This is a genomic window from Stieleria varia, assembly GCF_038443385.1.
Lineage (GTDB): Bacteria > Planctomycetota > Planctomycetia > Pirellulales > Pirellulaceae > Stieleria > Stieleria varia.
Window position 1 is genome coordinate 8,708,082 of sequence record NZ_CP151726.1, and the last position, 57,671, is coordinate 8,765,752.

A 57,671-nucleotide genomic window follows, 5' to 3' on the forward strand; every position below is an offset into this window, starting at 1 on the left:
ACGACTTGATGTACAACACGGGTGCTGCCGCGGAGATCATGCCGCTGCCGACCAAAGCGATTGAACGACGCATGGCAAGACGATAAGGCATGTCAAAAAAGACGAAGAAGAGTTCCAAGGGCAAGTCGGCCGCTGACTCGGCTGACAAGTTCGATTTGTATCAAAAGTCCGTCCAAACGCCGGACCACGAAGTCGGCTTTTTTGAACAAGCCTTTCGCGATGTCTATCGACGAAAACCCTACACGCTCCGCGAAGACTTTTGCGGAACGTTCGCGGTCTGCTGCGAATGGGTCAAGTCCAACGCGAAACGAACGGCGTTGGGAGTTGACCTCTGCGGCGAAACCCTGCAGTGGGGTCGCGATCACAACTTGTCCAAGTTGACCGACGCTCAACAGGCTCGTGTTCGATTGCTGGAGCAGGATGTCCGCAAACACAATCGGCCTCAGGTCGACGTGTTGGCGGCCCAAAACTTTTCGTTCTGGATCTTCAAAACGCGTGCCGAAGTCGTCGACTATTTCAAACATGCCCGGGCCAACTTGAATGCCGAGGGCATCATGGTCATGGACATGATGGGCGGCGGCGAATGCTACACCGAAGAACACGTGGACAAGCGGACGATCAAGAAAGGCAAGAAGGGTTTCAAGTATCACTGGACCCAAGAGTCGTTCAACCCGATCACCGCCGACGCGTGTTTTCATATCTCGTTCAAATTCCCCGACGGCAGCAAGCTCAAACGGGCGTTTGAGTACCACTGGCGATTCTGGACGATCCCAGAAGTCCGTGAGATGCTCGCCGAAGCCGGCTTTAGCGAGAGCAACGTCTACTGGGAGATCGAGGACGAAGACGATCCCGACATCGATGGAACCTGGGAACGCCGAGAAGTGGCCGGCAGTGACCCGAGTTGGATTTGCTACATCGTTGCCGCAAAGTGATCGAGGCCAAGAGTGAGCACGACTGAAACCGGCAAATCGTTTTCGCTCCCTCGCATGGCTCTCTCGGGCGTGACCACGGACTGGCGTACTTCGCTGGCGATCGCCCTGGGCGTCGCCATCGCAACCGCCGTCGTCGTCGGTGCCTTGCTCGTCGGCGATTCGATGCGAGGCAGCTTGCGCGGTCTGACCATCGAGCGTCTGGGACGCATCGAGTCGGTCATCGCACCCGGCGGGTTCTTTGAGGCAGCTCATTTCCAGCCACCCGGAGAAGACCTGACGGGCGAGCGATTACCGGATTCGAGAATCGACTCCGCCATCATCCTGTTCGATCGCGGTGTGCTGGAATCCAGTGGCGACGTGACGGTGCCCGGATCGGTTCGCCGAGCCGGTTCGGTCCAGATCGTCGGATGCGATCACTCGTTCTGGGATTTTGATGTCAGCGGCATCACACCCAAAAAGCTGCCCGCAGACGACGAAGTCATCCTGACGCAGAGAGCGGCAGCCGAGATCGGTGTGGGTGTCGGTGACTTGGTCACGATTCGCTTGCCCTCCGAGCAAGCCGTTCCAGCGGACAGCCCGCTGGGCCGCCGTGATTCCGAAACGGTCGGCCTGCCGCGGATGAAAGTGATTGAAATCCTGCCCGACGAAGGACTCGCGAGGTTTGCGTTATCGCCCAGCCAAGCCGCTCCGATGAACGTCTTTCTCGACCGAGAAATGATCGCGGATTCCTTGGATCGACAAGGCAAGGCCAACGTGTTGTTGAGCTCCGGTGAGCTGGATGCCGGCTCGCTGCCGATCGAATTGCCCGACTTAAGGCTGCAGTTGACTCGTGTGCAATCGAATTTTGCTGATTCAGAGCAATCGAGTCGATCGCCCGTCATCGACTACTATTCATTGACCAGTGACCGATTGCTTCTGCCCGAGGCTGCTGCGGACCAGATCATCGATGAATTGGACGCGACGGAAATCACTCCCGTGATGACCTACCTCGCCAACGCGATCGAACGCGTGGACGACTCGGGCAAGGTCATCGCCTCGGTACCCTACAGCATCATCACCGGGATCGACTCCAGCGAGTCGCTGCCGGTTTCGTACGTGCTGGGTAACGACGATGTGTCACCAGACAGCGCATCAACAGAACGTGCATCCATCATCAGCGACGCGGTTCCTCTGGTGATCAACGACTGGACGGCGCGGCGACTGGGCGCGGACGTCGAAACAATGTTGCGGATCGCGTACTACGAACCCGAAGTCGAGAACGGCAAAGAAATCGAACGATACTTTGACGCTGTTGTCACCGAGGTGGTCCCGATCACCGAGCCCAGCAAACCGTTTCGGCGAAGTCGTCCTGCTGAGTTCGACAAACCGCCGACGGTTTACAACGATTCTGCCCTGACCCCCAGTGTCCCCGGCGTGACCGATCAAGACTCCATCAGCGATTGGGACCTGCCCTTTCAACTCACCCGCGAAATCCCCAAGGAAGACGACGAGTATTGGCAGAACCATCGGCTGACGCCCAAAGCGTTTCTACCGTTGGCCGATGCACGACGAATTTTTGGCAGCCGCTTCGGCGAAACCACTGGCTTGCGAATTTCGACCGATGCGGCCGAGGACATCGAATCATTGGGCATCAAAATTCGCCAAGTCCTGCAACCGGCTCTGGCGGATTTGGGTTGGAGCGTGCGATCGATCCAGCAGCAACAGTTGGCGGCATCACGTGGCACCACGCCGTTTGACGGTTTGTTCCTGTCGCTCAGTTTCTTTGTCATCTTTTCGGCCATCATGCTGATCGCGATGCTGCTACGTCTGGGACTGATCGGCCGTTTGCGTCAGTTCGGCGCGTTGATGGCTGTGGGTTGGACACGCCAACAGGTTGCAAAGCTGGTGCTGACCGAAGGAGCTTGGATCGCAACGTTCGGCGTTCTACTGGGAGTCATCGGTGGAATCGGCTACGCACGCGGTGTGCTGTGGGCATTGCGACATTGGTGGGTCGGCGCGGTCACCGTTCCATTCTTGAATTTTCACTGGACAACGCTGAGTCTATTGATCGGCAGCGTTGCAGGCTGGCTCGTTGCGATGGCAACCATTTGGTTGACGATCCGAAACATCGTGACGGTTCCTGCGACGAAACTGTTGACGGGACGCGACGACTCCGATTCGATCGATCGAGCATACAAACCAGCACCTTGGCTACAGTGGTCGGTAATCATCATGCCGGTGATCGCGTTGGTTGCTGCCATTGGCGGTGCCATAGCTGGAGGGCAAGCAGCCGCGGGCGGGTTCGTCGGCGGCGGAATGCTGCTGTTGGTCACCACACTCATCGCCGTTTTCTTGCATTTGCGCAGCTTCACCGGCGCGGGAGAAACGGGTGAGCCTGCAAAGCCGACGACAAGCCTCACGATGATGGCCACACGCAGCGCATCTCGGTCGCCGCTCCGCAGCACGTTGACGATCGGCTTGATGGCGACCGCGTCATTCCTGATCATCGCCATCTCAGCGTTTCGATTGCAGCCGACCGACCGTGGCACCGGCGGATTTGAGTGGGTGGCCCAGTCGGCCCAGCCGATCTACCGCGATCTGGGTGACAAGAAATTCCAGGCGGAAACGTTTGGTCCTGACAAAGATGAACTCGATGGGACGACCGTGATCAGCATGCGAATGCGACTGGGCCAAGATGCGAGTTGCAATAACCTCTACCAAGCCGCACAGCCGACGGTCCTGGGTGTGCCACCATCAATGCAGCAACTGATCGACAACAACAGCGGGACACGATTCGATTGGGCGGGCGTGGGAGACACAGACAACCCCGACGAAGCGGCGCAAAACAACGCGTGGATGCTGCTGGAGAAACCTGCCGCCGGCACCCAAGCCGATCCGATTCCCGTGGTGATCGATCAGAACACCGCGATGTGGAGTTTTCAGATGTACGGTGGCGTGGGGCAAATCAAATCTTTTGAATACGAGACAGGAAAGCCAACTTTTTTCAAGGTCGTGGGTTTGTTGTCCAATTCGGTCCTGCAGGGCAAGTTGTTGATCGGTGAGTCGAACTTTCAAAAAGCGTTTCCTGACGTCAGCGGATACCAATACTTCTTGATCGATTCCGGTGGACGGACGGATGCCAAGGTGTCCGATGTGCTGGAACGACGACTGGGTGATGTCGGCATGGATGTTTCCAAAACCGCCGACGTCTTGAGTGGCATGCTGGCGGTACAGAACACGTACTTGAGAACCTTTCAAAGTCTCGGAGCTCTCGGGTTGTTGCTGGGCACGGTCGGCTTGGCCATTGCCCAACTGCGGGCCGTCTTGCAACGCCGCCAGGAACTCGCCGTGATGCGTGCGATCGGCTTCACTCGCGGACGATTGGCATCCTTGGTGATGGGCGAAACGGCTGCGCTACTGTTTGCGGGGATCGGATGCGGCATCCTCTGCGCGGTACTCGCCGTGCTGCCCTACGCTTGGTTGTCCGGCATGAACCCGCCGATCATCGAGCCGCTTGTGATCGTGGCGGCAATCATCGTGTTCGGTCTGATCGCCGGTTTGGTCGCGGTGATCAGAGTGGTGCGAATGCCGTTGCTGCAGTCGTTGCGGGCGGAATGAACTCGGACGACACTGCTGACAACACCGACATGCAACGCGTTGAGTTCCATAGCCACGACCCCCGCGATCAACTCGCGGTCGATGAAGCACTCTTGTTGGAGGCCGACGCGGGGGAGCGAGGAGAATCGTTCCGCACTTGGTCGTTTGACCAACCCGTTGTCGTACTCGGTCGCTCCTCTCGCATCGCTGATGAAGTCGACTTGCAATATTGCCAGTCGATGGAGATTCCTGTCCTGAGACGCTGCACCGGCGGAGCATCGGTCGTCGGCGGCCCGGGGTGCATGATGTACACGGTCGTGTTGAGCGTGGCCCGGCATCCGGAGTTGGCAAAGATCGATGCGGCACACCGATACGTGATGCAGCGCGTGCTCTCGGCCGTGCAGGCTCAGGTGCCCGCTGCCCGACAGCAAGGCATTTGCGATTTGACGATCAACGACCGCAAATGCTCGGGCAACAGCCTGCGGGTTTCGCGAACTCATGTCCTATATCACGGCACGATTTTGCACGATGCGGATCTGGAATTGTTGGCACGATGTCTTTGTCACGCACCGCGTCAACCGGAGTACCGACGCGAGCGAGACCACGGAGATTTTGTGACCAATGTGGCGCTCGATCCCGGTCGTTTGGCGGTGGATTTAGCAGTTCGATTCGGCGTCGATCATTCAATCGGGACCGTCCCGCTGGAAACAGCACTTCGCTTACGTGAAGATCGGTACAGTAACGAGAAGTGGCATCACCGCCATTAACAGGCTCACAAGGTCGCCTGACGCCCCAAATATGCCGTGGGCAAGAAATTCACACGGTTATTCGGATTTTGCCCATTGCACCCCCCCAGCTGAATAGTACTCTAGCCCTGCGGCAGTGGAGGCCTTGGCTGCCGGACTCTAATGCGATTCAGATGACCAGACCTACAACAACGAGAAGCAAGATGACGCGAGCGATACAACTGTCAGTGGCATGCGCGGCGGTGTTGATCGCTTCAACACTTTCCCAGTCTGCCTACGCTGCGATGATTGTCGACTACCACGACAGGAGCGTCTTCGATACGGCTGTTGGACCAACAACGCTAGAAGATTTTGGATCGATCTCTGTGCCGCTTGAATTCGGTTCCACGGCCGTCGACGTTGGCCCCTTTTCGATCTCGATGTCCGCCGTTCTTTCAGTAATGGACGAGAATGTTCTCACCTTACAAAAGCTTCAGAATGATATTTCTCCTGCTGCCAGTAATATCGCCAGAGTTTTAATTAACTCCAGTTCGTCGCTAATTCTAACCTTTGATACACCAATCTACGCCTTTGGGGCAGATTTTTCAGGACTTAGCGATGGCAATCAAACGACCCTCGATGCGAGTGGGATGAATGTTGATCTACCCGAAGGGCCCGAAGCTGCAATTCAGTTTTTCGGCTTCAACTCCGATACGCCATTCACAACCCTGACTTTTGCGACTAGCGGTTTCGCCAGTTCCGACGGTTTCCGATTCGACAATGTGTCATTTGCCACTTCTGCCAGTATTTCTTCGGTCCCCGAACCATCATCTCTCGCCGTTTTTGCTGTTGGTGGATTGATCGCCGGTGCTGGGGCGACTCGTCGACGTCGGCGTGAAGAACGCTAATCGAAGCGACACCGCTATTTGACTCAAACAAGTACGGGCGGCCAGAATGGTCGCCCGTCTTTCGTTGAGGCCCACTGCAATCTCACATCGGTGCAATGCGTCGCGACCCCATGTCGGTGGTCAGCACGACGTGGGCGTCAAAGGCTTCGCGGATCAGTTGGCTTTTGATCGACTGATGCTCGGCGCTGTCCCAGAGGTCGTCAAACTCCCACGGGTCGTGCTCCATGTCGTACAGCTCCCCGAGTTGCTTGTCGTGGTACATGCACAACTTGTAGCGATCCGTGCGATACATCGTGCCAAACGTTCCTGACCCACCGGTGAAATGCGGGTCGAGTGCATCAAAATACTCACTGCGGACGAACTGGCGGTGATCAGAGCCGTCGGAGTGGCCGGTCAAGATCGGCAGTAGGCTTTTGCCCTGCATGTACTCAGGGCAATCCAGTCCGCAAAGCTGCATCAATGTCGACGTCATGTCCAGCAACTCCACCAAAGCATCACACCGAAGCGATTTTTGGAATTGTCCCGGCCATGAGAAAATCAGCGGGATGCGAACCAGGCCTTCGTAGAATCGGCATCCCTTGTACATCAGTCCGTGGTCACCCAAAGATTCACCGTGATCGCTGGTGAATAGAATCACGGTATTGTCACGTTGCCCGGTCGCCTCCAACGTCTGCAAGATCCGAGCAAACTGATCATCAATCTGAGCGATCATCGCGTAATACCAAGCTTGAACTTGAAACGCGTTGTGCTCCTCCGGCGTTCGCAACTCGTCCTGAAAATCCAGCGACGCGAGTTTCCGCTGCTGAATCAGGTCGGAGTCGCGGAAGTGCGGTCCGGGCATCTGCGATGCATCAAAACGATCCGCGTAACTCTTGGGCGGAATGAAGGGCGGGTGTGGGTCGTAGATGTTCAAGTTCAACAACCACGGCTGTGATCGATCACGGTGTGACTCGATGAAATCGATCGCGCACTCGCTGGCCCAAGTCGTCTGATGATATTCCGTGGGCACACGCTCAGACGTCTCTCGCATCGCGTTGAGATCCGCACCCTGGGCTCGAACCCATTCCGCGTAGTCGTGCCCACTGGACCAGTCGTCTCGCGGCGCGTGGCTGAATTCCCAATAGGAAAAACCATCATCGATGCGTGGTTCGGTTCGATAGCCCGCGCTCTGCAAATGAAACTTGCCGACGAGTCCGCAATCGTAGCCTGAATCGGCAATCAGCTTGGTGATCACCGGCGGATAATCGGGAAAGGATTCGTTTCCGTTTCGTGTGTTGTGGACGCGCGAGGGATACATGCCCGTCATGAAACTCGATCGACTGGGCGTGCAAATCGGGCTTTGGCAGTACGCTCGCGTGAACGCGACGCCATCGGCGACCAACTGATCCAGCGTCGGCGTCACCACATGTGGGTTTCCAAGTGCGCCGATGGTGTCAAAGCGTTGCTGGTCGGTGCAGTACCAGAGAATGTTGGGGCGTTTGTCAGGCATCGGTTGAATCAGCAGGTGAATTGTCGGCCGAGAGTGATTGGGTTTTCTGAAATCGAGCACGCAATGTCCAGCCGAGCATGGCCGCGGCAACGACACATAGGATCAAGGAAATCGGGCGAGTGATCATCGGCATCAAACTGCCACCGCTCTGCATCAGTCCTTCGGACAAGTGTTCTTCTCCGATCGGCCCCAGCACGAAACCGATCACCAGGGGTGCGAGCGGTATCCGCCATCGCTCCATCGCGTAACCCAGGACGCCGAACGCCAGCATCACCCAAACATCAAACATGCGGTTGGCCAGAGCATACGATCCGATCACGCAGAACACCATCACGATGGGCATCAGAATGTGGTTCGGTACACTGGCTGCCTTGACCATCAGGCGAACACCGACCAACAAGAATCCGAGCGTCATCAGATTGGCAATCAACATCGTACCGACGATCGTTTGGACCGCCAGCGGATCACTTTGCAGCAACATCGGTCCGGGCTGCAGCCCATGAATCACGAGCGCGCCCAGCAAGATCGCGTCGATCACGCTGCCGGGAATCCCCATCGCCACCAGGGGAATCAGCGCACCTCCGATCGTCGCGTTGTTGGCTGTCTCCGAAGCCACGATGCCTTCTTCGCTGCCATGCCCAAAGGCTTCGGGCTCACTGGAGGCACGTTTGGCGGCGGAATACGCGATCACGCTGCCGACGTTGGCACCGATTCCCGGCAGGATCCCGATCCAAGTCCCAATGAGCGAAGAACGCAGTAGGTTCCAACCGTGACGAACGATGTCAGGAGAACGAAAATCCAAGCGATCAGAATCGATGACTTGTGAATCTCCCTCGTCATCGGTGACCAACTCGGCGATCCGTTCGGCGGGCGGGTCTGCTTGCCAGATCTGACGAATCACTTGATTGACCGCAAACAGCCCGATCAAGACAGGCAGCAGCTTGAATCCATCGTCCATCTCGGCAAAGCCGAACGTCAATCGTGGTGTCCCTGTGGCTGGCAACGCGCCGGGCATCGCCAACAGCACTCCGACGGCACCCGACAACAGCCCCAAGCTGATGGACTTACCCCCGACCGACGTGATCAACACCATCGCGACGACCACCAACGCAAAGAACTCGAACGGCCCGAACGACAGCGACCAAACCGCCATCGGCCCAGCCAAACACAACAGAAAGAACCACGAAACCATGCCGCCGACGAATGAACTACCGATCCCCAACGCAAGCGCGCGCCCCGATTGTCCTCGCCGAGCCATCGGATAACCATCCAGTGTCGTCATCATCGACGCGGGCGTACCAGGCATACGCAACAACGTCGCTGTCACCAGACCGCCGCTCACCGAGCCGACATACATGGCGATCAACAACACCAATGCATACTCGCTGCGAATCGAGTACGTCATCGGCAGCGCCAATGCGATCAGCATCGCGCCGGTCAGTCCTGGGATCGCACCAACCACAATGCCCAGCAGGCAACCCAGCGCAGCGAGCATCAATGCCGTCGGCGAAAGCAGCAAAGAGACGGCAATACCGAGATCAGTCAACAATGCAATGGTCCCCCTTCATGGCAAGTCCACCACCAGCACACGTGTGAATAAAAAATGCATTCCCACGCTCATCACGAAAGCGACCATGGCGATCGTCCAGACGGCGTTGACCAGAGAAAGCCTCTGTCTCGCAAACGACTCTCTCGCCAGCATGCCCGATACAACCGACGTGTAGGCAGCGGTCGCCAAAATGAAACCGCCCCATCCGAAATGCAACGCCAGCAGGTACATCAGCGTCGAGACAGCGATGGTTGCCACGACGATCGGTCGCCTGGTCGGCTCGAACTCTTCTCCCGAATCAACCGCAACCGTTTGGCCACTCGTTGCGTCCGATGATCGCTTTCGAACGTACGCACGAAAACCGGCCAACAGCGCCAGAGTGATGACAGCGACAATCATGATGCGGGGAAAGTCTGGCAGCGGAACTGGCTGGGAGGTGGCGACCTCTGCGATGCGACTCTCTCGTTGCTTGATTTCTGCCAGTAACGCATCCCCACGCAGGGTCACGTCAGAGAGTTTCATTTCGGCCAACCGTTGCCGTACCGCCGGTGTCTTCATCGCCGATTCAATCGCATCGGCCAGAAACGCGACGCGAGCCGGCGGGGTCCCCAGTGGCGCCCACCAGAATTGCATGTTTTGGCTGACCACATCGAATCCCTGCTCTGCGGCGGTGGGCAACTCGGGCAGGTCGGGATGACGAGACTCTCCCAACAGCGCCAGGGCTCGCAGGCCACTTTCCTGGAACTGAACGTACTCAGCGATCGAGAACGCGCTGACATCGACGTGGCCACCTTGCAATGCCGCAAACCGCTTCGCCCCGCCACCGCTTTGTGTGAAACGAAACTTTCCCCCTGGCGCCTCCGATTCCAACATCAAACCTGCGAAATGACTGGGTGCCCCCATGTTGGCCGCAAAGATCAATGAATCCGGAGTCTGCTTGGCCGCCTGCATCAATTCAGAAAGAGTCTGAAACGAGGAACCGCCCGCAACTGCGATCACCTGGGTCGCGTCGCCGGTTCCCGCGATGGGCGTGAATGCTTCGGGGCCGTACGTCGCGCCGCCGGAATGCTGCGCTGTCATCATCCCCTCGTGCAACAACAGCAGTGTGTAGCCATCGGGTAACGCGTTTTTGACTCGCCGGCTGCCGATCGTTCCCCCTGCTCCAGGAACGTTGACGATGACCAATGGTTGGTCGAGCAAGTTGTTCTCTTGGATCGCATTCTGAATGATGCGACCAAAAGTATCGCTTCCTCCGCCAGCGGCGAAGGGAACAATCAGCTTGATGGGGCGATTGGGAAACGCGTTGCTCGACTGATTCGTGGAATCGCATCCTGTCGGTGCGACGCTGACAAATAGAAACAGGATGCATAGCCACGATGAACACGTGATGACGCGGCGACCCATCTAGCGGACACCGAGCTTGCGAATCAGCAGCCAGTCGGTTGCTCGATCGGGCCACGTTCCGATGTCGGAACCTTGGACCGAGCGCATTCCGTACCCGTGTCCGCCGTTCTGATAGATGTGCAATTCTGCCGAGACGCCCGACTTCTTTAATCCGGCGTAAATCAAAACGCTGCCGATCGACGTCGAGCGATCGTCATGCGTGTGTACGATGAAAGCCGGCTTGCACTCGGACGTCAGCACGATCCCCGGCTTCAATTCGCCGCTGTCATCGGTGACTTGCCAAGGATAGACGAGTAAAGAGAAATCAGGCTTCCAAGACTTCTGATCCACCTCATCGATCGCGTCGTAAGCAGACTTAGTCGCCGTGTGCAGGTAAGCACCGACTTGTCCACCTGCGGAAAACGCGAGCACGCCGACCCTTGTCGGATCGATGTTCCACTGGTTGGCATTGGCTCGCACGAGACTGATCGCACGCTGGGCATCTTGCAACGGACGCAGATAGGCGGGTTCGCCAGCCGGAGTAGATTCGTTGGTTCGATAGTTGAGCACAAACGCTGCGATACCCAGTTGGTTCAACCAGATCGCCGCTTCGCTTCCCTCCTTGTCCGGCACGACTTTGCCGAATCCGCCGCCGGGCAAGATCACCACTGCGGTACCACACGGATTGTCCGGCAAAAAAACATCCATCGTGGGTCGGCGAATGTTGACCAAACGCGTGATCGGGGGATCTTCCTCGGGTCGCGGCGGCGATTTGACACCGGTTTCTCGCGAAGTTTCCATCGGTGCCAAATCAGGCCAAACGTCAATCGTTTTCGGCTCGACGGCATGGACGGTGGAAGTGAACACCAATGCTGCAAACAGTAGGCAAGTGTCACGCAAAGAAATCATTTCGGCACCGTGTCGATGGATGGGATATCAGAGTCAAGTCACTCAAAAGCGGGCAACTCAAGACCGGGCGACTAAAAACGATGGGGAGAGTTCTCTCAGGTCGCCAATCAACCATTCTAGTCGATAGGTTGTCAATGTTGAGCGTTGCTGGACAAGGCAGCGATCCTTGTCGGGCAAGAATTGCAGTATTTTGGCGATCAAGGCATTCTTGTCGCGATGCGCCCTTTACAATAGGCCGCTTCCGACTTGCAGCAAGTTCCAGCAAGCCGTCATCGATCCACATTTCACCATGGAGTCCTCCCACATGTCCGCCTCCCTTCTCCGACTGTTCACTGTCTCGTTCCTGCTCTTGGCTGGCTCTGTTGCCGGGGCTGCCGATGGCAAATGGGAATCACTTTTCGATGGCAAGACCCTCAAGGGATGGGATAAAGTTGGAAGTGAAGACAGTGAATGGAGCGTCAAGGAAGGGTTGCTGACTGGTTCAGGCCAAGCATCGATGCTGGTCTACTCAACTCGCCCCTACAAGAATTTTCGTTATCGCGCCGAAATCAAGATCAATGACGGCGGCAACTCAGGGATGTACTTTCGCACAACACCCAAACCAGGGTTCACGGACGGTTACGAAGCCCAAATCGATAGTACGCACAGCGACCCGATTCGAACCGGCTCCATCTACGGCATGTGTCACGTCTACCAGCAGCACGTCAAGCCCGACACGTGGTTCCATTACGAAATCGAAGTTCGTGATGACGTTTGGCGTGGACGTGAAATGACACGTATCAAAGTGACCATCGATGGCAACGAACTGTACGAATACCTGGACTTCGACAAGACCTTCAAAGAAGGTCACTTCGCATTTCAGCAACACGACCCAGGCAGCATCGTTCACATCCGCAAAGTCGAAGTGATGGAACTGCCATAAAGCCCACCCCTAATGGGATTCGCCAGGATTCCCACCCAACCGCTTGGCGACCACTCACCATCCCTTCACCGGCTCACGACGCTCCCCAACAAGAACGATGAAAACTCAACTCTTTGCCAATCCACTCGTCGCGTTCATTTGCGTGGCATGCGTATTCTGCAGCACCGCGTCCGCTCAATCCCTACCGCTGGTGCATCCGCTGTTCACCGACCACATGGTCTTACAACGCGACATTGAAACGCCAGTCTGGGGATGGACCACACCAGGCGAAAAGATCTCTGTGGAGTGCGCCGGCCATTCGGCGAACGCGACGGCCGATGCTGACGGTCGTTGGATGGCCAAGCTCGCCGCGTTGCCTGCGGGTGGGCCTCACGAATTGACCGTGACCGGACCGTCATCGATCACGATCAGCGACGTTCTTGTCGGCGACGTCTGGATCTGCTCGGGTCAGTCCAACATGGAGTGGTCGGTCCAGATTTCCAACAATGCCGCAGCAGAGATCGCGGCGGCCGACCATCCCAAGTTGCGGCTGTTCACCGTTCCCAAACGCGTTTCGACCGAGCCTCAGCAGACGGTCAACGCTCAATGGCAACTCTGCACGCCGCAAACCGTCCCCCAGTTCAGCGCCGTGGGCTACTACTTTGGTCGTGACCTGCAACGCGAATTGAACGTGCCGATCGGCTTGATCCATACGTCGTGGGGCGGAACGATCGCCGAAGCGTGGACGAGTGCGGAGTCCCTCAACACGATGGAAGACTTCCGCCCGGCTGTTTCCGCATTCCAGCAGATGGCCGAGGCACAGAAAAACGGCACCAATTCACTCGATGCGGCGATGGCCAAATGGTGGAACGACAACGATCCGGGTTCCAAACAGTCCTGGTCCCGGCCAGACGCCGCAACGGATGCCTGGAAAGAAATGACCGTGCCTGGTAACTGGGAAGACCGTGGCTTGGGGCAATTTGATGGCATCGTGTGGTTTCAAAAAGAGTTTGAGTTGTCAGAGGCGGCCGCTGCCAAGGATGCCGTATTACATCTCGGTCCCATCGACGACCGCGACACCACGTGGGTCAACGGAAAGCAAGTCGGCAGCATGAACGAATGGCTTCCGTCACGTGATTACAAACTTCCTGCCGGCACACTCAAGGCCGGACGAAACGTGATCGCGATCCGAGTGCTCGATACCGGGGGCGGCGGCGGTCTGCACGGTCAACCAGATCAATTGCGAGTGGAGATTCCCGGCGGCGAATCCGTCGCACTGGCCGGTCAATGGAAATACTCCGTCAGCACACCACTGGAAAAGACTTCGCCAGTGCCACAGCAACTCAACAGCAATCCCAACGTGGTCACCGTGCTGTACAACGGCATGCTCGCGCCGTTGGTTCCCTACGCCATCAAAGGTGCGATCTGGTACCAGGGCGAATCCAATGCCGGTCGCGCGAGGCAATACCGCACATTGTTGCCAACCATGATCCACGATTGGAGGCAACAATTCGGTGTCGGCGATTTTCCTTTTCTCGTCGTCCAGCTCGCCAACTTCATGAAGGTCCAAGAGCAGCCGGTCGAAGGCGGTTGGGCGGATTTGCGTGAAGCACAATCGCTGACCGCACGAAACGACGAGAACGTCGGACTGGCCTTGGCGATCGACATCGGCGAAGCCAACGACATTCACCCACGTAACAAGCAGGAGGTCGGTCGCCGGCTTGCCCTGTCCGCTCTCGGAATCGCCTACGACAAAGAAGTCGTCTACAGCGGACCCGAATACGCGTCGGCCGATTTCCGAGACGGAAAAGCCATTGTGAAGTTCAACCACGTCGGTGGCGGCCTGAAGGCCAAAGGCGACAAGCTGATCGGCTTTGCCATCGCCGGTGAGGACAAAAAGTTTGTCTGGGGCGATGCAGTTGTCCAGGGCGACACGGTCGTCGTATCATCACCAGCAGTCCCCCAACCCACGGCGGTTCGCTACGGTTGGGCCAACAATCCGACGTGCAACTTGTACAACGCCGCTGACTTGCCCGCGTCACCCTTCCGTACCGACGAAGACTGATCGATTGTGGTGACCTGCACGTGGGATAGGCTGGATGGCTTATCCCACTGCGAATCATCCCGTTGCGTTAGGGTTTGTCATTTCCGATTCGGAAAAGATCAGTCTCTCCGCGCAAGTAGATCTGGCCATTTGAGATCGCCGGTGATGCAAAGGCTCTCTGGCCGAGCGGGTTCTCGGAAACGACATCAAACGCGTCACCAGAACGCACGATCGTCATCACGCCTTCGTCACTGAGAAAATACACCAGTGATCCGGTGGTGACCAACGACGCGCTAAAGTGAGGGCTCATCCTTTCTCGCCAAACCTGCTCGCCGGTTTCCGTGTTGAAACAGTGAGCGATCCCACGATCGTCGGCGACATACAGATGATTGCCGGCCACGACCGGTGACGGGACATAGGACTTGGCCTCCGTGCTGTGCCATGCCACATGAGTATCGGTCACGTCGCCACTGCCGTCTTTGCGAATTCCCATCACGTGATGTGTGGGAAAGCCGGCCGACATGTAGTACTTGTCCGCATCATCGACCATCGAGGCCACAAACTGCTCCGTAGGCCCCTCGACGGTCCACCAAGTCGATCCGTCGCGTGGGTTCAAGCTGGTGATCTGCTTGCTGCCGGAAAAGACGATGTGTGGTTGCCCGTTCACTTCACGCAACAGTGGCGTGACATAGCTGCGAGTCTTGTGACGACGCGGCGTTTTCCAGACCGTCTGCCCGGTGTTCCGATCCAACGCGACCACGTAGGAGTCGCCGTCATGATCGCCGTTGACGATCACAAGCGATTCGAACAGCAGAGGACTGCTACAGTAGCCGTGAACGCTTGAAAACTGCCCCGGACGAACGAGCCATTCTTGATTTCCGTCAAAATCGTATGCCGCAACGACCATGTTGCCCGAAGCGGTTTCCGCGTCTGAGTCGGCGGCGTCTTGGTTCGTGTTTTCCAGAAAAGTCACATAGACCAGCGAACCATCGGTGGCCGGCGTCCCCGAGGCAAAACTGTTCAGCTTGTGTTTCTTTTCCAGGGGTGCGTCGATGACGGTCTTCTGCCAACGCAAATCTCCTGATTCGGTGTCAAAGCAGAGCAGTTCTCGTTTTTGATCGTCAAGCAAGCAGGTGGTGACGAAAACATTTTGACCGTGAACGATCGGCGAAGAATGGCCGACGCCAGGCACGGGAACTTTCCAAACAACACCTTCGCCCGTTTCCCCGTTCCATTTTGTCGCTGCGCTCGCTTCCATGCTGGTCCCATCGCCACGCGGTCCCCGCCAAGCCGGCCAATCCTCGCCCCAAGCCGGCGACAGGGTCAAACAAAGCACGGACAACAGCAATGCAGAGGGCAATCTCATGGCGGAACAGATACTGAGGGGAGTGGTGGGACTGTCAGCGCGAAGCACTACGTCGTCAGGGAATTGTTGCATTCTCGCCGTAATGGGATTCGCCAAAATTCGTTGTGCTTAGGGTCGGTTGGTGTAGCCGGAAAGTTGCGCGCGAGCGGCTGAAGCCTGGACTCCAACTGCAAAACGTAATGGGATTCGCCAGAATCCCCTTCTTTCCAAGCCTACTCAGGAATTCTGGCGAATCCCACTACGAAAAGGTTGAGCGATGTTGCGTAAGGCAGGATCCATAGTATAGCAAGCAATCTGAAATCAAATTGCGACCGACAAAATCACGGCAAGGGAACAGCAGGCCAATGTACGAAACGACTTACGGCGACCGCGTCTTGAGGGGTGCTGAGGCGAGATTGATCGCGCATGCTGCGTGGAGATTCACCGACGACTTGCGCAATCATGTGCCGTCCGATGGCAGGGCTGATATGAACCGGGGCGACAGCGTCATCTTTGAAGCATTGTCGCCGGAACAGAAGATCGTGATGATCGACCGCGTCACTCTTTACTTACTCGATGAAACGGTCGATGCGCCTCCCTGCACGGCATTACTGGATGCGACGATCGCAGCGTTGTATCGACAGGTCTACGATTCGGTGAACATCGAGATCGATCTCGATCACACGTCGTCAACTTCAGGCCCAGAGGGAACCCTGGAGCGTGAACAGGTCATCGAGGCCTACCTCGTGAATGCGGACGTAGAGGATCCAGATTTCGAGGCACCGGACCCCGAGTGTCAGGACTTGAGCATTTGGCAAGGTATCATCGATAGTCTACGTGATCGAGTTCTGCAGGACGAAGATTGGCTTTTGGAATCTCCCCTGATGGATATCGATCCAGATGAATCTCATGCTGTTCGGCAAATCGCCGGGATCGATCGTGACTATTTCACTGACATCGCACCCGACGCGGACGTCGAGCAAGCCGCGTTGGCATGGAGCAATATGCTGAAGCGGCTCACGGGCGAGCGAGTAGAAACATGGCGTTTCGGAGGTCACATTCCTGGGCCGCTGGAGCAAGACTTGCCGCCGCCGCTCGATGTGCTGAGGTTTGATGACGAGAACGAATCGTTCCATGAAGAGCAGGTCTCTACGGCGGATTGGGAGCAACTCGAACCCGTCTTGCTGTCCGACGTGATTGAGGAAATGCAGTGCGGCAACAGTGAGTGGTCATCGTTCGTCAACAAGCGAACCGGAAAAGTCATCGGCCTGCCTGCGGATATTTTTTCCTACCTGGAGGATGAGGCGGCAGGTGATTCGACAGGTTATTTTGGCAATGGGACAGACGAGATGCTGCAAGAGGCCAGAGAGATCGAGGAGTCGAATGATTACGAGCCCCTGCCCAGTTCTTACGATATTCACGAATGGGAAATCATGCGTGAATTCTGTGAGTCGTTGCCGAATGAAGAAGATCGGGAGCAGCTTGAAAATGCGATTCACGGCAAAGGTGCCTTTCGCAAGTTCAAAGAAGCTGTCCGAGAACTGAGCATGGAGTTTGAATGGTTTCAGTTTCGTGACTGGAAATTCGAACTGATCGCAATTCGTTGGCTGGAAGAAAACTCGATTCAATGGGTGCGCGAGAGAGTTGCCCCGGACGAGCCTCCGTTCTGAGACCGTTCGCGAGGTGGGTTGTCAGCAATGTTGCAAGTGTCGCGAAACAGGCAAAGTGTTTCCGATCGCACCTGGAGCCGCTGCGGGGAGTATAATCGGAACTCCCGCCTGCCCTGCCTCGCTTCCCCGCCTTGCCGACGCTCCCGTGAACCTGATGAACGTCATCCTACGTTTGTTCTTGATCGTGCTGCCCATGGTTGCTAGCGCAGCAACTGTTTCCGCAGCAGAATCGTTTGAGTCGTTCTTGAACACACACTGCTTGCGGTGTCACGGGCCAGAGAAAGTCGAGAGGGACTTGCGGATCGACCAATTATCGCGTGATTTCAAAGTCGGAGCCGATAGCCATCTGTGGGCCGAGATTGTGGAGCGGATCAATGCGGGAGAGATGCCGCCCGCGGAAGAACCACAGCCCACGGAAGATGAGATTGCCAGTGTCGTCACGCAGCTTGATGCTCGCATCCGCGAAGGAAGGGCGGCGAGAATGGCGACTCGGCCACCGGTCGCACACTATCGTCTCAGTCGACGCGAATACCAAAACACCGTCTACGATTTACTCGGTGTTCGCTACGATCCGACTCAACCCGGTGAGCTGAATGCCGATCCTCTTTGGCAAGGTTACGAACGAATTGGCGCGTTGCTTTCATTGTCGCCGTCGCACGTGGAAAGGTACTACCGAGCGGCAGAGATCGTTTTGGATCGTGCGTTTCCTCAACAGTCGGTCACGTCACAAACCATTCGCAAAACGGCGGCTGAGATTCGTTACGGTGGCGGCAAGCAACAACAGGAATATCTCGATCGATTTGGCATCAAGCGTCCGCTTCGCGCCTTGATCTTTCCGGGACGACTACAAGCTGCGTTGCGTCCCAACTGGCTGGGACGCGTTGGGCCCGAACACAGTGGATTGTATCGTGCCAGAATACAGGTCAGCGGGATTCGCCCTCCCGGCGGCCAACGGGCACACTTGCGGATCGGCCAGAGCACGGGTGAAGCGACGAACGAAGGACTGATTGAACTGGATGTCTTGGCACCAGAGGACCAACCGGAGATCATTGAGTTCGAAGTGTTTTTAGAGATGCCCGCAAGTCTCGATTTCAACGTCGTTGTCACCGACATCATTTCACGAGACAAAGGTGGCCATCATCGCAACATCCTGGGCGGTTCCAACTACATCTTCACTCATACCAGTGAGACTCAGTTGTTGAATCCGACCGGACCCAAACTCTTTGATGAATCCGGCAACGGGATTTTTTCGTTCGTGTTGCTGGATTGGATCGAGTGGGAGGGACCGATCGAGAGCGACACCGAGCGGGCGACACGCGTCGGTTTGTTTCCGCCTAATGACGCTAGCCTGGACACGGTCACCGATCATTTGCAGCGATTCGCCCAGCGTGCTTGGCGACGTCCGGTCAATCCGACGGAGCTACAGCACTACCTCAATGCCTACGAGACGGAACTTGCCGCCGGTGAAAGCGTCTCGTCTGCGTATCGAGTTGCTTTGCTGGGCGTGCTGACCTCGCGAAACTTTGCCTACATCGTGGAGGGCGAGACTCAACCGCGTACACGATTGACCGACTGGGAACTGGCAACACGCTTGTCATACTTTTTGTGGAGTTCCATGCCCGACAACGAACTATTCGATGCGGCAGGCGGTGGAGCGTTGTCTGGAGACGAATTAGCCACGCAAGTGGATCGCATGCTGGCGGATCCCAAAGTCGATCGGTTCGTTAAAGATTTTCCGCGGCAATGGTTGCAATTGCATCGTTTGGGAATGTTTCCGCCCGATGGCAAGTTGTACCCAGACTATGACGTGTGGCTGGAAACCAGCATGCATGAAGAAGTCGTTCACTACTTTCGCGAGATGTTTACCGGTAACCTGCCCATCGACGCGTTCCTCAAGTCCGACTGGACGATGGTCAACCCGCGACTTTGCGAGTTTTACGGATTGCCCGAACCGAGCACCTCAGGCGTGCAGCGGGTGTCGTTGCGACAAGAGGACCATCGTGGCGGGCTGTTGACGATGGGTGCGATCCTCGGCCTGACCTCCGACGGCACTCGACATCGTCCGGTGCATCGTGGGGTCTGGGTTAGCGAAGCCATCTTTGGAAAAACGCCTCCGCCCCCGCCGGCAAATGTCGACCCGATCGAGCCGAATCCGCCCAGCAGTCCCAAGGCAACCATTCGACAGAAGATTGAAGCCCATGCGCAGAACGCGAACTGTGCCGCTTGTCATCGCAATGTCGATCCGCTCGGACTGGCATTCGATCAATTCGATGCGATTGGACAATGGCGAACACACGAACGAGTCGATCAAGGTACCGGCGAAGATCCGCCGGTGAATGCAAGTGGCGTCATGCCCGACGGTCGTGCATTCAGCGATGCGGAGCAATTCAAACAACTACTCCTGGACGACCGCGACTCATTCCTGAAAGCCTTCGTCGAACACCTGTGCACGTACGGTTTGCGTCGCGTCATGACGGTGGACGATCGTGAGGACATCCAGGCAATCGTGAACGAAGCAAAGCAAAACCACTATCAATTGAAAGACATCGTCCGCGCCGTCGCCTTGTCCGAACTGTTTCGGAAGCGTTAAGAGTCCCTCCAACTCCCTTGAGAACCTTGACATGAACCCATCCTGGATGATCGACCGGCGGCATGCCTTGCGTGGCCTGGGTAGCTTCATTGCCTTACCGCTGTTGAACTGCATGCGTCTCGCCGGCGCAGCGGAAGGGGAGACCCCACGACGAAGTGCATTCATCTACATTCCCAACGGCGTCAATACGCTCGACTATCAGATCACCTCGCCTGGTGAAGGATACGAGTTTTCGCGGTCACTGATGCCGTTGGAAAAGCATCGCGCCGTCATCACTCCGATCAGCGGGCTGCATCATCCGGGTGGATTGGGACATCATCACAACTGCCAAAAGATCTGGCTCACCGGAGGACATCTCGGTCCGACGGATCGCAATACCATTTCGGTCGATCAGCAAATGGCCGAGGTGACTTCACCGCATACGCGTTTTCATTCGTTGGAGATCGCCAACAAAGGCGAATCATTGGCGTGGACGGCGGACGGAATCCGGCTTCCCGGGATGAGCCGATGCAGCGAAATCTTTGCTCATCTGTTCGAGGAACCCAAGAACGGCACGGCAGCGCAACGCCGATCCCTGCGACGAAAGGTCAGCGTGCTGGACGCGAATTTGGAGGAAGTCCGCTCGCTGGAGCGAAAAATGGGGGTGGAGGACAAAGGGCGAATGAATCAGTACATGACTGCCGTTCGTGAAACCGAAATTCGCACCAAGCGCGCTGATGCTTGGTTGGATGTCCCTCGTCCAGAGATCTCTGACGCCGACCGAAAGCGTAATGAACGCGATGTCCCTCAAACGCAGGCGGGAGACTATTTCCGGACGGTTTACGATCTGATCATCTTGGCTTTTCAAACAGATGCGACGCGTGTGGTGACCTTCAGCAGTGGCTTGGAGGGTCAGGGGCTTGCGATTCCCGAGTTGGGGATTTCACAATCGCGTCACGAACTCAGCCATCACAATGGGGACGCAGGGCACATGGAAAAGCTCACACAGAGCGACACCTTCAGCGTCGAACAATTCAGCTACTTCCTGACGCGTCTGGCCGAGACACCTGATTTCAACGGGCGTCCTTTGTTAGACACGACCATGTCCTTGTTCGGCAGCGGCATGGCCTACGGTCACAGTCATGGCAACGCCAACTTGCCGCTGGTGTTGGCCGGTGGAACAGGTTGTGGGCTCATGCACGGCCGCCACGTGGATCTCAACCAAGGTCACTTTGACGGCTATCAACTCGATGAACCTGGCAAACACTACCACCTGTGTAGTCGACCGGCCAACAGTAATGCTCACATGAGCAACCTATTGTTGACGATGGCGCAGAAAATGGGTGTGGAGACGGATCGCTTTGGTGACAGCAACGGTGAATTGGATCTGTGATGCATCAAACAAAAATGATCCAGTCGCTTGCGTTTCACACAAGTCTAGCGTGCTTGATTTGTGTTTCGCTGTTTATCGGATCGCTACACGCCGAGGAACCGTACCGACCTAAGCCGGGTGAGTTTCCGAGTCTGGAGGAATCCAAAGCCTTCCGAGGCGAATTGGTCTTTGTCGATCATGTGAATCGACGAGGCAGCCTGCGACTGCATGTGGACGGCCACTACCAGGAAGGTCGACTTCATCATTTCGCCATGCTGCCCTATGGAATGATTCGCTACCGTGGTGCCCCTGCCGATTTGCGAGACATTCCCATTGGAACGGTTCTTTACGGTCGCTTTTTCTTGCCTCCCGATCCAAAGAACTCTGCTGTTCCCAATGGAAAGGGAAACGACAAAACTGCCCCGGCGGAAAATCACGCGATCCTGTTGGAAGACGGGCCGAGCCTTTGTTTGCGAGAAGGCAAATCTTGGAAGCTCAGGTCGGTCGACATCAAGAACGGCGAAGGTGATTTGGTCGCGAGCCTGCATCGAGAGGACGACGGCGATGGTTTGGGCGGCGAACATAAGTTGACCATCGACAGATCCACACGTATCTGGCGTGGACGGGAGCTACTGGGGACGGACGAACTGACGGCGGATGGGACTTGGCCTGCCGAGGGGCAAAAAGAACTGAGCGGTCAGCCTGTCCAGCTCGCTCTGACTTGGCATCCACGCTATCTCTACCAACAGTTTCATGTCGCCGACATTTGGCTCGATGAAACGGCCATGACGGTCGCGACAGAACGCGTTCGTCAGCGCCACATTCGACACATCCGAACGCGTTGGATGCCTGCGATGGTGGACTCCATCGAATACGGACAATTTGGTCACGCCATTGTGACGACAACCTTGTTCGGTGGCATCGACGAGTCACTCTACGCGGACTTCAAACCCGGCACCAGTGGCAAGATGGCTGCGGCGGAGGACACATTGCGGACTTGGTGGCCCGACCACGACGGAATGGACGGCATGATCGTCGGAGTCGACACATCACCACGGAATCCGCCGCTGGGTAGCAGTGGGATCCAAATCGGGTTCAAAGTCCCACTGATCTTGGAAGGTTTCCGGCCTGGACGAATCGTCCGCATTCGCGCTCAGGGCTGGCCCAATGTCAAACCGCCCGTCGAGGAGCGGGTGCGAGGTTTCGAGGACCGCTGGCCCAGCCCTGAGGTGTTTCAGGACTGACGCAGGGTTACAAGCCGACGTCACCCTGAACGGATTTCACAAGGAACCGCCCAGCATAAGGATGGTTTTTCGAACACGTCGATCGCTCAATCACCGCGTTTGAAACCTGATATTGGACGCCGGGATCTCTAGCCACTAGAATAAGGTCCACTCCCACCATGGCGATTCCCCCCCCCGAATCGCTCCGAGTCCCCCGCCTTTGACTCTCCAAACCATGCCACAACGTCTCGACGATCCTGCTGCGCGTTGGTTAAGAGAAGGATTCTCTCGACGCGGCGATATGACTTCCACGAGCGAGAGGGCGCAAGGGAAATTCTGGCGCATCCCATTACGGAGCTGGGGGATCGCTGCTGGATTCTTGATGGTTGTTCTCAGCATTCAAACTGTACGCGCAGAGACTCCGTCGGTTGATTTTGTCAACGACATCATGCCGGTGCTGACCAAGGCGAGTTGCAATACCGGCGTCTGTCATGCCAAGGCTGGTGGAGGTCAAAACGGATTCGAGCTTTCCTTGCTCGGATTTGAGCCCCAAGACGACTACACGCACTTGGTGCGAGGCGGTCGTGGGCGGCGTGTCTTTCCTGCCGCGCCCGAGCTGAGTTTGATTCTGCAAAAAGCGTCAGGCGAAATCCCTCACGGAGGTGGCATCCGACTGTCAAAAGATTCCAGTGGTTACCGACTGCTGCATCAATGGATTGAGCAGGGAATGCCAGCTTCCCCAGAAAACAACACCCAGGTCACCTCCGTGGAAGTTGACCCGCCCGCGGCAATCCTGAAACCCAACGAGCAGCGGCAGTTGGCCGTGATGGTCAAGTACTCCGATGGCAGTCAGCGTGATGTCACATCGCTGGCTTTGTTTGAGTCCAACGATGACGCAATGATCACGGTCACCGACGACGGGCTGGCGACAGCCAGCGACATCCCCGGCAACGCATCCGTCATGGTCCGCTATCAAGGTCGCGTCGCAGTTCACAGCGCGACCATTCCAATGGCAGCACCAGTGGGCGACGTACCAGAACCGATCAACTTTGTCGACGAGCATGTCTTCGGCAACCTTACCCAGTTAGGAATTCCACCGTCGCCGGTTTGCGATGACGCCACGTTCTTGCGACGCGTGACGTTGGACATCGCCGGGCGACTACCCAGCGAAGAAGAAACCAAAAACTTTCTCGAAAACGAATCTGCCGATCGTCGTATCCAGGTCGTTGATGAGCTGCTGCGGAGCCCGGACTACGCGGACTATTTTGCCAACAAGTGGACGGCGCTGTTGAAGAACCGCCGCGATGATCGCAGCGACATCACATCCAACTTTGCTTTTCACGCTTGGGTGCGTGACAGTCTGCTCGCCAACACACCGTACGATCAAATCGTGCGTGAACTGCTGGCTGCAACGGGAACGATCATCGGCAACCCGCCAGTCGCGTGGTACAAACGCGTGAAAGAGCCGAACCAACAGATCGAAGACGTCTCGCAGCTTTTCCTCGGCGTTCGGTTGCAGTGTGCCCAATGTCACCACCACCCGTTTGAACGATGGAGCCAAGACGATTACTACGCGTTGACTGCGTTCTTTAGCCGTGTCGGGCGCAAACCGACGGCGACGGCAGGCGAAGACCTGATCTTTCACCAACGTGGTGTGGCCGAAGCAAAGAACATGAAGACCGGGACGATGATTCGTCCGATCGCACTGGGCGACCGTGTCGGCGAAATCTCGCCCGATGAGGACCCACGGCTGAAACTGGCCGACTGGATGGCTTCGCCCGAAAACCCGTTCTTCGCCAAAGCGCTCGTCAATCGCTACTGGAAGCACTTTTTCAAACGCGGATTGATCGAACCAGAAGACGACATCCGCGACACGAATCCTCCGACCAACCCTGAATTGCTCGCCGCCTTGGAGCTGCATTTCATCGAGAGCGGATTTGATCTCAAAGACTTGATTCGAGTGATTGCGACCTCCAGGGCCTATCAACTCAGTGCCGCACCGAACGAGCACAACATCGCGGACATGCAAAACTACTCCCGATACTTTCCGAGACGATTGCAAGCCGAGGTTTTGTTGGATGCCATTGATCAAGTGACCGGAGCGACCACCAGCTTTGCAAACCTGCCGCCTGGGACGCGCGCCGTAGCTTTGCCTGACAACAGCTACAACACTTCGTCTCCGTTCTTAAAAGTGTTCGGGCGTCCCGAAAGCACCAGCGTCTGCGAGTGCGAACGTGTTCAGTCGGCTAGTTTGGCTCAAAGCCTGCACTTGATCAACGCGGCTGACATCAAGTCCAAAATAGCGGCGTCAAACGGTCGCGTAGCAAGACTGACCAAGGATGCGAATCCCATCGAAGATCAAGTTCGAGAAATGTACTTGGCCGCGCTGAGTCGTTTGCCCAGCGACGAGGAGTTGCGTATTGCAGCCGCTTATCTGGTCGAGTCTCGCGTCGGTGACGACGGCAAGCCGCTGTCGGAAAACCAGGCCTTGCGGGACAACTTGCAGGATCTCACCTGGGCGTTGATCAACACCAAAGAATTCATCTTCAACCACTAGCACATCATGAATGATCTCCCCAAGACAACTGCGAGACTGGCGGTTGCGGTTCTTGCCTTTTTTGCTGGACACCTCAGCTATGTGAGTGCTCAGTCGGTTTGCTTGCCGGCACCCCGGTTGCTGACAACCATGCCGATGGGCGGCCAAGTCGGTTCGACCGTGGAAGTGACCGTGACTGGCGAATCGATCGAAGGTGCGGAGCAATTGCGGTTTTCGGACCCGAGGATCAGTGCCCTGCCCAAGCTCGACGCCGATGGCCTGCCGCTGGCGGGAAAGTACACCGTGACGATCTCGCCGGACTGCCCTCTGGGAATTCACGAAGCCCGGTTGATGACCCCGTTGGGGCTTTCCACGTCACGTGTGTTCTCGGTGTCGTCGCTGCCAGAAGTGATCCAGGAGAAACCAACACCAACCGCCGAAGCCCCGATGGAGCTGGCGATCAACACGATCTGCAACGCAACAATGCCGGTTCGAGCGGTCAACCATTACTCATTCACTGCCAACAAGGGGCAACGTGTCTTGGTGGAGTGCGCCGCCGATGGGATCGATTCCAAACTGAAAGCCGTGCTGATCGTCGCGGACGAAAAAGGTCGTGACTTGATGGTCGAAAGGCGAGGCGGAGCGATCGATTTCACGGCTCCCAAAGACGGGATCTACCAAGTCAAGGTTCATGAGCTGACGTTCAATGGCGGTCCAGAGTATTTTTATCGACTTGCGATTCGAGATGTTGCGGGTGACGTGATCCCCGATCCATTGCCGTCAACGCAACAAGTCAACGCGTTTTCGTGGCCTCCGCCGGGCTTGTCCGCTGTGGCAGAGATGCGTGAGATCGAACCGAATCAAGACACGACTCAAGAGATCGGGCTGCCGTGTGACATCGCCGGCAGCTTCTATCCCGCCGCCGATGTGGACACCTTTGAGTTTAATGCCAAGAAAGGCGAGATGTGGTGGGTGGAGGTTGCGTCTCAGCGACTGGGCTTGCCAACAGATCCATCCGTATTGGTGCAACAAATCGTTGACGAAGGCGACGATCGCAAGTATGTGGATGTCGCCGAATTGAACGACATCTCAAGTCCGGTGAAAGTTTCCAGCAACGGATACGCCTACGATGGACCGCCGTACAACGCGGGCTCCAGCGACGTGCTGGGTCAGTTTCAAATCCAAATGGACGGTCGCTATCGATTGCAACTGCGAGATCTGTTCGGCGGCACTCGCAACGATCCACGCAACGTCTATCGGATGGTGATCCGCAAAGCCCAGCCAGACTTTGCGCTGGTCGGATGGGCGTTGCACATGATGTTGCGCAACGGGGATCGCAATGCACTTTCCAAACCGATTGCGCTTCGCCCTGGAGCGACCATGGCATTGGAAGTCGTCGTGATTCGCAAGGACGGGTTTGACGGCCCGATCGAACTCAGAATGGACCACTTGCCCGAAGGCGTCGCCGCACAAGGGTTGACGATCCCCGCCAAACAATCGCGAGGCATTATGCTCGTCACGGCCGCGGAAGACGCCCGGCAGGATATGTCGATGGCCGATTTCTATGGCACCGCCGAGATCGATGGGCAAACCGTCACGCGACGCTGTCACCTGGCATCGATGAAATGGCCCGTCAAAGACGGCAAGTCGGAAATCCCCAGTCCAAGGTTGCTGGCCGATGTTCCGATTTCGGTCAGCGCGATCGAGAAAACGCCACTGACGATCTCGCCTCAAGAAGACAAAGTTTGGGAAGCGAAAGCGGGCGAAAAGCTGACCATCCCGATGGTTCAAACATCCAACGCAAAGTTTTCGGGAGCGAACCTGAGCCTCAGCACGTTTGGCGGCGATATGGAGCGTAACCCCACGTTCGACGTCTCGCTCACGGCTGATCGAACCGAAGCCGTGATCGATCTGGCCAAAACCAAAACCCCGCCTGGCGATTACACGATCGCCTTTTACGGAGGCGCTGTCGTCAAGTACGCAGCGAATCCGGACGCTGCCGACGCCAAGACCAATGACATTGCCGACATCATCGTCACCCAGCCCGTCCACATCCGAGTGTTGCCGGAAGAGAAAAAATGAATCCTTCACAAGAATTGTGCTGTCCGGGTCCTGACGCCGCAACGCACAACATAGCCGCGAATCTTGCCGGTACGCGACGCAGTTTTATGAAAATGGGCATCGCCGGTTTTGCGAGCCTCAGCCTGCCAGCGGTCATGCGATTACGCGCGGCCAGTCTCGCTGCAACCGGTTCGACTGCGGCAAGCGAAAAGACCGCCGTGATCTTGGTGTGGAAACCAGGCGGATGCTCTCACATTGACACCTACGACCCCAAACCCGACGCGGGCAGCGAGTATCGCGGACCCTTTGGCATGATCTCGACCAAAGTGACGGGAATGAAGTTCACCGAGTTGCTGCCCAGACAGGCCGCGATCGCTGACAAGTTCACGCTGCTCAGGAGCATGAAACAAGGTGCCGGCGGACACCCGGCCGGCTCGATGCAGATGTTTTCCGGCGACGCCGACACACGCGACAAACCCAAACCGAAGTATCCCGACTGGATGTCGGTGGTCAACTATTTGCGAAGCCAAGAGGGGCCGCGAGAGAATCCGTTGCCACGATACGTCGGCGTCAGTGGGCCATCGACGTATAACGGCCCCGCGTATTTGGGCGATGCCTACTCACCATTCTCAGTGACCGGCGACCCAAATTCTCCCGATTTTGTGGTTCCCAACATCGGGTTGTCCAGTCAAAACGAAGCCGAGAGGATCCGCCGACGCATCGGTCTGCGAGAAAAGCTTGACACGATGTCTCGCGAGTTTGACCGATACGGCGAACTCGGAGCGTTGGACGAATTTGAATCGCAGGCGATGGCATTGCTGACCAACCCCAAGACCAAAGACGCCTTCGACTTGACCCAGGAAGACGACAAGACCCGAGATCGCTACGGTCGAAATGCTTGGGGGCAACAGTTGCTGTTGGCGCGTCGATTGGTCGAGGCCGGAGTCGAAGTATTGACGACCAGCTTGCGTGGTCAACTTTGTGGCCGCGTCAGCAACTGGGACGATCACGCGGTCAACCACCACGTGTTCGACGCGTTGCGTTTCCGCGCCCAGGCGTACGATCAAGCCGTCACGGCGTTGATCGAAGACATCCATGAGCGTGGTTTGTCCAAACGCGTGCTGGTTGTGGTGACGGGTGAGTTTGGACGGACGCCAAAGATCAATTATCAACCCAGCACCGGGGCGGGCAACGCGAGTGCAGCGGCCGGAACCAAGCAACCAGGACGTGACCACTGGCCCCGAGCCTTCTCAAACATCTGGGCCGGCGGTGGAATCGAGACAGGACGCTTCATCGGTTCAACGGACAAACGCGGCGAAGACGTCGTGGAGCGACCATGCGGCCCCGGTGATTTCCTAGCAACGATCTATCATCACTTGGGAATCGATTCGTCCAAGGTTTTCATCAAAGACTTCAACGGCCGCCCCACACCAATCGTCGATCACGGAACACCGATCCCAGAGCTGATGGGATGAAATAAGTCGTAGGTCATGCTACGCATGACGAAGTACGGTACGCCCGTCCTCACGATTGGCCGTCTGGAACTGTGGAAAACTTCTAGTGACGTCCCTTACCCCGACCGCGAAGCCGGTCACAGAGAACACCGCGCAACACACCGTATGCGACAGGTCAAGGCTTTAAGTTGGTTGGCAGGGAAGCCAACGCCTCCTTTCTCGCAAAGATGCGTCCCCCCTGAACCACAACCACAAGCAGTCAGCACTCCACTTCAAGGCACACCACGAACTCAACCAACCAAGACCCGATTAAGTTCAACTGCAGCCGTCACCGGGTACGGGGAGACATCGTTGCGCTTACTCGAAAAGCGAACCACCCGTACTCCGGTGTATGTTATGGATATGCTGTCGGATAGCGGCGTTTCAATTCAGCAGCTTAAACGAATTGAGAAACATTTGAACCTCCTCCTCGGATATTCCACTGCCGACGTCCTTCTGCACGAACATGGAAATACTTTTCGAGTTGTCAAGCGATGACCGTGAAACCGTCATCAGAGGATTCATACAGTTGCCAGCCATCGGGAGGGCTCGAAACAGTGTCCGAATCCAGATTATCGTTTGGTCCGTCGTCTTGCTCCACAAGTAAGCACCCCAGCAACGGTCTTGTAGGATAACAACCACAGCGGTTTGGCTTGAGATTTGCACTTTTACCTGGAGGATCAATCCTGTCTTTTGCTAGCATCGCCCTGCCCCCAGGTGATGTCCAGCCGGGAGGATCCAATGGCACGTCCTGTCTTTAAATTTGCTCTGCCAGATCGGCGGCAATTGAAACAGCTTGAACAGATGAAGTCGCATCACCGCTTGCCGTCCCATCGTCGGCGGGCCGAAGCTATCTTGTTGAGCGTCAGAGATTATTCCGCCGCTCAGATCGCTGACATTGTACAAGGACATCCTGACACGGTGCGTCGGTGGATCGATCGGTTTAACCAGCATGGGATCGATGGAATCACTGACAAGCCGAGAAAGGGAGGTGATCCTGCTCTCAATGATCACGAGCAATCGATCCTTCGTGAACTCATCGAGTGCTATCCCAATCGTGCTCGCACGGTGCTCAGCAAGCTCAAAGAGGAAACCGGAAAGCAGATTAGTCGATCGACACTGCGTCGCTACTGCCATCGCTTTGGTTTGAACTGGAAACGCTTTCGAAAGAGTCTCCGCAAAAAGCGAGATCAGGCCAAATTTGACAAGGCGAAGAGAAAGATTGCCAACTTGGCCGCGAGGCCCGATCGGGATGTCTACTACTTTGATGAATCCGCACTGACGCTCCGGGAAGTCGTGCCATACGGTTGGCAACCTGTGGGCGAACGAATCGAAGTTCCGGTGACCGGAGGATCTCGACCAAGCCTTCAGGCCCTCGGCTTCCAGTCGTGCGAGGGTGACGTTCACTGCTACCTCCATCGTAGCAATGTGAGCACTTGGACGGTCACGTCGGTGATTGATCATTTCATCTCGACGTTGACGCGACCGGCTACAATCGTCATCGACAACGCGTCGGTCCACACCAGCGAGGAGTTTCGTCGTCAAGAATTGGTATGGCAGCAACGCAATGTGGAATTCTTTCGGATACCACCGTACAGTCCTGAGTTGAATCGAATTGAACGATTCTGGGAGAAACTCAAATATGAATTGATGCCGGTCCAGGCCTGGGAAACCTTTGATGATATGCTGGAGTGCGCGACTGCGTGCATTGCAAATATAGGAACCGTATTTCATATGCCGTCGCTGGTTACACAATAACCTGCAAGATCGCTGATGGGGTGCTTAGTACTGCACCCTGTGGGTCCGTATCGCCAACTTCGCGTCGCTGCTGACATCCAAGCAAGGAGCTAGCGACAAATACAACGACAATGAGTTGTGTCCAACGTGATATCAAAACGAATTCTCCTCTTGGTCCTAACGAATTGCGATCTATGCAGGCACAGGACGTGCATGCATAGATCGTGCGTTGAGCTTTGTCGGAGGTTGCCAGCTCAAATGAACTTGCCCGTAGGACTTGGATCGGAGCGTCCAATCCGCCTCAAAAAGATTCTATCTCAAACGACACTTCCGGTGTCAAACCGAAGAGGTACATCTGGATCGCTTTTGCCGGTTCCGGTCCCGTTTCCTTTGCGACTTCTACCTGCGTTTCCAGGTACCAGTCGTAATCATCCGAACCGTAATGTGCCGTCCAGAACTCGCGGTGTGACTCCCGCTGTCGCTCCGCGTACCATTCCGGACACGTCTCACTCTCCCGCCAGAACAACTCCTTCCACGTCGGCTTGGGCGCCTCACACACCAAACTTAGCTCGATGCTGTCGCAGCACTTGCACTCTGGCAACGATGGAACAGACTCCATCCGGCCTTGTGCCGGTGGTGAATCGACTGACCGGCTACCACGTAGCAGCGTCTCTCCGAGACGCTACCCCAACGAGCGCAGCGAGCAGTCACGCCGCCATCCACCAATCTCGTTTAACGCCAAGCCGCAGGCGTAATCGAATCCGCTGACACAACCGAACCCCATCGCCCAGACCACCAATCTCGTTTAACGCACAGCCGCAGGCGTAGGCGAATCCGCCGACACAACCGAAAACCATCGCCCAACCCATCAGCATCAGCACAGCAAAGACGCCGTTCATACAACACGACTCCCCCGACCGCGAAGTCGGTCATAGAAGACAGCCGTCAATTGCGCCCAAGCGGCGGGGAAAAGAAGGTGCGGTGTGCGAATGCAAGAAGAAGCACAATCAACGCTTGAAGTTGGTTGGCAAGGATGCCAACGCCTCCTTTCTCGCAAGGATGCGTACTCCTGACTTGCCCCAAAGAACGATCAGCAATCCACTGCCAGACTCTTCACCTACTCAACCAACAGAGACCCGATTAAGTTCAACGACTGCCCGTCACCGAGGACGGACGATCGATTTTCCATTTAAGTAATCGCGCAAGCCGTCCTTCGGTGCACGGGATGGTTACCCGCCCGCCGGATCAACGCGTGTACCAGGCGGCACGACGGGCCTCTCTGCTGCGGCACCTAACGAATGGACGGACAGAACAGCAGAACGCCGATCACCAACGGAGTCATCATCGTCCTCGATGGCAGCGGCCCAAACAAGTCCGCGTTGATTGTCACGAAACAAGCCAAAGTCCGGCCGGTCCATTGTGATCTGCTTCTCGAATTGCCCGTAGCGGCTGACAAGTTCCGACTTGAGGTCGAAGTCGTCGTCAATCCAGTGGTACAGGAAGTGGATGCCAGCAACGGAATCGCGTGAGTCGATGTCTAGAACCACAAAGTCCGGCGGTATGGCATCGGGTGAAGTCTTGATCGCGAGTGGGCCAACGGCATTGATTGCCGTGCCGATCGCGGAACTATCAGGGAGATAGGGATCCGCAGTCAATCGTGGCCGAAGATCAGCCGTAACGTCGGGTAGAGGCAAGCGAATTAATCGCGTTGCGTATCCGCAGATCAGCCCAAGAACAAACGTCGCAGCAGCGATCTCAGCGGTGCGGTATTTTCGGTTCACGGATTGAGTTCCAAGTCGACGCTAAATTAAGTCGGCGAACGTCGGGGATCACCGAGGCCGCGCGAAAGACTCAGGCCAAACCGATTGACCTGACTCGCGGCCTTCGTGTGCATCCCATTGTTCTGCTCTACGAATCCCAGAACTTCTTGGTGACGCCCGAATTTGACGATACCATGCTGAGTAAAGGTCAACAACGTTTTTCCCATATTCCGTATCCGATTGACGACTGATCATTGCGTCCCGTGCCGAACGCTTGAACAGCTCCATTCGCGACTCTAAAGCATGGAAGTAAAACGGTGCATTCTCTTTCGTCGCGCTTGGAATTGGATAGCGTATGAAGAACTTGTTGGTTCGTGCCATTCGTTCGTATTCGTAGTCGAGTAAAGCATTAACAAACTCCGCTTGTCCCACATTCGGGAGTCGCGCTGCTCGCTCGAAACCTTCAGCGATTGCTGGATGCATTAGGTTGTGCAACTCGAAAACCAGCAAATACCATTTGTCTTGGCCAGACATGTCGGGCGAGCTCGTTATACGGACCATCGCTGGAGCGTTACGACGCGATGGAACATGCTGAGCCATCCCGAGGTCCGGTTCCGTTGGATCCCATTTCACGGTTTCTCCGTTCGATCCGGTCGCAAGTCTTCTCACGACCCACCGAACGATTACGTCGTCTCGAGGAAGAATTCCGTCCATCGCAGGTCGATCCTTGATAATGCGTTCAAGTTCTCGCTCTCCAGTCGATGCGCTCTGGGCAAGAGAAACGGAAGCAAGCCCAATTACGGCTATAAAACTGGTGACGAGGCGCATTCAACTTCCTTGTAGCAGAACGGTAGGATTCACCGAGTCGCGGGAGTTGAGTATCCATGTGTGAAATCACACCACCGCGACTTCGGGTGAGTAGGCCGGGGTCTCTTTGGTTTAGGTTACGGTTTGTTTTCCCTGTTTGCCACCCGTTTCCTCTGGTGGTGTCACAATATTGTAACCATGCCGCATTGACTCCCGGCCCTTCGTAGATCCGGACGTGCCGTGTTACAGCATCCGGCTCCCAGATTTCACCTAGCAATCCGCCTGATGATGGCGAGGCACGAACCAGTGCATTCGACCGACGCGCTGGAGTGCGCGTTGTGAAAGCAGGGGACGGGCTCTCGAAACTCCACGAACAGAAGGAACGCCGCGATCCAGCCTGGTTAGCACCGTGGGTCCGTCACTGAGTACGGTAGGCGTCAGGTCTGAATCGCGTGAAATCCCGACCGCCTTCCCTCGATCGATATTACTCGACTTCGTTCCATTTGATTGGCTTTCAAGCTTCAACGGTAGTATTCGGTCGTCCGAATCCCTGAGTGTCATTTGTCTTCGTCGCTTATTCCACTTCTGGGACATACTCGAATCGGCACGGCTGGATACCGTGGTCGATCAAGAACCTCAGGGTCCTCACTGGTTACCTGACTGACGTGATGTGTAGCGCGCGTGAGCCGACCAAGGTGAACAGCAAGCGTTCTTCGGGGCGACGACTCCGGGTCTCTCCACGAAGCCCGCCAATGTCGCGTCGTGGAGTGCTGCCTTGGGGCATGCACAAACCTTGGGCACTGTAATCACCTGATTGAGGCCAACAGGTACAAAATTTCGGAGCTATTCCCGTTCACTGCCGCGCACACCACCCACAGTCCATTCATCCTCACTACCTTTCTGCCTGTCTCGATCCCAACAGTCCAGTGCTTCAACGACTGACTTCGACCACCGGTCTTATACAGCCGCTGCAACACTCAATACTGGGCCTGTGGCTAGCAGCTACCCAGGCGGGATCTCCCCCCGCTCGTCAATCAGACCTTGCCAGTCCGCACGTGCACCGTGTTGTTATTCGTCGGCGTGGGGCCGCTCGTTATGGGTGTCGTGAAGATTGTCTACAGTAGTCGTTTGCTTGCCCGATGTTCGCAATCGCTTCTCTTCCTCGCGAGCCTTCTGCAACGCAACCGCCTCGCGTGGTAGCTTGAATTCCGGTCCCGTCGGGAAGTACTGCACCTCGTCAGCTGAGTGCATCTTGGGCAATTGAGAGTCGCCATCTGATGCACCAAATCGACATCCACCGAGCCAAAGCAGTATCGCTACGGCAACGATGCATAGCGTCTGATGAGTCCACCATGCAAGATTGGGCAGTGCGATGTTCACAGCAGTGGCTCCGTGGATCGAAGTGGTGGTCGTGGAAAGGGAATTTCAATCGACGACCGTCCCGCATCACGGGGGGGCGGGAGTTGACTCTGATTTAAAGACAGACCGGCCACCGCCACTCCTGTACATGCGATGGTTCGCAGCCATGTCGATCATCCGGCAAACCACAAGCGACATGCGATTGCCGCAAGCAGCAAAGCCGTTCCGAAAACGACGCCGTATTGTATTCTAATCTGACTCCAGTCCCAAGCCATGCGGATGCCACGATATTGATCAGCATCGCGATCCGGATCATCGTCACATTCAAGCTTCGGAATCACGGCAAACACACCGAGCGGGACCACTGGAATAAAGACGAGGCACCGCCAGAGAACGGATTGATAAACGATCGGATCGTACCCAGCATCCTCCGCCAGTTTGGCCACGTCGCCAGAAAGGCGTATTCGATTCTTGCGTCCATACAATTGATGATCGGATACGCCGTAAAAGACAAGGGAATCGGTCTCGCTACCTGCGATTAGACGTTCAACAATCGCCGGACTGATCTCGTCTGGGTAGATGGCATCGTTCGACTTCGGCGAGTCATATGGATTCATTGCCGGTAGCGGCTTGGTCTTGGGATGCGAACGGTGGTGATCAACGAGGACGCGCGAACGATTCCCCATTGCCAAACCGCTAGAAACGCGTCCTTCGGTGGATGTCATGGTTACGCCCAATATGTTTCGCTCAGTCGGAGTTTGCTGCACGCGTTTCTTTCGCACTTTCGCTATCGGCGCTTTCGATGTCCTTCTTACCATCTAAATCTTGAACGCATTGAGCAAGCTGTTTGAAAAAGTCGCTTTGGTAGGTGCCGGTTCCGTCAAGTCTAACAGGAGTGGCGGAAACCGTACCATTCCCAAACGCAATGAAGATGCTTTTGACTCTGCCTTCCTCGATTGCTACGTCCATCCAGAATTGCGGGTCCCCGTTCACCCAGTACGTAACTGACCCTTTCCCGTCGCTCAATTCCTGCCGTTGCGTTGGGCTGTGCTCCCTGAAAGAATGGTTGCTGCGATCGAACAACTGGTCAATCTCAGCTAAAGCAAGCTCGTCCGTTTTTGCATTTTGTCTCGCGATGAGATTTTTAAGTTCTGCGACGGTCATGCCCACAGAAACGCCGTAGATCTTCTTCCATTCTGCCTTAAAGGTGCGGAAACGCTTTGAACTCGTGATTGAGTCAGCGTCCGAAAAATCAATCTCGGCGTCGACTGCTGGTACAGGTGAAGCAGATCGTTGACCAAATGCAACGCCTGAAAGTGCAATACAGGTCATCGCAAGCGAGAGAAGGATGTGATTCATTGGCGTAACGACGGCCATCACCGGGCACGGCCAATGTGGTTTCCATTTGTAAGCGCCCCATGCCGTGCTCCGGTGGATGGCATGGTTTGCCGCTTCTTGGAGCGGATTGGAGCCAACCACGACGCCCTATGTTCAACAAATCGTATCAGGTGCAACCACCGGCAGCAAATTGCGCCGAGAGACAACAGTTCGACTTCACCACGCCATTCATACAAGCAGCTCGCTAGTCGAGTCTTAGGTCTGCCCAGGCCGCAGCAAGACCAAGTGTAAGAATAACGATGAACGATCGAATTGGCGCGATGACGGGCCAAGGACCAGCGAGGAAGCCAGCAACAAGCACGGTCACGACAAACGTTCGCACGGGTCGCTTACGCCGAATGTTCAATTGAAGCACAACGACACGTGGTGTTGTGGCGTCTTCGTCGTTAGGTGGCGAATATGGATTGATGAGTCATACCTGTCCTCAGTGCGAATGAGTCTGCACCGTGAGGCAGTGTTGCGGTGAGAGACTGTAGTCGTGTCGGCGTAACGAATTGTGATAACCGGGTGGCCGCGATTGATCTTCCATTTGAAAACGCGCTGTCGGCCACTCCGCGTTCATCGCTTGGTTCTGCTGTCGTTTGCCTTGATTTGTTCGACAATACTCCGGTAGTGAGATTTCATCGCCTGTTTGGTTGCTGCTGGATCGTCGCCAACTTCAAAAATGCGACCAGTTGGCGCGATTTCTTGCAGGATAGTCTTTACACAATCGCTTACGCGAAGCACGTGATGCGAAAAATAGAAGTCGCGATGAAAGCCAACACTGCGCGTGAAAGTGTCATCATCAACATGTTCGATCAGCATCGGAATCGCAGCAGGGCCAATATCTATTAGTCTTTGAGCCGGACTGGGATTGTACTCTCCAACCAATTCGGGTGCTGATGTGCGAATCGCGTGATGTAATCGATCAGCAAATAGGATGTCACAGCTTCCCGGTTGCGAAACTTGCACGCCGTCTTGGTCACGGAGGAGGAAGATCAGACGTTCTATCGGTTTAGATTCTGGCGGCAACTCTTCGGATGCCATTCTTCTCAGTGTTGAGACGATTTCTTTTGCACGTGGAAGATGCTGCGACTTTGGAAAGTCCTTCACAAACTTTCCAGACTTTCGCAGCAATTCGTTTCGTTTAACCTCTGGGTCATCGAAACCTCGAATGATTGCCCAGATCGCGAGCGTGTCATCCGGAGCGTCAACCTTGATAACGACAGGCGGGTTCGCAACAAGGTCGAGTGTTTCCACTGAGGAAAGGTCGATGCTTTGCGCAAACAAGGCGGAATTCCACAAGAGTAATACTACAGCAAAGCTCAACCGTGGGAATCGCATCCTATCTCTCCAGCAGAACGACCGCCGTCACCTAGCGGCCGGAGTTTTGTTAGGGTTCAAGTAAATGTCAGTTCGGCCGCTTAGGTGCACGGCCTTGTTCGTCGTAGCTCCCTGGACCAACTCGCATTTTAGTGTAACTGGTTTGCAAGCCGCAACTATTAGTCCGCAGTCATTCGGTCAATCATGCGGCGTTCGCGCCGTAAGTACATTCTCCACGAAATAAATTCTGGGATATGGTCAGTCGCCCAAACCAGCGTTGTAGCTATGAGGATCGCCGCGAGGGCATTGATCAATACGCAGATCGGATGATGCGTCGAATCAAATTTGCATGGACCAGAGTTGTGTTTCGGATGATCTGCCAAATAGTCGGTGCGAGAAGTAGCAGGAAAGCCGTAATGGATTGTGTGCGGTTGTCGAATACAGTAATCCGGTATTGGGCCTCTGTAGTTGATCAACGAGTACTGTGGAAAGGGAATCTGATTCACTGCGAGAGAGCATGCCACGGCAGCAACAAGGATAAGCAATAGGCGGAGAGAGAAGTTTGGGCGAATCAACGAATGTCACTCTAACGACGAACAGCGGCATTCACCGAGGCACGGCGAATGACCTAAACTCAGTTAAACGTCGACTCCGTGCCTTCGGTGCTATGCATGGTTCGTCGATCAAGATTCGGTCTGACAGGTTCGTTCGGATCTACCTCATACAGTGCTTTGAGCGTGCGTTGCCGTGCCCTTTTCTAAGGCAATCAACTCGGACACAGTCGACAGTACGCTCACCTTAATTGCATCAACCATCATATCACCGAACGGCCAGCCCAAAATCGACCTGAGCAGCCAAGGTATTGCATATGTGACCTGAATTTCAAGGTGCGTCTGGAAACCGGCTGAGGAGGTGAGCGTGTACACACACGTTAGTTCCGTTGTACCAAACCAATGTGTTTCGCGGTTTGCGGATGCGAAAACTCGTGGCGATTGTTCTGTCAGCGACATCTCGGTCTCGATGTCTATATGCAGCAAGCGTGCAATAGAGTCAATCCGAGCGTCTGGAGTTCTTTCTCGAAGATAACTTGCAACCTCATCCGCCGGAACATCAATGGCCAATTCGATCTTCGGTATTGCTTGCATCTTCATTCGACGAACGTTACCCGTCACCGAGTACGGACAGTTGAGTTTCCATTTGTAAAATCGCGCAAGCCGTACTTCGGTGCACGGGATGGTCAGCCACTTTTGCAGCGGATTCAAGCCGACCCCGCCGATTTGACGCCAGCAGATTACTCGACTGTGTCAGCCACGAGGATACAATGTAAGATGTTAGCAATCAAAGCAGGAGGCCGAAAATGATACGAATAGTTGTTCAAGCTGATGTTGCCGATCAAATTCGCCGTTCCGACGGCCAGATTGAGTTGGTCGATGACCAAGGCAACCGCGTTGGTGTGGTGCGTCGCCCGCCAACGGACGATGAGATCAAGTTCGCAAAGTCACGGATTGGCAGTACGGGACCGAAGTTCACCGTGGATGAACTAATTGCGAAGGTTGAGGCGTTGGGAGTTACGAAGTACTGTTGTCGATGGAAGCCGTTGAAGACGTATTGCGTATCACCATGGCGAGCGGTTCCAAATCGGAGGTTGTAAAAGCGTCAACACAGATTCAAGGAGCGTTGAAGCCTGATCCGGTTGCCGCTGGCGATCACTTGAGCGAAGGCTTGTATTTCATTGACCGCGAGCCATTGCGCGGGTTCTATACGATTGACGTTGATGAGATGCTGGTCGAAATTGTCAACGTCAAACAGGTGTGACCTCAGTCGGCGAACGCAGAGATCACCCAACCGCGGCAGTGGTCTTTTGTGGTACGTAACGACAACACCCGCGGCTTGGGTGCATCGACATGGATCATCACGGTACAAGCAGCGACGGTTGGAAGCAACGTCGCTCGTTGCCATTGTACCCGGTGGGCGTGACAGTCGGGCAATCGAACCCTGGAGTCTGCTCCTTCATCCACTCTGCACTCGATCACTAGCCTCGGTGATCGTTACAAATCAACGAGTACGAGCGGACAAGCCACCATTGCCGAACGATGCTTTCGAGTACTTCGGTACTTCGGCACTTCGGTGCATGGTGCATTTGACTATTCCCGTACAAGAACGATCTTGGGTCGGCTATTCTCAGCGAATCGCAACACCAATTCAACCGACGCTGAGTCCTTAGTTCCAGACGCCAAAATCCAGCCATCGCCCTTCGCTTTGGGACGATCATGTATCGAAACCGAATTCGGGTCCACGATGCCATCGAGATCAGCCCCGTAAAAGCCATCGTCCGGTGCGTCGAGTTTGAAAATCAGGCGATCGGATAGCATGTCATTTTGCAAGAAAACTGCTCGGACAGTATGGCCCCGGTCAAATGTCAATATTGCGGTTGCAGCATTGTCCGTTACGGCATCAAGGGACAGACCACGATTGTAATCCTCCAGAATGCTCCATTCGTGAATGCCAAACGCCGTTTTTGTACGCGAGTCCATCGTGCCCGCAATCGGGGTCTTGCCGCAGCCGACAATGGCAATCGCAACAGTCACCACAAGCGAGATGATTTGACGATGTGTTGTCATCACAAAGTTGTATCTGACGGGGAACGGTGGTCGTCAGCGGGCGCGGCCAATGTGTTGTCCATTTGTAAACGCCGTATGCCGTGCTCCGTTGCACGACTTGGTTATCTGCCATCCTCTTCATTAACATCGGAGCAGACGAAAGCCATTTCTTTAGCAAGGTCAAAGTCTAGCTTCCAGTCCGCCGTGGGAACGGCAAGGTCGAACAGCCCGATAAAGTCAGATGGGTCGTCATCATCGTCAGCGCGGGTCAGGCCAAGCCGATTAAGTTCGTCAATGGCAAGTCCAACGTCTTCGCTCCGTTGGACGTTCAATTCAGATAGATATGCCAACGCCTCGCCGCCAGTTGGGTCGTATGCCGTCATGCGGCAAGCTAGCGAGAGGACCATTTGGCAGATTTCCGACGCGTCGATGTGAACCTCGTCGTCGTCGTTTTCTTGCCGTTCGACGATTGCGTAATTGACTGCGGACGTGACGTGTTGCAGATCAGCTGGTAAGTCGTCAGTATGCGGCGGATGGTCGTCAACTGTGCGAACGGACGATGGCAACTTGGGAGGAGCATACGGATTCAGGCGAGGGTCATCGGTCATTGTTGTGTGGAACAGAATCTCAGTCGGATATCGTCCAGGATCACGGCGGACGAACGAAAAGGCGACCATTGGGTAACGGAGCCTTAAGTCCTGCCGTGCATCCGTTTGTTCTGTCGTCTTCCGATGGCGGCACCGTACCGTCGCAATCCGACAGTCGGATTGTATCGCCTTCGAGGACCACACTGCAAATCGATTCCTGGATTCCGCTCTTGATTCTGTCCCGTCAAAGATGTGGCCGAAGTCGAATGCCGATGCCGGACCGTCACATGCGATCCAATGGCATCAAGTGATTCGAGCATTGGATCCGATCGGGCATCTTTTCATGCGCAACGGATCAGCGAGAGATCGCGTTGCCGAAGCCAACATATCGCTGTCGGCGCCAAGATCAGCCAACTCAGTCCGATGGCCGGGCACAACATCGATGCGCAACCATCGAGCATTACGACGACAGAACGGTTGCCGTCACTTAGGACGGGCGATTGATTTTCCATTTGTAAAACCTCGCAAGCCGTCATCAGGTGCACGGCTTGGTTCTGGCTAAACGTCCTGCTCGTGCCCAGCATCGCGGTGCTCGTGCTCGTAATCGATCGCCATCGCATTGCCAGAACGGGACTGATCAGCCGGTCGCGGCGGTTGATTTTCCATTTCAAAACGCCCGGCTACCCCGATTCGGTTGCATCGGATGGTTCGCCGCCTTCGCGTCGCAGATGATCGTTGAGGCCAGCAGACCAGTGAAACACCAACAAATATAAACCACTTGATAGCGTCAAAGCAAACGTACCCGCTATCCACATCCTAGACGAATGATCGGAAACCGAGTTGCTATATGGAAAGCCCGGCGACGTGAACGGGAAGGTGATGTTGAGGGTCAACATGTACGTAAATCCAAGGACGAATCCCGCGACGAGACCACGAATTAGTCGCTGTGGGATGCCAGAAAGCCAGGAATCGTGTTTCGTGCCCAAGAGAACGCTCGTTGCGCCGCCGAGTATGCAAGGAAAACCAACCATCACAGCAAGAAAGTTCGTGCCGCAAAGAGCGTAGTATGCGAGACCAATTGCGAGCCCGGCAACGAATCCAAATATCGCCCATAGCGTTGATCGACGTACCCAACCCGCCCACAGCCCAAGAAGTGGCGGGTAAATGAACCCAAGGTTGTTTGCCAATCTCAAGTCGTGGGTCATGGGTGAGTCTGTGCTCGATGGGATCAATGCCATCGCAGCCAAGAAACTTACGGCTCCCAGAGCAGCGCCAGCGAGAAGTAGTACCTCGGCTGAAACCGATCGCGGTTCAGATGATGGAACGAGCTCGAATCCTGACGTTGGTGGGGAATATGGATTTGCGTCAGGGTTCACGTTGTCGTCACACTGTATTTGGTCGGCGAACGAATTGCGATCTATGCAGGCACAGGACGTGCATGCATAGATCGGGCGTTGAGCTTTGTCGGAGGTTGACGTCCCGTAGGACTTGGATCGGAGCGTCCAATCCACCCTCAAAAAGATTCTATCTCAAACGACACTTCCGGTGTCAAACCAGGCAGGTACATCTGGATCGCTTTTGCCGGTTCCGGTCCCGTTTCCTTTGCGACTTCTACCTGCGTTTCCAGGTACCAGTCGTAATCATCCGAACCGTAATGTGCCGTCCAGAACTCGCGGTGTGACTCCCGCTGTCGCTCCGCGTACCATTCCGGACACGTCTCACTCTCCCGCCAGAACAACTCCTTCCACGTCGGCTTGGGCGCCTCACACACCAAACTTAGCTCGATGCTGTCGCAGCACTTGCACTCTGGCAACGATGGAACAGACTCCATCCGGCCTTGTGCCGGTGGTGAATCGACTGACCAGCTACCACGTAGCAGCGTCTCTCCGAGACGCTACCCCAACGAGCGCAGCGAGCAGTCACGCCGCCATCCACCAATCTCGTTTAACGCCAAGCCGCAGGCGTAATCGAATCCGCTGACACAACCGAACCCCATCGCCCAGACCACCAATCTCGTTTAACGCACAGCCGCAGGCGTAGGCGAATCCGCCGACACAACCGAAAACCATCGCCCAACCCATCAGCATCAGCACAGCAAAGACGCCGTTCATACAACACGACTCCCCCGACCGCGAAGTCGGTCATAGAAGATAGCCGTCAATTGCGCCCAAGCGGCGGGCGTAAGAAGGTGCGGTGTGCGAATGCAAGAAGAAGCACAATCAACGCTTGAAGTTGGTTGGCAAGGATGCCAACGCCTCCTTTCTCGCAAGGATGCGTACTCCTAACTTGCCCCAAAGAACGATCAGCAATCCACTGCCAGACTCATCACCTACTCAACCAACAGAGACCCGATTAAGTTCAACGTTACGGGTCACGCGGTCGGCGCGGTTGATCTTCCATTGTCGAATCGCCCCGACTCGCCGACTCGGGTGCTTCGGCTGGTTCGCCGCTCGCTGCTGGCATTGTGCGACCGAACCAATCACTGCGGTCCGATGCTGCGTGACGCAAGCCGAAAATCGAAGGCAAATCGTCATCGACAGTGAAGACTACGACGTACGGAAACCAATCGACCAACGCGCCACGAAATTCACCGCCAATCCGTCCAAATGATTCCGGCCGCTCGATTGTCGATTGAATAATCGATCGGACGTTCGCGCGAAAACGATTGCCAAGAGTACGAGCAATCGAGTCGTAGTATGCGCACGCGGTCGCTAGGTCTACGGCGAAGAGCGGATGATAGCGTTCAGTCGCCATCTACACGCCGCCACACCTCGTCAGCGTCAATCGCGATATCAGGATTCGCAAGCAATTCGTCTCGTCTGCGATTCATCTCCGCAAGTTCATCTTCCGGTAACATCAACGGAGCTGAAGCGGCAAGGTCATTCCAGAGCTGTGTGACGACAGCTAGCTTTTCATCGGGCGGTAACGCGCGAAGTGATTCTTGAAGTGTCATGGATCGATCCTTTCTCGAGGGTACCTCAGTATAACATCACCCAGAAAGAGGGAAAGCGACCGCAAATCACGAAGGAAACCAAGCGTTCAGTGTCCGCCAAACGGATTCTGTCGGCGAACGGGGCGGTTCAGCGGGGCCGCGCGAACGACTTACCACTTCTAAAACCTCAACTCGCGGCCTCCGTTGCAACCGATGGTTCGTCGGCCGCTAAAGCGAGTAAGAAGTTGGCCCCGCCTGTTCGGTTTCCAGATTATATTGCGAAAATCACCCTTTGACCATCGCATTCCACGTTCAGGTTTGCGCACTATCAGATCGAAGCCATAATCCCCTCGATGAATTTTGCGTTGAAGTAGCCGATCGCGAGGGTCAGCAGGACGAAGATAAACATCCCAAGCCGCGAGCATCTCCGCTTGCTGCGTACCGCCAGCCACAACACGACGTTGAAGCTGGCAGGCAAACAAAAGACCATGATGAACCATGTCGGCTGCTCGAAGATCGCAAATGAGTCGACGAATCCGACGAACGCAAATGCGACAAAATTAAGGACAAAGCATCCAATCGCGTAGACGATGTAGTCATTGACGCTATGTGTTGTCGGTTCGACAAAGTCGTCAGAGAGCGGCATCGCTATTGTTGATCCGACGAACGTTGCCCGTCAGCGGGCCGGGAAGGTTAGGTATTCAATCGCAAAACGCGGGCAAGCCCGACTCTGTTGCACGGCATGGTTCGCCGCATGCGCGGTTGAGAAACACTGGGATCATTCATCATCGTCTGCCGTAGCCCTCGCCGCAAATGTCAGACCAGGACCGTGGCATCTTTTCGTGCCGCAATAGTTCGATCTCAGCCTGTACTCGGAGTGATCGAGCACGGAGTACATCATCCGATGAGCAACGTCGTCGCGCATAGCGAGCCACGTAAGACTCCTCTTCAAGTCGCTTGGAATCGACCGTCGATTTCAATCGTTCCGTTATGGGATTCATGTCGAACGCCTCGCCGTTCTCCGATTCCGTCGCCAAAGCCTCGCGACAGTATCGACAGGTCCGATTGAGCAGCCATACGCTCAAACGGATGAAGAAAGTGACACATACAGGGACAAGAAAGAGTGTTACATATAACGCAATTGACTGGGTAGTGGTCCCAAGAAATCCCGAAACTGCGCCAATGAACACGACCAAGAGTACGCTGCCGGTAGCATAAACGGTTGTGTCAGTGGTGATGTGTTTCGAGTCGATCATGGTATGGTCGGCAAAACGGTGATTCGGTCAAGGCGTGTCGGCGAACGCAGAGATCACCCAGCCGCGGCGGTGGTCTCTTGTGGTACGTAGCGACAACACCCGCGGCTTGGGTGCATCGACATTGATCATCGCGGTACAAGGAGCGACGGCCCGAACCAGCGTCGCGCGTTGCCATTGTACCCGGTCAACTCGACCGTGGGTTAATCGAGATCTCCGCTCCGTCTCTGTCTCCACACTGCACTCGATCACTAGCCGCGCTGATCGGCAGCGGTAACGGGGCCGCCGCCAAAAAACTATGATTTCGGAATCCGAGTCATCGGCGGCACCCGTTCACCGCATGGTTATTTGCCGTCGGTCTCCATCAACATCAACGTCAACGCATCAGCAGGCTTGTGCGCGGTCTTGCAGTTGAAGTACTCGTCAAACTTTAGGTTACCGTCCTGGATCAAGTGATGCAAAGCACGTTCCGTGAAGAAAAGGTCGCAGTACGGCAAGGCGGCGATTGCATGACGAAAGTCAAACAGATCGTTAGGTTTGTACTTGCGGTTTTTGTCCCATCGTAAAGCTGCGTGCAGTCCTGCCCCGATGCGCAATGACGGGAACTGATGCGTCACTTTGTTCAGTCGAAACGCGTGATAAATCATATTTGCAAGCATCTGACCGCTAGACATGTCCTGCTGTTCTGCTTCCGTGAGCGCATTGCCGGTGTCTCGCTTATAGATGTACTGGAATAGGTCGCAGAAGGTTTCGTTGTGGACGTCTAGAATTCCTTGGACTTCGGAAAGGAACACGCCCTTGAACGAGGAGTGTTCGTCAATATGAGCGAACTTGCCGGCATTGAGATTACCGGAAATGTCTTCGAACGGTGATTTCTTCGCCGCAGCTTTGTCGGGCCCCATCACATTTAGCATATCTTCGAGGCCCAAAGTCCACATGTGGTCGGCGAAGGACTTTTGCATCGCCATGTTAATGTCATCCGGCATTTCGTAGCAGTCAGGAGTCACGAAGCCGAGGACGTATGCTGTCTTTGTCCACACGAGTTCATTCAAATCGTGAACTGCGTTTTGTGATTTGCGGGAAGACTCAACGAAATGAAAGACCTCCAGTTCGATGCGCTGCATGATAGGGAGCATGCAAACTCCGAGGGACAGGTCGTCAATTAGGCGAGCAGTCGCCATTAGTGTCTGCTCGTCATCCTGCTTCATCACCTCGAAGTAGATGTCCGCATTCAGTGGACAAATCAACGATCCGTCGGCGACGCGAGTTTCGACAACACGGAGAAGCTTCTTGGTGTCAGAGCAATTCGAGCGACCTAGGCGAACATCTCGAAGCAGAGCCCAGTACTTTGTATCGAGATACAGTTTTGTCCGTCCGCTGATTTCATGTGCCAGCGCGATCCTTTTGCGCCGGACGTACGTCGAGACATCAATTTCGGGTTGGGTGAGGTGCTCGATGATAGAAGGCGACATCGGAATCCGTTCACCAAAGGAATTTAGGGAACCGTTCGAAGCGTAGACACTTGTCGGTTGTTTCAGGTTCGTTGCGGCAAATAACGCAGAGATCACCCAGCCACGGCGGTGGTCTCTTGTGGTACGTAACGACAACACCCGCGGCTTGGGTGCATCGACATTGATCATCGCGGTACAAGGAGCGACGGCCCGAACCAGCGTCGCTCGTTGCCATTGTACCCCGTCAACTCGACCGAGGGGCAATTGAGAACTCCGCTCCGACTCTGCCTCCACACTGCACTCGATCACTAGCCGCGCTGATCGAATTGCGATAACCGGGTGGCCGCGGTTGATCTTCCATTTGTAAACGCGCTGTCGGCCACTCCGCGTTCATCGCTTGGTTATGTCACTTCTCTCAATTGACTTGCGAATGCAATTTCACCGAGGCACCGTGGCGTGAACTCGACGTCCTCGTGAACCCAGTGGCGGAGTGTCCGCACATTCTCACCGGCGCCTGTCATCTCTTCTACGTTGGCGATACCGCGGTCTGCACGCTTTGTCCGCTTATAGATGGCAATAACTCTTGCGCTCGATGAAAAAATCAGACGTCGCCTTGGGTGCATGAGCACAACATAGTCAGACTCCCATTCTGACTCAGAAGTTGGCATCGTGATGACCGTTGAAAGAACCTTCTTTGTCTCTACGGTTGTCGCGTTTGGTAGCGAATGGCTGCTCGGACTTGGCGCAAGTGCGTTCCATACGGTTTCGAGTGTGTTGCCCGGTTGGTCCATAATCGCAACCCGGAATTGCGAATCGGACAGGAACAGTGAAGTCGTCTCAAACAAGAATCCAACATTCACGGGACGGGTTCGTTGACCAATGAAATGTGCTTCAAGGGCCTCAAGGAGTTGACGCTCCGTATCGGTTACGGGGTCTTTGATCGACTGGCCAGCACTTGCGCGGACCATCATGCTCTGCTTTAGTTCCTGCACGTCGCTTTCGGTCAGCATTGAAACCGCCGCAGCGAAGAGATCGCCGCCTGACGCATCAAGCGCACGTTTGCAATCTGCTAATCCAGCATTCGTCAGCTGACGTAGCCCCTTGAGCTTTATCGGATCAACCATCGGCATCCTGTTTTGACATAACGCAGAAATCACCCAGCCGCGGCGGTGGTCTCTTGTGGTGCGTAACGACGACACCCGCGGCTTGGGTGCATCGACATTGATCATCGCGGTACAAGGAGCGACGGTTGGGAAGCATCGCCGCCCGTTGCCATTGTACCGGTTGAACTCGGCCGTGGGCAATTCGATCACTCAGATCAGTTCCTGCGTCTACTTTGCACTCGATCGCTAGCCGCGCTGATCGGCAGAGATCACCCAGCCGCGGCGGTGGTCTCTTGTGGTACGTAACGACGACACCCGCGGCTTGGGTGCATCGACATTGATCATCGCGGTACAAGGAGCGACGGTTGGGAAGCATCGCCGCCCGTTGCCATTGTACCGGTTGAACTCGGCCGTGGGCAATTCGATCACTCTGATCAGTTCCTGCCTCCACTCTGCACTCGATCGCTAGCCGCGCTGATCGGTACCCGTCACCGGGCCGGGAAAGTTGATTGTCCATTTGTGAAACCGCGCAAGCCCGGCTCCGGTGCACGGGCTGGTTCCCCGCCATGGTAGCGGAGTTAACGTCAGCCACCCTGATTGACGTCAAACAAATCATATCGAGCACGATGACGGACAGCAAACTCGATCGGAGCTACGACCCCGCGCAACAATCCGGTTGCGTTAGCGTTCGTGGAAATGCGTGAAGGCCGCGGCTTCAAGTTCGCCGTCACCGGAAATTGCGTCGCCGGTCTCGTCGCGTAGGTCATACGGTTGTTGGATCCCGCCAAGCGCGGCACCACCATCAATTGCAACGAGCAAGGTGTACATCGCATCCGTTAATACACCATCCACCAGTGTGCGAAGGTCAACCATTTGTTTCGGATCAAGGTTCAGGGCATCAACCATGTTGGCGACAGCAGCATCTGACGATGCGTCAAAGTACGAGCTGAGAATCGCATCTTTTTCTGCCCTGCATAGCATCGCGAATTCGTCAGCGTTCATGTTCGTATTTGAGCTGCAATTGATTCAGTCGGGGAACGGTACGGATCACGTGGTCGCCGCAAACGACTGACCACTTCAATAAACTCAACTCGGCGACTCACGTGCATCCGCTGGTTCGTCAGGTTTCTTCCGACTCGGTACCCACACCCATGTAGCCTGCAGCACACGGAAGAATGACGCGTGATTGCTGTTTGGCGACCGCGAGCTTGCGGATTTGCCGATTGAGTCTACGAGAAAACGAATTGACAGCGGTCCAGTCCCAGTCTGCTGGATTACCCATCCGATTATAGGTCTCGGCCCACTTGTTGGCACGTGTTTCCGAGTTGTGATTGGAATGGGAGTTTGCCAGACGTCCGTTCCGAGGCGATTGGAGGTACAATTGAATAAGTCCCCAGCCTTCACAGCAGTAACGGGTGGTTGCACCGTTACATTTCTTCGGGTTCAGTTCTATGTGTTGAATGTTGATGTTGCCCTTTGCCTCTTCGGCGTAGATTTGAAAATGCAGCGATCCAGTTGGCAGCAACGACCAATCCGTGATTGCGTAATGCCGTTCGATGTGGGCCACGGACGTGAATTCCTCCAGTTCGCAGTCAAACTCAGAGTACAGTTCGAAGACCCGGCACGGCATCGATTCGAACAGGTACGCGAGAATCTGCGTGTGATCTTCGGCGTGAGAATAGAAATCGCAGTTGGGCACGAGGACCGTTCTTTGTGGTTGCTTCTATGGACGAACGGTGGCGTTGACCGAGCGACGCCATTGTGGTTTCCATGTTCATCCGCCCGATGCGTCGCTTCGGTCCAACGCATGGTTCTGTCGTCTTCCGAGGCGGTACCCTACCGCCGGGATGCGACCGTTGGATTGTACCGCCTTTTTCGACCGCTCTGCAATTCGAGCCCTGGATTCGTTCCTGTTTTCGACCCGCCGACGATGTGGCCGAAGTCGAATGCTGAGGCCGGACCGTCACACGTGTTCCAATGGCAACAGATGACTCGAACATCCGGTCGACCGCACTCCATTTCACGCGCAACAGTTCGGCGAGAGGACGCATTGCCGAAGCCAACAACATGCTGTCGGCCACAAGATCTGCCAACTCATTCGAGTGGTCGATCGCTACATCGACACGCGACGATCGAGCACTGTAACGACAGAACGACCGCGATGTGCGGGCGTCGGGAGTTGGGCATCCATGTCTAATTGCTGACCACCGACGCTCCGTACCATCGCATGGTTCTGTCGTCTTCCGATGGCGGCACCGTACCGCCGGGATCCGACCACTGGATTGTATCGTCCGCTGAGACCTCGTTGCAAATCGAGTCCTGGATTCCGCTCCTGATTTTGCCCCGCCGACGATGTGGTCGAAGTCGAATGCTGAGGCCGGACCGTCACACGCGATCCAATGGCAACAGATGATTCGAGTATCCGGTCGACCGCACTCCATTTCGCGCGCAACAGTTCGGCGAGAGGACGCATTGCCGAAGTCAACAACATGCTGTCGGCCCCAAGATCTGCCAACTCATTCGACTGGTCGATCACTACATCGATACGCGACGATCGAGCACTGTAACGACAGAACGTCAGCCGTAACCGAGCGGCGACGAAAGATTTTCCATTTCAAGACCGCCCGACTTCGCCGCTTCGGTTCACGGCATGGTTATTTGGCAGTTCGGGATTTGGGTCAGACATAGCTTTGCCGATCGCCGGTAAACACAAATGGGTGTTTGTTTACGTCAAACAGATCGTACAGAGCGTCCGTACCATTGTCCAGTTTCAATTGGCACTCGGCGGTTGTGATTGGTACACACCAAATGAGATGCACGGGATCAGAATCAATCTGAAGTCTGTCACCAAGCGTTGAATCGGGATTGACGATTGATGGCATGAAAAACAGCGAGTCCAGATGCTTGGTGTCAAAAAGTCGTTCCGGCGGCTGGCCATTCGGCATCGAGTGCCCCCAGTGTAACCAAGTATTGTTGTCATGGACGAAATGCGCCAGCCTGCGAAGCAGCTCGGGGTAATCGTCGCGGTCTTCGGTCGAGTAGAAGACAAGCTCTGCGCGGCGATAGTCGGCACCCAGTTCGCTCGGTGAATTCATCGGCAGATCGCTCATTCCGCCAGTTACGAATGTGAAGAAGTCCCGCTTGCCGTTGGGCGGGAATCGATAGACGTCGATATGCGGAACTAATGGCAACAATTCGTGCAACACGGTGTCGGATTCACCAAAGAGATCGGAGTAAACGCGTTCGCGTTCTTCGGTATTTGAAAGCGTCGATTCGTCGAGGAACCCGACCTCGGGTTTCAAATCGCTACGGTCGCCATATCTGATCAACCTCGAACCACCCTTCGATGTTCCAACATTCTCTGACGCGGGCTTGCGACGAAACCAGTCTTTCATTGCCATGTGGAGCAGCCTCAGCCAAATAACGACCGGCATCACCGAGCACGAGCAGTTGACTCAACACAAGTCAAAACGGCCGACCGAGTGCTTCGCGTGCATGCCATGGTTCTGTGTCTTACTTGGGCCAGGGTATGGGGATAGTTCGCCCCGTCAGTTTGTCCCGTATTCTACCCATCTCACCCTGGACTGGGTAGCCAATCAACGTTTCATACCTGTCAAGTCGATAATAAAGCTGAGGGTTCGATGCAAACATCGCCTCGACGGCTTCTATTGATCGAATGAACCGTTCCTGGTCAATGCGTTCGGATTCTGTTTGCGATGGCGAATCTTCTGTATCTATCGCGGCGGTTGCCGAAATTGGAGCGGAATTTGCAATTCGGGCAAGCCTGGGGAGTCTGCTGTACAGCCAGTTGCGATCGGTTTCTCCAAGCACATCGAATTTTACCTCTGACGCGTTCAGGGTATGAACACATTCGGCGAACCGCTCGCGCTGATTGGGTAGGAAAGTCACCCAAAGTTTCGTCTCTTGGCCAAGGAGAACACAACCCATGATACATACTTGCGTCAAACGTTGTTGCATCTGCGTGCGAGGCTTGACGTTTCCAAAGCCGCCTCCGCTGTACAATTCATCGTCCATCCATACGTCGCCGCCGTTAGCTTCAATGAATCTTGCAGCATAGTGGATTCGCTTTACCCGCATACCGATGGTCAGCAAACAAGCGACCATGAAGACAGCGACCAGCAGTGTACGTATTCGATAGCGAAGGATTCGTTGTAACATCATCACAGAACGGCGGCGTTGACCGAGCGACGCCATTGTGGTGTCCATGTTCATCCGGCCGATGCGTCGCTTCGGTCCAACGCATGGTTCTGTCGTCTTCCGAGGCGGAACCGTACCGCTCGGATGCGACCATTGAATTGTATCGCATGCTCGGACCGTACTGCAATTCGAGCCCTGATATCGCTCCTGATTTTGTCCCGCCGTAGACGCGGCCGAAGTCGAATGCCCAGGCCGGACCGTCACACGCGATCCAATGGCAACGAATGTTTCGAACTCTGGGTCGTCGGCGCAACATTTCACGCGCAATTGATCCGCGAGAGGACGCTTCACCGAAGTCATCCTACTGTTGTCGGCCCCAAGATCATCCAACTCTTTCGAGGCGTAGATCTCAACATTGCGACGCGACGATCGAACGCTACGACGACAGAACGTCCGCGATAACCGAGTCGCGGCGATTGATTTTCCATTGTCAAAAACGACAGCTCCGCGACTTCGGTTCATCGCATAGTTCGCCCATATCCTACCGCACTATCGGCTAGACGTTGCTACCAGGCCACATCCCCGTCTTCCAAATCGTACTGCAGTCTTCGCATTTGTACGTGTATTCATCCCCATTAGTATAGCGATCCTGCATCTGAGAAAATCGAATTCGTCGACCACATGTTGGGCAGATCCCCGTATGCGCGATGCGAGATATATAGATTACAGCCGGGGGCATCACGATCACGAGCGCCGCGATCGACCAAAAGACGGATCGGAGCCCAAAGCCTGTGATCAGCAAGGCCACAAAGACGGGTGGGCATGCCACTGCGAGCGCAACAATCACGCGACGTGAATGCGCAGAGTCAATTTTTGTGACGTAGTTGGGCACTGTCTCGTTGGGCGAACGTCCGCCGTCACCGGGCACGGAGAGACGACTTTCCATTTGTTATACCACGCAAGCCGTGCTCCGTGTGCACGGCATTGTTCTGTGGTGCTTGACGCTACCATTGTCGCATGTGTTCGATCAGACGTGAACCCAATGATTTTGCCGAGCACGAACTGGGAATGCGAATGCTCTCGCCATGCTCTTCGGATCCAGCATGTGAAGACCTGACCAATTGTGTGAGTTTCCGGGATTTCCATCCGTTCCGCTCAAGAAGTTCTGCGACGGCAAATGTGCGATGGTAAGTGCCGGGGCCTTTTGCAATCGCGCTATATTGGCTGGTGATGTCATCCCAATTGGTAGCGTTGTCAAATCCCGGTACTAGTTCGTCAATTGGAACATCGTCACCACGCCATTTCCGTTGCAGAGCTGTCTTTCTTCGTTGGGCGAGTGGGTCAACGTCTGCCTTGGAGCAAATCTTGAGCATTCGAGTGACGCATGCGCCAATTTCGCTGACGGCATCACCATCAAACGCTGCTGCATCGCCGCACGGCGCTCCGACGCCTGCCATGTAGTAGACGTACGGGAACAAAAGCACCGTACTTGATTGTCGATGGAAGAGAACGTTGATGAAGCGGTCGCGTTTGTTCAACTATCTCATCCACAGAACGCAGAGATCACCCAGCCGCGGCGGTGGTCTTTTGTGGTACCTAACGACAACACCCGCGGCTTGGGTGAATCGACATTGATCATCGCGGCATAAGGAGCGACGGCAGGAACCAGCGTCGCATGTTGCCATTGTACCGGTTGAACTCGGCCGTGGGTCAATCGAGAACTCCGCTCCGTCTCTGCCTCCACACTGTACTCGATCGCTAGCCGCGCTGATCGGTGCGGTTCAGCGGGCGGCGGCGAACGGCTCTGCCACTGCGAAAACGGCTACCACCGCCGCTCGGTTGCAACCGATGGTTCGCCCAGTCTTCATCTGGGTAACACTATTCGTTGTTGAACTACCCTTAAGCTTGGGTTCTCGGCCCTCAATCGTGCAACAGTTTCTACGGACCACTCCTTCGGAACGCTGACTGTAGTTAGACTGGGTAGCGCAATGATGTCTTCAATCGCCGCAGCAGTAACGCTTGTGCCGCACAGCATAAGCTCCCGGAGACTCGTGCAGCCCCGCAAGTGCGTAAGACCTTCATCGTCCACCGCAGTCCCGTCAAGAAGAAGGTTTTCCAAATCTGTCATTCTGGAGATGTGCTCCAATCCGTGAGACGTAATCGAGGTATCTTGAAGTATCAAGCACCTCATCTTCTGGCAGTTTGCGATGGATTCCAAACCGATATCGCTAATCGGGTTCTCGGACAAGTTGAGAAATACCAGGTCGTTCAGTGGACGCAAGCGGGCCAGGTCTTGATCCGTTAAGGATGCCCGAGCGAGATCAAGCGATCCGACGTCGCTTAGCGCAGATAAATGCTGAATTTGAGACCGGTCGAGCTTGAGAGCGTACCCACCTTCACCCTCATAAATCGCTCCATCCGTCGCTCGAATGTGGCCCAAAGCATGCTGGCGGGCTAAATGCGAGACGATACGTTGCCCAGGCCAGACGCAGAACAATGCAATCGGAATCAATGCCAGAAGCATTGCTCGAATGGTGAAGCGAAGTTTGCGAGTGCGTCGAGACATAGCGAACCCGAGGAGCGTGGCATGTGGGCGAACGACCCGGATCACGGGGACCGAGGGATAGACTTTGAATTCAATACCGACGACGCCGAGGTCTCAAGTGCATCCGATGGTTCGCCGGTTCTGTGCATCACCCCTAGACCTAGGGGAACGAAAAGGGAAAGACCAACGCCCATGCCGACCATGAATAGGTGTATCCCAAGTTCGGATGAGAATGCTTCCGAGCGGAAAAAGACTTGCCACAGCACGAGCAAAAACGGAATGAACATCGCGGGAAGGAACCTGCGAATGTTGCGAGGCGAGATCGATTTCGACCCAGGCGAATTGCAAACGCCTACAGTCGCCGATTTGTAGACCGATGGTCCGAAAACCGCCAATCCGACCAGGTAAGAGGCAAGGAAAACGAGCGTCCAATAGCCGCCGTTGGTTGCGGTGAGAACGCCACCACCGACAAGGAAAGTAACGGCAAAAAACACTCCGAGGCCGAGGAACAGCATTCCGCAGCTTTTGTCATTAATCATCATGCGATTGTCCAGTCAGCAGAAAACGGAATGTAACGCGACTTCTGTGCCACGCAGGCGAACGCTACGCGTAACCGGGAACGCGCGGAAAAGTTTCTAACGGCCAAATCGCTCGACTCGCGTTCTCCGGTTCACGCGATGGTTCGCCAGCTATGATTCTTCACAAGTTGAAACACCTATTTGCCAAGCCAAGCTACTATCGCTTCGGTCGTTTTAAGATTACGTGGCCGCGCGTGTCTTCCTTACGCACATCACCAAGTGTGCCAACACATTCCCAGCCCTCCAGCCCAAGTTCGTTGAGTCTGGGTTGAAGTTTGTAACCTTGGATAAAACCGTTGTCTGTTGGCGCGTTGATCACCTTGTACTCCCATTGAGGATAGCCAGCTTGTGTGGCACCAGCGTTTTGGGCATCAACCGAATCTATAATCGTTGACATCACGATCAAAACAAGCATTGTGATTCCAGCTGCGATGGTTAGCTTCATTGAAGTCGTCCGATAGAAGTAGTGATTAGTGTGGCGAACGACGGCGGTAACGGGGCCGCCGCCAAGAGACTATGATTTCAGAAACGGCGTCATCGGCGGCTCCCGTTCACCGCTTTGTTATTTGCGTTTACCGGTTGAGGATGAACCACCGAGGCCGGCTCCCCGTCTGGGATTTCGACATTGATACGGCCATTGTACACAAAGACATCGGCATGAAGTTGATCTGCGACGAACTGCGGCAACCAGTCCGGCAATTCATTGATGTATGAATCGGTCGACCGCTCGCAACCGAACATGTAAACAGCACCTGGTTTCACGATCCCTTTCAGTTCATCCATCGAAGCGTTGGATTCAATCTCGTCGTCGATGTCGGCCCATCCGTGCTCACGAGAGACGTTCAACGCAAATGGGAGATCCTTGATGTTCAACCAAATCCACTCGTAGACGTTTTCGGAGTCGTGATCAAGAGAATCTGGACTCGCATGTGGCACAAGCCGCAAGGCGATGTCTATGAAGTCCAGATTGCAGTTGATCTTGAGGTACACGATGGCTTTCGCAAATAACGACAAAGGTAACCCGGCGGCGGCCAAGTGACTTTGATTTCAGCAAACGCCCGATCCGCCGCTCGGGTTGACCGCCTTGTTATCCGCCGTTTCTCTGTCTACCAGCTCGCATTTTGGCTTTGTACTCCAGCAATGAATCAGCGGTCGCTTGTATTTCAGACTGGTCAAGCCATGCACGGATTTCAGCGAGCGTAACATCGGAGTCGGCTTTATCATATCGCCCCTCGGAGAACACATGTACTTGATCTTTGTTAGGCAGATCGACGGTATCCTCTGGCCAGACAAGGTAGGCAGGCGGCGTAACGTCGTCTACCTTGTTGTTCAAGTGAAAGATTCTCCGAAAACGCGAGTTGTGTTTGTCCGTTTGGATAACGACGAACTCAAGTTTTGTCTCTGTAACGTTGGACGCTCCCCGTCTGTACCCATAGGTGACCTCAGCAAATCCAGACAAGCACTGGAGACGCGTTGACGTCACCGTCAACTCATCGAGCGGATTCTCCTGCCCAAACGAGTTTGTGCAAGCCAAAGCGGCGAACGCCATTGCGATTAGTAGTCTCATTTTGGCTCTCGTGTAGGAAGGATGCTCAGTCGGATAACGACGGCGATCACCCAGTCGCCGTTAACAAACTATGATTAAAATGCGCGGCCGACCGGCGACTTGGGTGCATCGCTTTGTTCGTCGACCTATTTGTGGCGTTGGGATAGCTACCATCCGGATCGGCGTCACGTCCGTCATTGTATGTGTTCGTTTCAAGACAATCAATTTGGATTCGCAATCCCTCGGTAAAACGACTTTAGCAAGTTTGCAATTCGCGGGCCGGGTAAAGCCAGTTTCGCCGAGTCCATTCCTTGAAAACAGAATTGAGAGAAGGCGCACCAGCGGGTTGCACCATTCATTACCGCAACTAGGCACCAAGTCCCATCTAGAACGAAATTCTCTACGTCGGTGATCAACTGAGGTGTTAATCCGTTTAAGACATAAAGAAGTGAATCGGATTGTTGATCACTCAGCAGCGTTGAAACTGGAGCATCTACGGGATTGCCCTCAACATCCATGGTTGTGTACTCGTCAATGACAACACGAGTATGTGCTCCATACCACATTCCGGATTCGTCGAGCGTGACGATCCATGCAGGGGGATCCTCGGACTCAAGCATCGCGAGCGCAGATTTCATCGCGACGCGAATCAAATCCTGATGTACGGGATGGAATTCCGGTTCGGTTATCCAAGGGTGGTCGAGGGGAGAAATCATTGGAGACGGAACCACATCCTATCTGCCCGCGGGCGACGAACGGCGGCGTTGACCGAGCGACGCAATTGTGGTTTCCATGTTCATCCGCCCGATGCGTCGCTTCGGTCCAACGCATGGTTCTGTCGTCTTCCGAGGCGGCACCGTACCGCCGGAATGCAACCATTGGATTGTATCGCATGCTCGGACCGCACTGCAATTTGAGTCCTGGTTTCGTTTCTGAATATGTCCCGCCGACGATGTGGCCGAAGTCGAATGCTGAGGCCGGACCGTCACACGTGTTCCAATGGCAACAAGTGATTCGAGCATCCGGTCGACCACACTCCATTTCACTCGCAACGGTTCAGCGTGAGAACGCGCGGCCGAAGCCGACGTGCTGCCGTCGGCCCCAAGATCTGCCAACTCATTCGATTGGTCGATCACTACATCGACACGCGACGATCGAGCACTGTAACGACAGAACGGTACGCGTCACCCGGTACGCGCGAAAGATTCTCAATTTCAGAACCGCTCAGCTCGCGTACTCGGGTGCACGCGATGGTTACCCGCCGTTCTCGATCTTGGCCGGTGTGCTGTAAGACGGTTGCTTAACGTCGCCAATGAGTTTACCGCTTAGACATGCGAGTGTCAGCAAGATCACGGCCATCACGCCCATTTCCAGGATGGAACCCTGTCCGAACATTAGGACGGAGCCAATGTAGAGTAGCACCAGACAGGTCGCCACAACCTGCCCGAATGGCATGGGGAGAAATGCCGAGCATGCGATCATGGCGATGATTGCGTAGGTGGTAACGCAACCAATTGTCCCTGGCAGTTCCTTATGAAACCGCTTGGTCTCAATCTCGGCGTACGTTTGTTCGGTTGCGTCATCGGTCATTGAGATTGAACGCGGCGAAGGTCGTTCCGAGGCAGCACAGTTCAAGTTTAGTCGGGTAACGACGGCGGTAACGGGGCCGCCGCCAGAAAACTATGATTTCAAAACCCGCGTAATCGGCGGCTCCCGTTCACCGCATGGTTATTTTGCTTCCTCGTGAACGTCAGGATCGAACGAGCCAAACGCAGTCAGTAGCGGACCGAGGATTGCCTGATTTGAGGGCACATCTTCCGATCGGCACGTGCACCGGAGTTTGAACAACGTGTTTCCCTGCGCCCACACA

General features: G+C 55.3%; 52 protein-coding genes (2 of these 52 cut by a window edge). 19 read left to right on the forward strand and 33 right to left on the reverse strand.

What is annotated here, in order from left to right; all coding sequences use genetic code 11:
- The 5 genes from Pla52nx_RS29425 to Pla52nx_RS29445 all read left to right on the forward strand — a co-directional run.
- A protein-coding gene (locus Pla52nx_RS29425; RefSeq protein ID WP_146521510.1) for a helix-turn-helix domain-containing protein crosses the window boundary here: on the forward strand, positions 1-86 show its 3' end. 1,066 nt of this gene lie to the left of the window's left edge; only the last 86 of its 1,152 coding nucleotides appear in the window; the start codon falls outside the window, past its left edge; the stop codon is at positions 84-86.
- A 3-nt stretch (positions 87-89) separates the two neighbouring features.
- On the forward strand, positions 90-932 hold the full coding sequence (locus Pla52nx_RS29430; protein WP_146521511.1) for a class I SAM-dependent methyltransferase: 843 nt from the start codon (positions 90-92) through the stop codon (positions 930-932).
- Between the two features lie 12 nt (positions 933-944).
- Positions 945-4,529: an ABC transporter permease gene (locus Pla52nx_RS29435; protein ID WP_231742155.1), complete on the forward strand. Its 3,585-nt coding sequence runs from the start codon at positions 945-947 to the stop codon at positions 4,527-4,529.
- Entirely contained in the window at positions 4,526-5,275 is a 750-nt protein-coding gene (locus tag Pla52nx_RS29440; protein ID WP_146521512.1) for a lipoate--protein ligase family protein, read from the forward strand. Before Pla52nx_RS29435 ends, Pla52nx_RS29440 begins: the two co-directional genes overlap by 4 nt.
- A gap of 182 nt (positions 5,276-5,457) precedes the next feature.
- Entirely contained in the window at positions 5,458-6,141 is a 684-nt protein-coding gene (locus Pla52nx_RS29445) for a PEP-CTERM sorting domain-containing protein (RefSeq protein WP_197454803.1), read from the forward strand.
- Between the two features lie 82 nt (positions 6,142-6,223).
- Here the strand turns inward: Pla52nx_RS29445 and Pla52nx_RS29450 are convergent, their stop codons facing one another.
- Genes Pla52nx_RS29450 through Pla52nx_RS29465 form a run of 4 tightly spaced genes read right to left on the reverse strand, consistent with a single transcriptional unit; the run spans position 6,224 to position 11,471 of the window.
- Positions 6,224-7,630, reverse strand: coding sequence for a sulfatase family protein (locus tag Pla52nx_RS29450; protein WP_146521514.1), 1,407 nt, complete (start codon positions 7,628-7,630; stop codon positions 6,224-6,226).
- Positions 7,623-9,179 carry a tripartite tricarboxylate transporter permease gene (locus Pla52nx_RS29455; protein WP_197454804.1) on the reverse strand — a complete coding sequence of 519 codons (1,557 nt, stop codon included), beginning with the start codon at positions 9,177-9,179 and terminating at the stop codon, positions 7,623-7,625. Before Pla52nx_RS29455 ends, Pla52nx_RS29450 begins: the two co-directional genes overlap by 8 nt.
- A 15-nt stretch (positions 9,180-9,194) precedes the next feature.
- Positions 9,195-10,583 carry a tripartite tricarboxylate transporter substrate-binding protein gene (locus Pla52nx_RS29460; protein WP_146521515.1) on the reverse strand — a complete coding sequence of 463 codons (1,389 nt, stop codon included), beginning with the start codon at positions 10,581-10,583 and terminating at the stop codon, positions 9,195-9,197.
- Complete coding sequence (locus tag Pla52nx_RS29465; RefSeq protein WP_146521516.1) at positions 10,584-11,471, reverse strand: alpha/beta hydrolase; 888 nt, start codon at positions 11,469-11,471, stop codon at positions 10,584-10,586.
- A gap of 304 nt (positions 11,472-11,775) precedes the next feature.
- On the opposite strand from Pla52nx_RS29465, the gene Pla52nx_RS29470 reads away from it, so the two are divergent.
- Both Pla52nx_RS29470 and Pla52nx_RS29475 read left to right on the forward strand, forming a co-directional pair.
- A complete protein-coding gene (locus tag Pla52nx_RS29470) occupies positions 11,776-12,393 on the forward strand; it encodes a 3-keto-disaccharide hydrolase (RefSeq protein WP_231742156.1) in 618 nt (205 codons plus the stop codon).
- 97 nt (positions 12,394-12,490) lie between these two features.
- The gene (locus tag Pla52nx_RS29475) at positions 12,491-14,437 is read left to right on the forward strand and encodes a sialate O-acetylesterase (RefSeq protein ID WP_146521518.1); all 1,947 of its coding nucleotides are present in this window, start codon (positions 12,491-12,493) and stop codon (positions 14,435-14,437) included.
- A gap of 67 nt (positions 14,438-14,504) precedes the next feature.
- On the opposite strand, the gene Pla52nx_RS29480 is transcribed toward Pla52nx_RS29475, so the two are convergent.
- On the reverse strand, positions 14,505-15,782 hold the full coding sequence (locus tag Pla52nx_RS29480) for a PQQ-binding-like beta-propeller repeat protein (protein ID WP_146521519.1): 1,278 nt from the start codon (positions 15,780-15,782) through the stop codon (positions 14,505-14,507).
- A 344-nt stretch (positions 15,783-16,126) separates the two neighbouring features.
- On the opposite strand from Pla52nx_RS29480, the gene Pla52nx_RS29485 reads away from it, so the two are divergent.
- The 8 genes from Pla52nx_RS29485 to Pla52nx_RS29520 all read left to right on the forward strand — a co-directional run bounded on the left by Pla52nx_RS29485 (position 16,127) and on the right by Pla52nx_RS29520 (position 30,443).
- Positions 16,127-17,431, forward strand: coding sequence for a UPF0158 family protein (locus tag Pla52nx_RS29485; RefSeq protein ID WP_146521520.1), 1,305 nt, complete (start codon positions 16,127-16,129; stop codon positions 17,429-17,431).
- A 154-nt stretch (positions 17,432-17,585) separates the two neighbouring features.
- Positions 17,586-20,021 carry a DUF1592 domain-containing protein gene (locus Pla52nx_RS29490; protein ID WP_146521521.1) on the forward strand — a complete coding sequence of 812 codons (2,436 nt, stop codon included), beginning with the start codon at positions 17,586-17,588 and terminating at the stop codon, positions 20,019-20,021.
- Positions 20,022-20,052: 31 nt separating this feature from the next.
- Positions 20,053-21,393 (forward strand): DUF1552 domain-containing protein, encoded by a 1,341-nt coding sequence (locus Pla52nx_RS29495; RefSeq protein ID WP_146521522.1) that lies wholly within the window; start codon positions 20,053-20,055, stop codon positions 21,391-21,393.
- Positions 21,393-22,616 (forward strand): hypothetical protein, encoded by a 1,224-nt coding sequence (locus Pla52nx_RS29500; RefSeq protein WP_197454805.1) that lies wholly within the window; start codon positions 21,393-21,395, stop codon positions 22,614-22,616. Before Pla52nx_RS29495 ends, Pla52nx_RS29500 begins: the two co-directional genes overlap by 1 nt.
- Before the next feature lie 361 nt (positions 22,617-22,977).
- Positions 22,978-25,152, forward strand: a complete 2,175-nt coding sequence (locus Pla52nx_RS29505; protein ID WP_342190281.1) for a DUF1549 domain-containing protein — start codon at positions 22,978-22,980, stop codon at positions 25,150-25,152.
- 6 nt (positions 25,153-25,158) lie between these two features.
- Positions 25,159-27,213 carry a serine protease gene (locus Pla52nx_RS29510; protein WP_197454806.1) on the forward strand — a complete coding sequence of 685 codons (2,055 nt, stop codon included), beginning with the start codon at positions 25,159-25,161 and terminating at the stop codon, positions 27,211-27,213.
- A complete protein-coding gene (locus Pla52nx_RS29515; protein WP_231742158.1) occupies positions 27,210-28,667 on the forward strand; it encodes a DUF1501 domain-containing protein in 1,458 nt (485 codons plus the stop codon). The genes Pla52nx_RS29510 and Pla52nx_RS29515 overlap by 4 nt, the downstream gene beginning before the upstream one ends.
- A 759-nt stretch (positions 28,668-29,426) precedes the next feature.
- Positions 29,427-30,443, forward strand: coding sequence for an IS630 family transposase (locus tag Pla52nx_RS29520; RefSeq protein ID WP_197454807.1), 1,017 nt, complete (start codon positions 29,427-29,429; stop codon positions 30,441-30,443).
- A 280-nt stretch (positions 30,444-30,723) separates the two neighbouring features.
- Here the strand turns inward: Pla52nx_RS29520 and Pla52nx_RS29525 are convergent, their stop codons facing one another.
- From Pla52nx_RS29525 to Pla52nx_RS29565, 9 genes are all read right to left on the reverse strand, one after another.
- The gene (locus tag Pla52nx_RS29525) at positions 30,724-31,041 is read right to left on the reverse strand and encodes a hypothetical protein (protein WP_146521524.1); all 318 of its coding nucleotides are present in this window, start codon (positions 31,039-31,041) and stop codon (positions 30,724-30,726) included.
- An 88-nt stretch (positions 31,042-31,129) separates the two neighbouring features.
- Positions 31,130-31,321: a hypothetical protein gene (locus Pla52nx_RS29530; protein WP_146521525.1), complete on the reverse strand. Its 192-nt coding sequence runs from the start codon at positions 31,319-31,321 to the stop codon at positions 31,130-31,132.
- Between the two features lie 330 nt (positions 31,322-31,651).
- Entirely contained in the window at positions 31,652-32,203 is a 552-nt protein-coding gene (locus Pla52nx_RS29535) for a hypothetical protein (protein WP_146521526.1), read from the reverse strand.
- Positions 32,204-32,251: 48 nt separating this feature from the next.
- Positions 32,252-33,010 (reverse strand): hypothetical protein, encoded by a 759-nt coding sequence (locus tag Pla52nx_RS29540; RefSeq protein ID WP_146521527.1) that lies wholly within the window; start codon positions 33,008-33,010, stop codon positions 32,252-32,254.
- Between the two features lie 1,047 nt (positions 33,011-34,057).
- Positions 34,058-34,369: a hypothetical protein gene (locus tag Pla52nx_RS29545; protein WP_146521528.1), complete on the reverse strand. Its 312-nt coding sequence runs from the start codon at positions 34,367-34,369 to the stop codon at positions 34,058-34,060.
- Between the two features lie 152 nt (positions 34,370-34,521).
- A complete protein-coding gene (locus tag Pla52nx_RS29550) occupies positions 34,522-35,073 on the reverse strand; it encodes a hypothetical protein (protein ID WP_146521529.1) in 552 nt (183 codons plus the stop codon).
- A 22-nt stretch (positions 35,074-35,095) separates the two neighbouring features.
- The gene (locus Pla52nx_RS29555; RefSeq protein WP_146521530.1) at positions 35,096-35,707 is read right to left on the reverse strand and encodes a hypothetical protein; all 612 of its coding nucleotides are present in this window, start codon (positions 35,705-35,707) and stop codon (positions 35,096-35,098) included.
- 597 nt (positions 35,708-36,304) lie between these two features.
- Positions 36,305-37,069: a hypothetical protein gene (locus Pla52nx_RS29560; protein ID WP_146521531.1), complete on the reverse strand. Its 765-nt coding sequence runs from the start codon at positions 37,067-37,069 to the stop codon at positions 36,305-36,307.
- Between the two features lie 698 nt (positions 37,070-37,767).
- On the reverse strand, positions 37,768-38,310 hold the full coding sequence (locus Pla52nx_RS29565; RefSeq protein WP_146521532.1) for a hypothetical protein: 543 nt from the start codon (positions 38,308-38,310) through the stop codon (positions 37,768-37,770).
- A 325-nt stretch (positions 38,311-38,635) separates the two neighbouring features.
- On the opposite strand from Pla52nx_RS29565, the gene Pla52nx_RS29570 reads away from it, so the two are divergent.
- Positions 38,636-38,863 carry a hypothetical protein gene (locus Pla52nx_RS29570; protein WP_146521533.1) on the forward strand — a complete coding sequence of 76 codons (228 nt, stop codon included), beginning with the start codon at positions 38,636-38,638 and terminating at the stop codon, positions 38,861-38,863.
- Positions 38,864-39,192: 329 nt separating this feature from the next.
- Here Pla52nx_RS29570 and Pla52nx_RS29575 read toward each other — a convergent pair whose 3' ends face one another.
- The 10 genes from Pla52nx_RS29575 to Pla52nx_RS29620 form a co-directional block, all read right to left on the reverse strand.
- Entirely contained in the window at positions 39,193-39,669 is a 477-nt protein-coding gene (locus Pla52nx_RS29575; RefSeq protein WP_146521534.1) for a hypothetical protein, read from the reverse strand.
- 101 nt (positions 39,670-39,770) lie between these two features.
- Complete coding sequence (locus Pla52nx_RS29580) at positions 39,771-40,256, reverse strand: hypothetical protein (protein WP_146521535.1); 486 nt, start codon at positions 40,254-40,256, stop codon at positions 39,771-39,773.
- Positions 40,257-41,748: 1,492 nt separating this feature from the next.
- Positions 41,749-42,066, reverse strand: a complete 318-nt coding sequence (locus Pla52nx_RS29585) for a hypothetical protein (protein ID WP_342190282.1) — start codon at positions 42,064-42,066, stop codon at positions 41,749-41,751.
- 88 nt (positions 42,067-42,154) lie between these two features.
- On the reverse strand, positions 42,155-42,346 hold the full coding sequence (locus Pla52nx_RS29590) for a hypothetical protein (RefSeq protein WP_146521525.1): 192 nt from the start codon (positions 42,344-42,346) through the stop codon (positions 42,155-42,157).
- 632 nt (positions 42,347-42,978) lie between these two features.
- Positions 42,979-43,188 (reverse strand): addiction module protein, encoded by a 210-nt coding sequence (locus Pla52nx_RS29595; protein WP_146521537.1) that lies wholly within the window; start codon positions 43,186-43,188, stop codon positions 42,979-42,981.
- Between the two features lie 307 nt (positions 43,189-43,495).
- On the reverse strand, positions 43,496-43,813 hold the full coding sequence (locus Pla52nx_RS29600) for a hypothetical protein (protein ID WP_146521538.1): 318 nt from the start codon (positions 43,811-43,813) through the stop codon (positions 43,496-43,498).
- Between the two features lie 951 nt (positions 43,814-44,764).
- On the reverse strand, positions 44,765-46,060 hold the full coding sequence (locus tag Pla52nx_RS29605) for a hypothetical protein (protein WP_146521539.1): 1,296 nt from the start codon (positions 46,058-46,060) through the stop codon (positions 44,765-44,767).
- 212 nt (positions 46,061-46,272) lie between these two features.
- On the reverse strand, positions 46,273-47,184 hold the full coding sequence (locus Pla52nx_RS29610; RefSeq protein WP_146521540.1) for a hypothetical protein: 912 nt from the start codon (positions 47,182-47,184) through the stop codon (positions 46,273-46,275).
- Positions 47,185-47,655: 471 nt separating this feature from the next.
- Positions 47,656-47,976, reverse strand: coding sequence for a hypothetical protein (locus Pla52nx_RS29615; protein ID WP_146521541.1), 321 nt, complete (start codon positions 47,974-47,976; stop codon positions 47,656-47,658).
- 118 nt (positions 47,977-48,094) lie between these two features.
- Positions 48,095-48,673 carry a hypothetical protein gene (locus Pla52nx_RS29620; RefSeq protein WP_146521542.1) on the reverse strand — a complete coding sequence of 193 codons (579 nt, stop codon included), beginning with the start codon at positions 48,671-48,673 and terminating at the stop codon, positions 48,095-48,097.
- Between the two features lie 278 nt (positions 48,674-48,951).
- On the opposite strand from Pla52nx_RS29620, the gene Pla52nx_RS29625 reads away from it, so the two are divergent.
- Together Pla52nx_RS29625 and Pla52nx_RS29630 are read left to right on the forward strand one after the other, a co-directional pair.
- The gene (locus tag Pla52nx_RS29625) at positions 48,952-49,119 is read left to right on the forward strand and encodes a hypothetical protein (RefSeq protein WP_342190283.1); all 168 of its coding nucleotides are present in this window, start codon (positions 48,952-48,954) and stop codon (positions 49,117-49,119) included.
- A 254-nt stretch (positions 49,120-49,373) separates the two neighbouring features.
- Positions 49,374-49,541, forward strand: a complete 168-nt coding sequence (locus tag Pla52nx_RS29630) for a hypothetical protein (protein ID WP_342190284.1) — start codon at positions 49,374-49,376, stop codon at positions 49,539-49,541.
- Positions 49,542-49,652: 111 nt separating this feature from the next.
- On the opposite strand, the gene Pla52nx_RS29635 is transcribed toward Pla52nx_RS29630, so the two are convergent.
- Complete coding sequence (locus Pla52nx_RS29635; RefSeq protein WP_197454810.1) at positions 49,653-50,375, reverse strand: suppressor of fused domain protein; 723 nt, start codon at positions 50,373-50,375, stop codon at positions 49,653-49,655.
- A gap of 112 nt (positions 50,376-50,487) precedes the next feature.
- Positions 50,488-51,207, reverse strand: a complete 720-nt coding sequence (locus tag Pla52nx_RS29640) for a hypothetical protein (protein WP_342190285.1) — start codon at positions 51,205-51,207, stop codon at positions 50,488-50,490.
- Positions 51,208-52,631: 1,424 nt separating this feature from the next.
- Here Pla52nx_RS29640 and Pla52nx_RS29645 point away from each other — a divergent pair.
- Positions 52,632-52,781 (forward strand): hypothetical protein, encoded by a 150-nt coding sequence (locus tag Pla52nx_RS29645; RefSeq protein WP_197454811.1) that lies wholly within the window; start codon positions 52,632-52,634, stop codon positions 52,779-52,781.
- 958 nt (positions 52,782-53,739) lie between these two features.
- On the opposite strand, the gene Pla52nx_RS29650 is transcribed toward Pla52nx_RS29645, so the two are convergent.
- The 7 genes from Pla52nx_RS29650 to Pla52nx_RS29680 form a co-directional block, all read right to left on the reverse strand.
- Positions 53,740-54,219: a hypothetical protein gene (locus Pla52nx_RS29650; RefSeq protein ID WP_146521545.1), complete on the reverse strand. Its 480-nt coding sequence runs from the start codon at positions 54,217-54,219 to the stop codon at positions 53,740-53,742.
- Positions 54,220-54,412: 193 nt separating this feature from the next.
- Positions 54,413-54,700 (reverse strand): DUF4177 domain-containing protein, encoded by a 288-nt coding sequence (locus Pla52nx_RS29655; protein WP_146521546.1) that lies wholly within the window; start codon positions 54,698-54,700, stop codon positions 54,413-54,415.
- A gap of 89 nt (positions 54,701-54,789) precedes the next feature.
- Entirely contained in the window at positions 54,790-55,245 is a 456-nt protein-coding gene (locus tag Pla52nx_RS29660) for a hypothetical protein (RefSeq protein ID WP_146521547.1), read from the reverse strand.
- A 97-nt stretch (positions 55,246-55,342) separates the two neighbouring features.
- Complete coding sequence (locus Pla52nx_RS29665) at positions 55,343-55,822, reverse strand: hypothetical protein (RefSeq protein ID WP_146521548.1); 480 nt, start codon at positions 55,820-55,822, stop codon at positions 55,343-55,345.
- 200 nt (positions 55,823-56,022) lie between these two features.
- Positions 56,023-56,517, reverse strand: a complete 495-nt coding sequence (locus Pla52nx_RS29670) for a hypothetical protein (protein ID WP_146521549.1) — start codon at positions 56,515-56,517, stop codon at positions 56,023-56,025.
- Positions 56,518-57,055: 538 nt separating this feature from the next.
- Positions 57,056-57,391: a hypothetical protein gene (locus tag Pla52nx_RS29675; RefSeq protein WP_146521550.1), complete on the reverse strand. Its 336-nt coding sequence runs from the start codon at positions 57,389-57,391 to the stop codon at positions 57,056-57,058.
- A gap of 138 nt (positions 57,392-57,529) precedes the next feature.
- On the reverse strand, positions 57,530-57,671 hold the 3' portion of the coding sequence (locus Pla52nx_RS29680; RefSeq protein ID WP_146521551.1) for a hypothetical protein. The gene runs 536 nt beyond the window's last position; 142 of the gene's 678 nt are visible here — the last part of the coding sequence; its start codon lies off the right edge, out of view — the gene reads right to left on this strand; the stop codon is at positions 57,530-57,532.

Excerpts from the sequence above, each read along its gene's own strand:
- Pla52nx_RS29580 (WP_146521535.1), bottom strand. The coding sequence starts at position 40,256 with ATGACCGATGACCCTCGCCTGAATCCGTATGCTCCTCCCAAGTTGCCA.
- Pla52nx_RS29505 (WP_342190281.1), top strand. The coding sequence starts at position 22,978 with ATGGTTGTTCTCAGCATTCAAACTGTACGCGCAGAGACTCCGTCGGTT.
- Pla52nx_RS29540 (WP_146521527.1), bottom strand. The coding sequence starts at position 33,010 with ATGCGCCTCGTCACCAGTTTTATAGCCGTAATTGGGCTTGCTTCCGTT.
- Pla52nx_RS29560 (WP_146521531.1), bottom strand. The coding sequence starts at position 37,069 with ATGCGATTCCCACGGTTGAGCTTTGCTGTAGTATTACTCTTGTGGAAT.
- Pla52nx_RS29430 (WP_146521511.1), top strand. The coding sequence starts at position 90 with ATGTCAAAAAAGACGAAGAAGAGTTCCAAGGGCAAGTCGGCCGCTGAC.
- Pla52nx_RS29625 (WP_342190283.1), top strand. The coding sequence starts at position 48,952 with ATGGCAACAGATGACTCGAACATCCGGTCGACCGCACTCCATTTCACG.
- Pla52nx_RS29520 (WP_197454807.1), top strand. The coding sequence starts at position 29,427 with ATGGCACGTCCTGTCTTTAAATTTGCTCTGCCAGATCGGCGGCAATTG.
- Pla52nx_RS29590 (WP_146521525.1), bottom strand. The coding sequence starts at position 42,346 with ATGAACGGCGTCTTTGCTGTGCTGATGCTGATGGGTTGGGCGATGGTT.
- Pla52nx_RS29645 (WP_197454811.1), top strand. The coding sequence starts at position 52,632 with ATGGAAGAGAACGTTGATGAAGCGGTCGCGTTTGTTCAACTATCTCAT.
- Pla52nx_RS29495 (WP_146521522.1), top strand. The coding sequence starts at position 20,053 with ATGAACCCATCCTGGATGATCGACCGGCGGCATGCCTTGCGTGGCCTG.
- Pla52nx_RS29575 (WP_146521534.1), bottom strand. The coding sequence starts at position 39,669 with ATGACAACACATCGTCAAATCATCTCGCTTGTGGTGACTGTTGCGATT.
- Pla52nx_RS29480 (WP_146521519.1), bottom strand. The coding sequence starts at position 15,782 with ATGAGATTGCCCTCTGCATTGCTGTTGTCCGTGCTTTGTTTGACCCTG.
- Pla52nx_RS29650 (WP_146521545.1), bottom strand. The coding sequence starts at position 54,219 with ATGATGATTAATGACAAAAGCTGCGGAATGCTGTTCCTCGGCCTCGGA.
- Pla52nx_RS29465 (WP_146521516.1), bottom strand. The coding sequence starts at position 11,471 with ATGATTTCTTTGCGTGACACTTGCCTACTGTTTGCAGCATTGGTGTTC.
- Pla52nx_RS29510 (WP_197454806.1), top strand. The coding sequence starts at position 25,159 with ATGAATGATCTCCCCAAGACAACTGCGAGACTGGCGGTTGCGGTTCTT.
- Pla52nx_RS29615 (WP_146521541.1), bottom strand. The coding sequence starts at position 47,976 with ATGAACGCTGACGAATTCGCGATGCTATGCAGGGCAGAAAAAGATGCG.
- Pla52nx_RS29460 (WP_146521515.1), bottom strand. The coding sequence starts at position 10,583 with ATGGGTCGCCGCGTCATCACGTGTTCATCGTGGCTATGCATCCTGTTT.
- Pla52nx_RS29445 (WP_197454803.1), top strand. The coding sequence starts at position 5,458 with ATGACGCGAGCGATACAACTGTCAGTGGCATGCGCGGCGGTGTTGATC.
- Pla52nx_RS29470 (WP_231742156.1), top strand. The coding sequence starts at position 11,776 with ATGTCCGCCTCCCTTCTCCGACTGTTCACTGTCTCGTTCCTGCTCTTG.
- Pla52nx_RS29530 (WP_146521525.1), bottom strand. The coding sequence starts at position 31,321 with ATGAACGGCGTCTTTGCTGTGCTGATGCTGATGGGTTGGGCGATGGTT.
- Pla52nx_RS29600 (WP_146521538.1), bottom strand. The coding sequence starts at position 43,813 with ATGCCGCTCTCTGACGACTTTGTCGAACCGACAACACATAGCGTCAAT.
- Pla52nx_RS29490 (WP_146521521.1), top strand. The coding sequence starts at position 17,586 with ATGAACGTCATCCTACGTTTGTTCTTGATCGTGCTGCCCATGGTTGCT.
- Pla52nx_RS29635 (WP_197454810.1), bottom strand. The coding sequence starts at position 50,375 with ATGGCAATGAAAGACTGGTTTCGTCGCAAGCCCGCGTCAGAGAATGTT.
- Pla52nx_RS29585 (WP_342190282.1), bottom strand. The coding sequence starts at position 42,066 with ATGGAGTCTGTTCCATCGTTGCCAGAGTGCAAGTGCTGCGACAGCATC.
- Pla52nx_RS29450 (WP_146521514.1), bottom strand. The coding sequence starts at position 7,630 with ATGCCTGACAAACGCCCCAACATTCTCTGGTACTGCACCGACCAGCAA.
- Pla52nx_RS29570 (WP_146521533.1), top strand. The coding sequence starts at position 38,636 with ATGGAAGCCGTTGAAGACGTATTGCGTATCACCATGGCGAGCGGTTCC.
- Pla52nx_RS29525 (WP_146521524.1), bottom strand. The coding sequence starts at position 31,041 with ATGGAGTCTGTTCCATCGTTGCCAGAGTGCAAGTGCTGCGACAGCATC.
- Pla52nx_RS29605 (WP_146521539.1), bottom strand. The coding sequence starts at position 46,060 with ATGATCAATGTCGATGCACCCAAGCCGCGGGTGTTGTCGTTACGTACC.
- Pla52nx_RS29475 (WP_146521518.1), top strand. The coding sequence starts at position 12,491 with ATGAAAACTCAACTCTTTGCCAATCCACTCGTCGCGTTCATTTGCGTG.
- Pla52nx_RS29630 (WP_342190284.1), top strand. The coding sequence starts at position 49,374 with ATGGCAACAGATGATTCGAGTATCCGGTCGACCGCACTCCATTTCGCG.
- Pla52nx_RS29440 (WP_146521512.1), top strand. The coding sequence starts at position 4,526 with ATGAACTCGGACGACACTGCTGACAACACCGACATGCAACGCGTTGAG.
- Pla52nx_RS29640 (WP_342190285.1), bottom strand. The coding sequence starts at position 51,207 with ATGAACATGGACACCACAATGGCGTCGCTCGGTCAACGCCGCCGTTCT.
- Pla52nx_RS29595 (WP_146521537.1), bottom strand. The coding sequence starts at position 43,188 with ATGACACTTCAAGAATCACTTCGCGCGTTACCGCCCGATGAAAAGCTA.
- Pla52nx_RS29670 (WP_146521549.1), bottom strand. The coding sequence starts at position 56,517 with ATGATTTCTCCCCTCGACCACCCTTGGATAACCGAACCGGAATTCCAT.
- Pla52nx_RS29500 (WP_197454805.1), top strand. The coding sequence starts at position 21,393 with ATGCATCAAACAAAAATGATCCAGTCGCTTGCGTTTCACACAAGTCTA.
- Pla52nx_RS29555 (WP_146521530.1), bottom strand. The coding sequence starts at position 35,707 with ATGAATCACATCCTTCTCTCGCTTGCGATGACCTGTATTGCACTTTCA.
- Pla52nx_RS29515 (WP_231742158.1), top strand. The coding sequence starts at position 27,210 with ATGAATCCTTCACAAGAATTGTGCTGTCCGGGTCCTGACGCCGCAACG.
- Pla52nx_RS29655 (WP_146521546.1), bottom strand. The coding sequence starts at position 54,700 with ATGAAGCTAACCATCGCAGCTGGAATCACAATGCTTGTTTTGATCGTG.
- Pla52nx_RS29665 (WP_146521548.1), bottom strand. The coding sequence starts at position 55,822 with ATGAGACTACTAATCGCAATGGCGTTCGCCGCTTTGGCTTGCACAAAC.
- Pla52nx_RS29675 (WP_146521550.1), bottom strand. The coding sequence starts at position 57,391 with ATGACCGATGACGCAACCGAACAAACGTACGCCGAGATTGAGACCAAG.
- Pla52nx_RS29550 (WP_146521529.1), bottom strand. The coding sequence starts at position 35,073 with ATGACATCCACCGAAGGACGCGTTTCTAGCGGTTTGGCAATGGGGAAT.
- Pla52nx_RS29485 (WP_146521520.1), top strand. The coding sequence starts at position 16,127 with ATGTACGAAACGACTTACGGCGACCGCGTCTTGAGGGGTGCTGAGGCG.